This window comes from Acinetobacter sp. P1332, assembly GCF_044057475.1.
Lineage (GTDB): Bacteria > Pseudomonadota > Gammaproteobacteria > Pseudomonadales > Moraxellaceae > Acinetobacter > Acinetobacter johnsonii.
In genome coordinates, this window is sequence record NZ_CP171157.1 from 1,614,237 (window position 1) to 1,671,907 (window position 57,671).

Annotated in this window: 52 protein-coding genes, 2 tRNA genes, 3 rRNA genes, 2 pseudogenes and 1 riboswitch (2 of these 60 cut by a window edge); of the genes and pseudogenes, 36 read left to right on the forward strand and 23 right to left on the reverse strand. The window is 40.9% G+C overall.

What is annotated here, in order from left to right:
- The 3 genes from ACFN7Z_RS07925 to ACFN7Z_RS07935 form a co-directional block, all read right to left on the reverse strand.
- On the reverse strand, positions 1–807 hold the 5' portion of the coding sequence (locus tag ACFN7Z_RS07925; RefSeq protein ID WP_004697009.1) for an IscS subfamily cysteine desulfurase. Its footprint begins 411 nt before the window's first position; the window shows 807 of its 1,218 coding nt (coding positions 1–807); its start codon is at positions 805–807; its stop codon lies beyond the left edge, outside the window.
- A gap of 1 nt (position 808) precedes the next feature.
- Entirely contained in the window at positions 809–1,282 is a 474-nt protein-coding gene (locus ACFN7Z_RS07930) for an Rrf2 family transcriptional regulator (protein WP_004697011.1), read from the reverse strand.
- 113 nt (positions 1,283–1,395) lie between these two features.
- Entirely contained in the window at positions 1,396–2,043 is a 648-nt protein-coding gene (locus ACFN7Z_RS07935; protein ID WP_010326788.1) for a hypothetical protein, read from the reverse strand.
- A gap of 193 nt (positions 2,044–2,236) precedes the next feature.
- Here ACFN7Z_RS07935 and ACFN7Z_RS07940 point away from each other — a divergent pair, with 193 nt between their 5' ends.
- The 3 genes from ACFN7Z_RS07940 to ACFN7Z_RS07950 all read left to right on the forward strand — a co-directional run bounded on the left by ACFN7Z_RS07940 (position 2,237) and on the right by ACFN7Z_RS07950 (position 5,142).
- Positions 2,237–2,704 (forward strand): phasin family protein, encoded by a 468-nt coding sequence (locus tag ACFN7Z_RS07940; RefSeq protein ID WP_010326787.1) that lies wholly within the window; start codon positions 2,237–2,239, stop codon positions 2,702–2,704.
- 168 nt (positions 2,705–2,872) lie between these two features.
- Positions 2,873–3,145 (forward strand): HU family DNA-binding protein, encoded by a 273-nt coding sequence (locus ACFN7Z_RS07945; RefSeq protein WP_004697018.1) that lies wholly within the window; start codon positions 2,873–2,875, stop codon positions 3,143–3,145.
- Positions 3,146–3,276: 131 nt separating this feature from the next.
- Positions 3,277–5,142, forward strand: coding sequence for a SurA N-terminal domain-containing protein (locus ACFN7Z_RS07950; RefSeq protein ID WP_010326786.1), 1,866 nt, complete (start codon positions 3,277–3,279; stop codon positions 5,140–5,142).
- 82 nt (positions 5,143–5,224) lie between these two features.
- Here the strand turns inward: ACFN7Z_RS07950 and ACFN7Z_RS07955 are convergent, their stop codons facing one another.
- Positions 5,225–6,094 (reverse strand): DUF2797 domain-containing protein, encoded by an 870-nt coding sequence (locus ACFN7Z_RS07955; protein ID WP_010326785.1) that lies wholly within the window; start codon positions 6,092–6,094, stop codon positions 5,225–5,227.
- Between the two features lie 34 nt (positions 6,095–6,128).
- Between ACFN7Z_RS07955 and ACFN7Z_RS07960 the strand changes: the two genes are divergently transcribed.
- Both ACFN7Z_RS07960 and ACFN7Z_RS07965 read left to right on the forward strand, forming a co-directional pair.
- Positions 6,129–6,596 carry a DUF6231 family protein gene (locus ACFN7Z_RS07960; protein ID WP_004697025.1) on the forward strand — a complete coding sequence of 156 codons (468 nt, stop codon included), beginning with the start codon at positions 6,129–6,131 and terminating at the stop codon, positions 6,594–6,596.
- 108 nt (positions 6,597–6,704) lie between these two features.
- Entirely contained in the window at positions 6,705–7,325 is a 621-nt protein-coding gene (locus tag ACFN7Z_RS07965) for a YidB family protein (RefSeq protein WP_010326784.1), read from the forward strand.
- Positions 7,326–7,429: 104 nt separating this feature from the next.
- Here the strand turns inward: ACFN7Z_RS07965 and ACFN7Z_RS07970 are convergent, their stop codons facing one another.
- From ACFN7Z_RS07970 to ACFN7Z_RS07980, 3 genes are all read right to left on the reverse strand, one after another.
- Positions 7,430–8,482, reverse strand: coding sequence for a porin (locus ACFN7Z_RS07970; RefSeq protein WP_010326783.1), 1,053 nt, complete (start codon positions 8,480–8,482; stop codon positions 7,430–7,432).
- A gap of 271 nt (positions 8,483–8,753) precedes the next feature.
- Positions 8,754–9,167 carry an HIT family protein gene (locus ACFN7Z_RS07975; protein WP_004697031.1) on the reverse strand — a complete coding sequence of 138 codons (414 nt, stop codon included), beginning with the start codon at positions 9,165–9,167 and terminating at the stop codon, positions 8,754–8,756.
- Positions 9,168–9,197: 30 nt separating this feature from the next.
- Positions 9,198–9,467 (reverse strand): YARHG domain-containing protein, encoded by a 270-nt coding sequence (locus ACFN7Z_RS07980; protein ID WP_004697032.1) that lies wholly within the window; start codon positions 9,465–9,467, stop codon positions 9,198–9,200.
- Between the two features lie 380 nt (positions 9,468–9,847).
- Here ACFN7Z_RS07980 and ACFN7Z_RS07985 point away from each other — a divergent pair, with 380 nt between their 5' ends.
- Complete coding sequence (locus ACFN7Z_RS07985; RefSeq protein ID WP_029575034.1) at positions 9,848–10,561, forward strand: transglutaminase family protein; 714 nt, start codon at positions 9,848–9,850, stop codon at positions 10,559–10,561.
- Between the two features lie 71 nt (positions 10,562–10,632).
- Here ACFN7Z_RS07985 and ACFN7Z_RS07990 read toward each other — a convergent pair whose 3' ends face one another.
- Positions 10,633–11,505 (reverse strand): NAD(P)-dependent oxidoreductase, encoded by an 873-nt coding sequence (locus tag ACFN7Z_RS07990; RefSeq protein ID WP_010326781.1) that lies wholly within the window; start codon positions 11,503–11,505, stop codon positions 10,633–10,635.
- A 15-nt stretch (positions 11,506–11,520) separates the two neighbouring features.
- Complete coding sequence (locus ACFN7Z_RS07995; protein WP_010326780.1) at positions 11,521–12,612, reverse strand: alpha/beta fold hydrolase; 1,092 nt, start codon at positions 12,610–12,612, stop codon at positions 11,521–11,523.
- Positions 12,613–12,754: 142 nt separating this feature from the next.
- Between ACFN7Z_RS07995 and ACFN7Z_RS08000 the strand changes: the two genes are divergently transcribed.
- The 9 genes from ACFN7Z_RS08000 (at position 12,755) to trpB (ending at position 20,432) form a co-directional block, all read left to right on the forward strand.
- Positions 12,755–13,942 (forward strand): O-succinylhomoserine sulfhydrylase, encoded by a 1,188-nt coding sequence (locus ACFN7Z_RS08000; RefSeq protein WP_010326779.1) that lies wholly within the window; start codon positions 12,755–12,757, stop codon positions 13,940–13,942.
- Positions 13,943–13,970: 28 nt separating this feature from the next.
- Positions 13,971–14,300: a YbaB/EbfC family nucleoid-associated protein gene (locus ACFN7Z_RS08005; protein WP_004697049.1), complete on the forward strand. Its 330-nt coding sequence runs from the start codon at positions 13,971–13,973 to the stop codon at positions 14,298–14,300.
- A 16-nt stretch (positions 14,301–14,316) separates the two neighbouring features.
- On the forward strand, positions 14,317–14,913 hold the full coding sequence (gene recR / locus ACFN7Z_RS08010) for a recombination mediator RecR (RefSeq protein WP_395442662.1): 597 nt from the start codon (positions 14,317–14,319) through the stop codon (positions 14,911–14,913).
- Between the two features lie 206 nt (positions 14,914–15,119).
- The gene (locus ACFN7Z_RS08015) at positions 15,120–16,262 is read left to right on the forward strand and encodes an HRDC domain-containing protein (RefSeq protein WP_010326777.1); all 1,143 of its coding nucleotides are present in this window, start codon (positions 15,120–15,122) and stop codon (positions 16,260–16,262) included.
- Positions 16,263–16,391: 129 nt separating this feature from the next.
- A complete protein-coding gene (locus ACFN7Z_RS08020) occupies positions 16,392–16,700 on the forward strand; it encodes a YcgL domain-containing protein (RefSeq protein WP_004984643.1) in 309 nt (102 codons plus the stop codon).
- 22 nt (positions 16,701–16,722) lie between these two features.
- Positions 16,723–17,106 (forward strand): hypothetical protein, encoded by a 384-nt coding sequence (locus tag ACFN7Z_RS08025; RefSeq protein WP_004697064.1) that lies wholly within the window; start codon positions 16,723–16,725, stop codon positions 17,104–17,106.
- Positions 17,107–17,128: 22 nt separating this feature from the next.
- On the forward strand, positions 17,129–17,980 hold the full coding sequence (locus ACFN7Z_RS08030; protein WP_004697065.1) for a MoxR family ATPase: 852 nt from the start codon (positions 17,129–17,131) through the stop codon (positions 17,978–17,980).
- 13 nt (positions 17,981–17,993) lie between these two features.
- Complete coding sequence (locus ACFN7Z_RS08035) at positions 17,994–19,181, forward strand: VWA domain-containing protein (RefSeq protein WP_063454280.1); 1,188 nt, start codon at positions 17,994–17,996, stop codon at positions 19,179–19,181.
- A gap of 42 nt (positions 19,182–19,223) precedes the next feature.
- Positions 19,224–20,432 (forward strand): tryptophan synthase subunit beta, encoded by a 1,209-nt coding sequence (gene trpB / locus ACFN7Z_RS08040; RefSeq protein WP_010326775.1) that lies wholly within the window; start codon positions 19,224–19,226, stop codon positions 20,430–20,432.
- A 135-nt stretch (positions 20,433–20,567) separates the two neighbouring features.
- Here trpB and ACFN7Z_RS08045 read toward each other — a convergent pair whose 3' ends face one another.
- From ACFN7Z_RS08045 to ACFN7Z_RS08055, 3 genes are all read right to left on the reverse strand, one after another.
- Positions 20,568–20,999, reverse strand: a complete 432-nt coding sequence (locus tag ACFN7Z_RS08045) for a CBS domain-containing protein (RefSeq protein WP_010326774.1) — start codon at positions 20,997–20,999, stop codon at positions 20,568–20,570.
- A gap of 131 nt (positions 21,000–21,130) precedes the next feature.
- Positions 21,131–21,511: a DUF2750 domain-containing protein gene (locus ACFN7Z_RS08050; RefSeq protein ID WP_004984635.1), complete on the reverse strand. Its 381-nt coding sequence runs from the start codon at positions 21,509–21,511 to the stop codon at positions 21,131–21,133.
- A 140-nt stretch (positions 21,512–21,651) separates the two neighbouring features.
- Positions 21,652–21,885: a hypothetical protein gene (locus ACFN7Z_RS08055; protein WP_004697075.1), complete on the reverse strand. Its 234-nt coding sequence runs from the start codon at positions 21,883–21,885 to the stop codon at positions 21,652–21,654.
- A 217-nt stretch (positions 21,886–22,102) separates the two neighbouring features.
- Between ACFN7Z_RS08055 and ACFN7Z_RS08060 the strand changes: the two genes are divergently transcribed.
- Positions 22,103–22,462 carry a hypothetical protein gene (locus tag ACFN7Z_RS08060; protein ID WP_004697078.1) on the forward strand — a complete coding sequence of 120 codons (360 nt, stop codon included), beginning with the start codon at positions 22,103–22,105 and terminating at the stop codon, positions 22,460–22,462.
- 376 nt (positions 22,463–22,838) lie between these two features.
- Here ACFN7Z_RS08060 and ACFN7Z_RS08065 read toward each other — a convergent pair whose 3' ends face one another.
- Both ACFN7Z_RS08065 and ACFN7Z_RS08070 read right to left on the reverse strand, forming a co-directional pair.
- Positions 22,839–24,431, reverse strand: coding sequence for a pitrilysin family protein (locus tag ACFN7Z_RS08065; RefSeq protein WP_010326773.1), 1,593 nt, complete (start codon positions 24,429–24,431; stop codon positions 22,839–22,841).
- On the reverse strand, positions 24,431–25,810 hold the full coding sequence (locus tag ACFN7Z_RS08070) for a pitrilysin family protein (RefSeq protein ID WP_010326772.1): 1,380 nt from the start codon (positions 25,808–25,810) through the stop codon (positions 24,431–24,433). Before ACFN7Z_RS08070 ends, ACFN7Z_RS08065 begins: the two co-directional genes overlap by 1 nt.
- Positions 25,811–26,005: 195 nt before the next feature.
- Here ACFN7Z_RS08070 and ftsY point away from each other — a divergent pair, with 195 nt between their 5' ends.
- From ftsY to rrf, 9 genes and pseudogenes are all read left to right on the forward strand, one after another.
- A complete protein-coding gene (ftsY, locus tag ACFN7Z_RS08075) occupies positions 26,006–27,112 on the forward strand; it encodes a signal recognition particle-docking protein FtsY (protein WP_010326771.1) in 1,107 nt (368 codons plus the stop codon).
- Between the two features lie 193 nt (positions 27,113–27,305).
- Positions 27,306–27,991: pseudogene (locus ACFN7Z_RS08080) on the forward strand (nitroreductase family protein).
- Positions 27,992–28,164: 173 nt separating this feature from the next.
- Positions 28,165–28,758: a nitroreductase family protein gene (locus ACFN7Z_RS08085; RefSeq protein ID WP_010326768.1), complete on the forward strand. Its 594-nt coding sequence runs from the start codon at positions 28,165–28,167 to the stop codon at positions 28,756–28,758.
- 199 nt (positions 28,759–28,957) lie between these two features.
- Complete coding sequence (locus ACFN7Z_RS08090) at positions 28,958–29,620, forward strand: DUF2057 family protein (RefSeq protein ID WP_010326767.1); 663 nt, start codon at positions 28,958–28,960, stop codon at positions 29,618–29,620.
- 417 nt (positions 29,621–30,037) lie between these two features.
- Positions 30,038–31,575, forward strand: a 16S ribosomal RNA gene (locus tag ACFN7Z_RS08095).
- A 61-nt stretch (positions 31,576–31,636) separates the two neighbouring features.
- Positions 31,637–31,713 (forward strand) — tRNA-Ile (locus tag ACFN7Z_RS08100).
- Between the two features lie 68 nt (positions 31,714–31,781).
- A tRNA-Ala gene (locus tag ACFN7Z_RS08105) sits at positions 31,782–31,857 on the forward strand.
- Positions 31,858–32,206: 349 nt separating this feature from the next.
- A 23S ribosomal RNA gene (locus tag ACFN7Z_RS08110) occupies positions 32,207–35,100 on the forward strand.
- A 170-nt stretch (positions 35,101–35,270) separates the two neighbouring features.
- Positions 35,271–35,385: ribosomal RNA gene (rrf, locus tag ACFN7Z_RS08115) — 5S ribosomal RNA — on the forward strand.
- Together the 16S, 23S and 5S rRNA genes with 2 tRNA genes alongside form the textbook arrangement of a ribosomal RNA operon.
- 189 nt (positions 35,386–35,574) lie before the next feature.
- Here the strand turns inward: rrf and ACFN7Z_RS08120 are convergent.
- The 5 genes from ACFN7Z_RS08120 to ACFN7Z_RS08140 form a co-directional block, all read right to left on the reverse strand.
- On the reverse strand, positions 35,575–36,135 hold the full coding sequence (locus ACFN7Z_RS08120; RefSeq protein WP_010326766.1) for a lytic transglycosylase domain-containing protein: 561 nt from the start codon (positions 36,133–36,135) through the stop codon (positions 35,575–35,577).
- Between the two features lie 506 nt (positions 36,136–36,641).
- Positions 36,642–37,841 (reverse strand): acyl-CoA dehydrogenase family protein, encoded by a 1,200-nt coding sequence (locus ACFN7Z_RS08125; protein WP_094148610.1) that lies wholly within the window; start codon positions 37,839–37,841, stop codon positions 36,642–36,644.
- A 17-nt stretch (positions 37,842–37,858) separates the two neighbouring features.
- Positions 37,859–39,145: an acyl-CoA dehydrogenase family protein gene (locus tag ACFN7Z_RS08130; RefSeq protein ID WP_171056741.1), complete on the reverse strand. Its 1,287-nt coding sequence runs from the start codon at positions 39,143–39,145 to the stop codon at positions 37,859–37,861.
- 231 nt (positions 39,146–39,376) lie between these two features.
- Positions 39,377–40,750 carry an AarF/ABC1/UbiB kinase family protein gene (locus ACFN7Z_RS08135; protein WP_010326762.1) on the reverse strand — a complete coding sequence of 458 codons (1,374 nt, stop codon included), beginning with the start codon at positions 40,748–40,750 and terminating at the stop codon, positions 39,377–39,379.
- Positions 40,751–40,907: 157 nt separating this feature from the next.
- Entirely contained in the window at positions 40,908–41,213 is a 306-nt protein-coding gene (locus tag ACFN7Z_RS08140; RefSeq protein ID WP_029575032.1) for a hypothetical protein, read from the reverse strand.
- Positions 41,214–41,406: 193 nt separating this feature from the next.
- Between ACFN7Z_RS08140 and ACFN7Z_RS08145 the strand changes: the two genes are divergently transcribed.
- From ACFN7Z_RS08145 to ACFN7Z_RS08180, 8 genes and pseudogenes are all read left to right on the forward strand, one after another.
- Entirely contained in the window at positions 41,407–41,829 is a 423-nt protein-coding gene (locus tag ACFN7Z_RS08145) for a lysozyme inhibitor LprI family protein (protein ID WP_010326760.1), read from the forward strand.
- A gap of 105 nt (positions 41,830–41,934) precedes the next feature.
- The gene (gene prmB / locus ACFN7Z_RS08150) at positions 41,935–42,945 is read left to right on the forward strand and encodes a 50S ribosomal protein L3 N(5)-glutamine methyltransferase (protein ID WP_010326759.1); all 1,011 of its coding nucleotides are present in this window, start codon (positions 41,935–41,937) and stop codon (positions 42,943–42,945) included.
- Between the two features lie 15 nt (positions 42,946–42,960).
- Positions 42,961–44,052 (forward strand): chorismate synthase, encoded by a 1,092-nt coding sequence (gene aroC / locus ACFN7Z_RS08155; protein ID WP_010326758.1) that lies wholly within the window; start codon positions 42,961–42,963, stop codon positions 44,050–44,052.
- Positions 44,053–44,314: 262 nt separating this feature from the next.
- Positions 44,315–45,121 (forward strand): hypothetical protein, encoded by an 807-nt coding sequence (locus ACFN7Z_RS08160; protein ID WP_228259162.1) that lies wholly within the window; start codon positions 44,315–44,317, stop codon positions 45,119–45,121.
- Positions 45,122–45,365: 244 nt separating this feature from the next.
- A riboswitch (glycine riboswitch) is annotated at positions 45,366–45,452 on the forward strand.
- 132 nt (positions 45,453–45,584) lie between these two features.
- Positions 45,585–46,829 (forward strand): D-amino acid dehydrogenase, encoded by a 1,245-nt coding sequence (locus ACFN7Z_RS08165; protein WP_010326755.1) that lies wholly within the window; start codon positions 45,585–45,587, stop codon positions 46,827–46,829.
- Positions 46,830–47,011: 182 nt separating this feature from the next.
- Positions 47,012–47,239, forward strand: coding sequence for a hypothetical protein (locus tag ACFN7Z_RS08170; RefSeq protein WP_010326754.1), 228 nt, complete (start codon positions 47,012–47,014; stop codon positions 47,237–47,239).
- Between the two features lie 254 nt (positions 47,240–47,493).
- Positions 47,494–48,923, forward strand: a pseudogene (locus tag ACFN7Z_RS08175) (diguanylate cyclase).
- Positions 48,924–48,977: 54 nt separating this feature from the next.
- The gene (locus ACFN7Z_RS08180; protein WP_010326752.1) at positions 48,978–50,468 is read left to right on the forward strand and encodes an amidase; all 1,491 of its coding nucleotides are present in this window, start codon (positions 48,978–48,980) and stop codon (positions 50,466–50,468) included.
- 55 nt (positions 50,469–50,523) lie between these two features.
- Here ACFN7Z_RS08180 and ACFN7Z_RS08185 read toward each other — a convergent pair whose 3' ends face one another.
- The 4 genes from ACFN7Z_RS08185 to ACFN7Z_RS08200 form a co-directional block, all read right to left on the reverse strand.
- Positions 50,524–51,678, reverse strand: a complete 1,155-nt coding sequence (locus ACFN7Z_RS08185; protein ID WP_029575031.1) for an MFS transporter — start codon at positions 51,676–51,678, stop codon at positions 50,524–50,526.
- A 141-nt stretch (positions 51,679–51,819) separates the two neighbouring features.
- Positions 51,820–52,581, reverse strand: coding sequence for a 3-oxoacyl-ACP reductase (locus tag ACFN7Z_RS08190; RefSeq protein ID WP_029575030.1), 762 nt, complete (start codon positions 52,579–52,581; stop codon positions 51,820–51,822).
- 174 nt (positions 52,582–52,755) lie between these two features.
- Positions 52,756–54,696, reverse strand: a complete 1,941-nt coding sequence (locus ACFN7Z_RS08195) for an esterase/lipase family protein (RefSeq protein ID WP_395442663.1) — start codon at positions 54,694–54,696, stop codon at positions 52,756–52,758.
- Between the two features lie 142 nt (positions 54,697–54,838).
- Positions 54,839–55,909, reverse strand: a complete 1,071-nt coding sequence (locus ACFN7Z_RS08200; RefSeq protein ID WP_029575029.1) for a putative zinc-binding metallopeptidase — start codon at positions 55,907–55,909, stop codon at positions 54,839–54,841.
- Between the two features lie 399 nt (positions 55,910–56,308).
- On the opposite strand from ACFN7Z_RS08200, the gene ACFN7Z_RS08205 reads away from it, so the two are divergent.
- The 3 genes from ACFN7Z_RS08205 to ACFN7Z_RS08215 all read left to right on the forward strand — a co-directional run.
- The gene (locus tag ACFN7Z_RS08205; protein ID WP_029575028.1) at positions 56,309–56,800 is read left to right on the forward strand and encodes a hypothetical protein; all 492 of its coding nucleotides are present in this window, start codon (positions 56,309–56,311) and stop codon (positions 56,798–56,800) included.
- 320 nt (positions 56,801–57,120) lie between these two features.
- Positions 57,121–57,243, forward strand: a complete 123-nt coding sequence (locus ACFN7Z_RS08210; RefSeq protein WP_256732956.1) for a hypothetical protein — start codon at positions 57,121–57,123, stop codon at positions 57,241–57,243.
- A 4-nt stretch (positions 57,244–57,247) separates the two neighbouring features.
- A protein-coding gene (locus tag ACFN7Z_RS08215; RefSeq protein ID WP_010326746.1) for a CopG family ribbon-helix-helix protein crosses the window boundary here: on the forward strand, positions 57,248–57,671 show its 5' portion. It continues 32 nt past the right edge of the window; the window shows 424 of its 456 coding nt (coding positions 1–424); the start codon lies at positions 57,248–57,250; its stop codon lies beyond the right edge, outside the window.

The following is a 57,671-nucleotide window of genomic DNA, read 5'->3' on the forward strand; positions in this document are numbered from 1 at the left end:
TGCTTGTTCAGAAGCTAAGTTTTTACCTGCAAGTTCAAATGCTTCACCCATACCAACGATTTGGTGTGTTGCAAGTGTACCAGAACGCATACCGCGTTCATGACCACCACCATGCATTTGCGCTTTTAAACGAACACGTGGAGTACGACGTACATAGAGTGCGCCAATACCTTTAGGGCCATAAATTTTATGAGCAGAGAAGCTCATAAGGTCAACTTTCATAGTTGAAAGGTCAATTTCAACTTTACCTGCAGCTTGCGCCGCATCGACATGGAAGAAGATCTTGTGTGCACGAGTAATTTCACCAATTGCCGCAACATCAGTCACAGAACCAATTTCGTTGTTTACCATCATAAGTGAAACAAGAATAGTGTCTGGACGAATAGCTGCTTCAACCATTTCAGGGGTAATTAAGCCAGTGTTTGGAAGTGGCTCAAGGTAAGTGATTTCAAAACCTTCAGACTCAAGCTCACGGCAAGTGTCTAAAATAGCTTTGTGTTCAATTTTACTTGTAATAATGTGCTTGCCTTTAGAGGCATAGAATTGTGCTACGCCTTTAAGAGCTAAGTTATCTGATTCAGTTGCACCAGAAGTCCAAACGATTTCGCGTGGATCTGCTTTGATCAAGTTTGCAACTTGTTCACGTGCATATTCTACTTTTTCTTCTGCCTGCCAGCCGTAAGCATGAGAGCGAGATGCTGGGTTGCCAAATGTGCCGTCAAATGTCAGGCATTCCATCATGCGTTCAGCGACTTGCGGGTCTACAGGAGTTGTTGCTGCATAATCAAGATAAATTGGACGTTTCATGTCAAATACCTGTTACCGATAAAAGGGCTGAATCTGAAGGTGCTGTGTTTTGGCGAATGGCAACTTTTTGAACGTTGTCACGTGCTACAAGGTCAGCAAGAGTGATTTTAGCGAGATAGTCGGCAATGTGATGGGAGAGTTCTTGCCATAAATCGTGAGTTAAGCACATTGCGCCATTTTGGCAGTTGCCTTTATGGTCACAGCGAGTGGCATCAACTGTTTCGTTTACAGCTTCAATAACTGCTAATACTGTAATTTCATCAGCGCGACGAGCTAAGTGGTAACCACCGTTGGCACCACGAATACTAGAAACTAAGCCGTGGCGCTTTAATTTCGCAAATAACTGTTCAAGATAAGCAACAGAGATAGTTTGACGAGCTGCAATTTCTGCAAGCGTGATCGTTTGTTCAGTTGGCTGCAAAGCTAAATCAAGTAGAGCAGTCACTGCGTAGCGTCCGCGAGTTGTTAAGCGCATGATTCGATACACATGATTAGACTAGATGTGCCGATTTTAAGAATCCTGACTAAAATAGTCAAGTTTTTTTAATAGGGATTGTGCGTATTTAATTTGCTTGAAATATTATGTAGTTATGCAAGCCAAATATTATATACCAATAAGCTAATCAAAAGTATAGAAAACACAAAAAATGTGACATTTATACGTTTTTGACGTTGCTCGATACGGCGAATACGATTTTTGTATTGTTTCACTTCAACCTGTAGAGTGTTGATTTTAGAACGTTGTTCTTCAATTTTCTCTAAAAGTGGTGCAATACGCTTTTTGGATGCAACCACATTTTGCGGATCAGTTGGTTCAGTTAACCAGTTTTTCCAATCGGCAAGAACTTTAGGTGCACTAAAATGTAAAATTAAATCTCGGAACTCATCTTTTAAGGTGATGTCACCATCAATACGCATGGTTTTAATACTACGACGGTTTCCAAAGACGAAAATTTTAATTAAATCCATCAATGTGGTGCGTACATCTAAGTCGACTGGTTTTTCGGGTGCTTTGGCGTCAAATAAAACACCTTGAGTGGTAAAGGTGATATAGAAGTCAAAATAAGGCAGGTAGCTATTTATTTTAATCGCAATATTTTGCTCAACAAACTTTTTAGAATGAAGTGCAACCACGCGGTCGTGTTTTAAAATAAGAGAAAAGATCGTCTCAAGAACAATCATCACCATAGTGAGTAGCATATGTGTTTGATTGTGTTCTTTTTGAGAATCACTCATAAGTAGTAACCTAAATCCTGACCTGAAATGAGCATCCTGCTCGCAAAAACTTCAGACTTAAAAATAAAAATGTAATAAAGATGCTTTGTAGAACAGTTTTACAAATCGATCAAGTCTAATATTTGCTAGTATAGTGCAATCTATAAGATTTTTTGGATGTTTTTGCACATAAATCATGCAGGAGATGGTGCTAATGGAAAAAGCAGATATAGAGTTGGATGATATTTCGCCAGAAGATGAAACACTAAAAAAAACAAAAACTAAGCATCATTTTCACCGTAAAAATAGTTTGGATTTTAGAAAGTATACCAAGCAAATCTGGTTAGCGGGTTTGGGTGCTTTTTCACGTGCAGAGGAAGAAGGGAATAAATTATTTGACTCCTTGGTCCAAGTCGGCGAAGAGTTAGAATCTAAAACCACTGAAATTGCTGACCAAACGGTTGAAAAGGTATCTGAGAAAGCGCGTGAATCGGTGACGGATACTAAAGACAAGGTTGAGAAGATTGTAGATCGCGGGGTAAATCACTCCTTAAACCGGATTGGATTGGTCACGGTGAAAGATATTCAGTACTTAGAAAACCTGATTCTTCAACTTAATGATAAAATCGATGTTTTGATTGAAGAAAATAAGAAGTTAAACGAAAAAGTGAATAAAAAGTGATCTGGTTGTGCTTTTGTACCTTTTTCAACGTTTTTTTGTGATTTATTTTCCAAAAAAGCATATACAGAGTATTGCGTTTTCACCTAAAGCATTGCTATAAAGGCGTTACGGTAATTTATACTAAATTTTTGGACCTTAAATAAACGATATTAAGAGGACGCGATCCACATGAATAAATCAGAATTAATTGATGCAATTGCAGAGAAAGGGGGATTGTCTAAGACTGATGCTGGTAAGGCCTTAGACGCTACAATTGCTTCAATCACTGAAGCGCTTAAGTCTGGTGATACAGTTACACTTGTTGGTTTTGGTACTTTCAATGTGAAAGAACGTGCTGCACGTACTGGCCGTAACCCACAAACTGGTGCTACTTTAGAAATTAAAGCAAGCAAAGTACCAAGCTTCAAAGCTGGTAAAGGTTTAAAAGATTCAGTTGCTTAATCTTTTAAATAAATACTAAACGCGCCTTTTCGGCGCGTTTTTTATTAAACATTAGAAAATGTGTCGATAACACATTCATTCATTGCTGCTTTTCAGTTAAAATCTCGGGCAAATAAAATATTGGAATACTTATGGAATCTTTTCGTAAAGTTATTAAGGGTTGGTTGGGCAAGGCTTTGCTCATTTTGTTTTTGACCCCTTTAGCACTTGTAGGTATTGAAGGATATTTTAGTAGCGGATCAAAAGACGCTGTGAAATCAGTCAATGGCCAAGATATTTCTGAAAAGGAATTAGAGACCTTAACCGCTTCCTTTAAAGAACAATTCTTAGCTTATGCCAATGGGGATGAAACTTTACTGAACCAAAGCTTTATCAAAGATAAAGCGATGGACCAACTGATCGCAAATACTTTGTTATTGCAACAGGCTGAAAAGCTGGGCATTTCACTTAGTGATACTCAAATTGAACAGATGATTGCTCAACAGCCAAGTTTTCAAGAAAATGGAAAATTTTCAGAAACGCGTTATTCAAGCTATTTGCAGTCTGTGGGTATGAGTAGTGATGCGCTCGTTGCAAACTTACGTCAAGACCATGCATTAAAAATGATGCGTTCGACTTTTGTTGATTATGCATTGGTGAGTAAACTAGATATTCAACAAATCGCTAACTTACAAACAGAACAGCGTACTGTGCAGTTTGCCAATGTAAATCTTGATGAATATAAAAAGAACGTCAAGGTTTCAGCACAAGAGATTGAAAACTATTACAAGCAACACCCAACCATGTTTAAACAAGTGGCAAGTGTAGATGTTGACTATGTGTTGTTAACACCAGCCAATGTGCCGGCTGCTGCTTCACCTGTTACAGATGCGGAGTTGCAGCAAGCCTATACACAGTTTGTTGAAGCACAAAAAGATAATGTTGCGCCTTTGGTTAAACATATTCTGATTACAACGGATGCACGTACAGATGCTGAAGCAAAAAAACGTGCAGAAGAAGTTGTTGCAAAAATTAAAGCAGGCACAAGCTTTGCTGCAGCTGCGGCTCAATACTCTGAAGATACTGCATCTAAAGCGAATGGTGGTGCTTTAGCCGTTTATAACAAAGGCACTTTTGGTGATGCTTTTGACCAAGCTGTAGCATCGCTTAAATCGGGTCAAGTGTCAGTGCCTGTAAAAACTGAATTTGGTTACCATGTCATTGAAACTGATGCACCAGCTGTGAAGTTGCCATCTTTTGAAAATGAAAAAGCACGTTTGACTGAGGAAGTTCAGAAGAATAAAACAGCCAATGCATTCTCTGATACTGTAAACAGTTTAAATGAACTGGTTGTAGACTCAGATGCTTTAGACGTGGTGTCTCAAGAAGTTAAAGGTGTACAAGTTCAAACTGTAAAAGGCATGACCTTATCTACACAGCATCCTGTATTAAGTAATGCCGCGGTAAAAGTGAAACTGTTTAATGATGACGTTAAAAACGGTGATCGTAACGCGACCAGCAGCATTCAACTTCCGAATGGGGATGTGGTTTGGGCAAAAGTACGTGATTATCATGCGGCAGGTGTCCAAACTCTTCAAGAAGCAACACCACGTGTGAAAGCAAAATTGGTTGAACAAAAAGCTTATGATGCTGCTAAAGCCAAAATTGCTCAAAGTTTAAAAGACTTTAAAACTCAACCAGCAGCATCAGTTGTTGCCAAGAGTGGCTTAGCCTTTACTGCACCGCAAGTGTTTATTCGTTCACAAGGTTTACCGCGTGCAGTTGAGCGTGCGGCGTTTAGCCAAGCGGCACCAAAAGCAGGACAGTGGTCTGTAACAACAGCATTATTGCCAACAGAAATGGTGGTGGTCGCGGTATCAAACGTAAACAAGACGACGTCTAGTGCATTGACGGATGAGCAGTTGGCTGAGCTTTCGAAGTTATATCAACAACTTCGTGGTCAGCAAGAAGCTGAAGATTATGTGCAATACTTAAAAGCACATGCGAAAATTAAATAATCGCACGCTATAAAAAAACCTGCATTCGTGCAGGTTTTTTTATGTATAGAGATAGTCAAATTCTACTTAAGGGTAAGTAGCTTTAGGCACGGATTTTGAGCTCATAACCTGAATATTTACGAATATTAATCACACCCGTATCTAAAATCAGGTACTGACCTTTAATCCCTTGTAACTTACCGCGAATAACTGGGGTTTTATCCAGATTGTGGGATTTAATTTTCTCAGGATATTGCTCAACTGGATAAACAAACTCGCGTGGCAGTTCAGTTTCCAAAAGGTCAACTGTTTCATTGAATTCAAGATTTTGACTAAATTCCTCACGAATGGTTTGGATTTTAGGTGCAAATTCTTCGATGAGTTGTTCGCGAACTTCAATCAAGTCGAGTGGTTCAGCTTCGCCTTTGAGTAATTTGCGCCAATCGGTTTTGTCTGCCACTTGTGTGCCAAACATAATTTCGAGCTGGCCTGAAAGACGGCGCGAACCGACTTTCATAATTGGAAGGGCTTGGGTTGCACCTTGATCGAGCCAACGGGTTGGCATTTGGCTAATCCTTGTAATCCCAACTTTTAGGGCACTTGAGTTGGCTAAATAAACAATATGAGGCTGAAAGCAAACTTCATGCGCGAAGCTGTCTTCTCGGCAGGTGCCTAAGTGGTAGTGACAGGTTTCAGGTTTCATGATGCACATGTCACAAGAGGCTTTGGTTTTAAAGCACTTGAAGCAATGGCCTTGTGAAAACGATTTAGATGTTTTAGCACCACATGAAACACAGAAGATTTTACCAGTCCATTCTATCTCGATTTCTTGACCCAAGTTAAAAGGAAGGTCAACTTCTGAACGATCTAGGATAAATTTATATTCAACATTTGCCTTGTGTGTATGTTGATCAGTTACACTAAGGTCCTTAAGACCTGCATGCATTTTATGGCAAATGCCTTGAAGTTCCATACAGAATTACTCACTCAATATTAAGGATGCGGTTATGGCTGAACTGAACGTCATTACTTCTATGCTAGACGATTTATCTCAAGAACAGCCTATTTCAACTGCATTGTGCATTGGGCAGGATCTCAGCCCAAATCATCATCAATCTATTCAATGGCAATATTTTAGCGTATCTGACTTTTTAAGTCTGCCTTTTACCCAGCGCTATGATTTAGGTTTTGTGCTTTTTGATACGGCAGAAATGCAAAATATAAGCTCACAACAAAAATCACAACTATTGGTGCGTTTAAGAGATTTGATGGCAAAGCGTATTGTGGTGGTGAGTCAATTGCAGGATGAACAACTACTTCGTGCTTTAGGTTTTACTCAACTAATCGATAAAACGACGCATGGTAAAGACTTTGCTTTATGGCAATTTAATATTTTGACCTATAAGCATGTGCCTGACTGGTTTAATTCAAAGTTTTGGGCGAATCCTGAAAACTGGAATAAATTCCGTTGGTGATTTGACTGCGACTGTATTTTTCCATTCATAGCAAAAATTAACAATTTATTTCTATAGGGTTTTTTTAAACATCGTATGCTGTTTAAAAAACCTAGAAAGGATAAAGTGATGACGAACCTGAATAATATTATAGAAATTTTAGCAAAGCAGGCCATGGGCGGTCAGCAACAGTCAAACCAACAAAGTGGTTTGGGTGGAATTTTGGGTTCGGTGCTTGGACAACTCGGGGCGGGTGGTACAGGCCAAACACAACAGGGTGGTCTGGGCGATATTTTAGGTTCGGTGTTGGGCGGTTTGACTGGTGGACAGTCACAACAGATGCCAAACTCGCAGAACTCAGGATTTGCAGGCGGTGGGAAAAGTTTATTGATTGCGGTATTGCCTTTGATTTTGGCATGGATTCAACAGCAAGGTGGTTTGCAAGCAGCTTTAGATAAACTCAAAGGACAGGGTTTAAGCAGTCAGGTCGAGGACTGGGTTTCAACAGGGCCAGGAGAAAATGCCAGTGTAAATCCAGAGCAAGTGCAAAACTTGTTTGATGATGCCGCGGTGGAGCAAGTTGCAGAGCAAGCGAATGCACCTAAACAAGATGTATATAGTGCTATTTCACAAGTATTACCGCAAATTATTGATTCACTCACCCCGCAAGCAGGACAAACCAATCCTCAAGAAGCCAACGCGGATATCCAACAGGTATTGAACTTGGTTTCGGGTTTTTTAAAACGCTAAATTCACAATAAAAAAGCCATCCTAGAATGGCTTTTTTATTACTTGAAATTCTAGATTAAAAAACACGCCGAAGCGTGTTTTTTAATTTTTAGGGGAGCGCTAACTTAGAAGTCGTAACGCATTCCTAGAGAAAGACCAAGACTGTTTTCACCCGCTACACCGCTTACGCTGTTTGTACGGCCTTCTTTCCAAGGGGTTAGGTTTGATTTGTCATCATTAATAACCGTTGCCAAGTTACCGTATAAACGAACTGCTTTGTCTAGGCGGTGCTCAAGGCCAACAGCGAGTAATGTTGAGTTTGCATCATCTGCATCGACATCACGGTAGAATACTTCACCACGTACTAAAGTTTTTGGAGCAAACTTGTATTCACCCGCTACACCAAAGACTTGTGCATCAGGAGTAACTGTAGAGTTGTCATGTTGTAGGAATTGGTACATGCCACCTAAGTTAAAGTCAGGGGTGATTTTGTATGCGCCAGCGATACGGAAACCATCACGCTCACCGCTAGTTGCTTCTTCTTCATAGTGTTCGTATGCAGCAGCGAAGTCGACGTTACCTTCTTTATAGGTTAAAGCTAAGTCATAAGCTTTATCTTTGTCTTTAGCACCATCTTTTGTTGCATCTGGGCTATTTGCTTCATGTAAAGAAAGTGCACCTAATACATTGAAGCCATTACCAAATTTAGGTGATTTATATTCGATAGTATTTGCATTACGCTCATCAAACTTCAAGTTACCTACACGTGTTACGTTACGTACGTCACCAACCATGTCGCCAAAGAAGTTGATTGGACCGCGTGCAGCCTTGAATGGGCTGTCAAAACGACCCACACGTGCTTGACCGAAGTCACCTTTTAAGCCTACAAAAGTATCTCGTGTTGCAAACTCAAGGTCGCTATTTGATGAACCGCTTGCGAAATTGATTTCTTGTTCAATTTGGCCGAATACAGTCATGCCATTTTCAAGCTCTTGTTCAGCCTTGAAGCCTAAGCGTGAAGAGTTTGAAGAGATTCCAACTTCGTTATAGTCAGCGCCATCATCTAGATAGTCTAAAGAAACATGCGCACGGCCATAAATTTTTACGTCAGCAGCCATCGCTAAAGCTGGTGTAAGTAAAGTTGCCCCAACTGCTAATGCGCAAAGTGTTTTTTTCATGTGTAGCTCCAAGAAAGACTTTTTGTTGATTCGTCTATAAAAGGTTATTCAGTCGTCTTTTTATTCATCAGACTTCTGTCTCTTGGCGCTCATTATTGATTACAAATAAGTCATTAATATTAAGGGAATATTACAAAAATATTAAACAAGTCAATGTCAAATGCATTTCCGCGATAAATTGTTAAGCTTGATTTTGAGAACTTAGATTATTGATCTTATTTATTTTTAGACCTAAAAAAGGAGCCGAAGCTCCTTGATTGAATGGATGGAATTACAAAGCAGCGCGAATTTTTTCTGCTTGTGCTTTGATTTTTTCTTGATCACCCATTTGCAACGCATGCTTACCTAGCTCATGTACCGAACTCGGAATGAGGTGGAAATGTACATGGGGAACGGTTTGCCCAGCAGCAGCTCCAGACAGTTGCATGAGGACAATGCCTTGGGCATCCAAACCGACTTCAATGGCTTTTGCTACTTTTTGTACCACTTGAATGGTGTAGGCAGCAGCATCGGCAGGGAGGTCGAGTAAAGTTACTGCAGGTGTTTTGGGTATGACTAAAGTATGACCGTCTGCTTGAGGCATAATATCCATGAATGCAAGAACTTGGTCATCTTCATATACTTTAATGGCTGGAAGTTCACCACGTAAAATTCGTGCAAAAATGTTTTGCTCATCGTAAGCCATGTCTATTCCTTAAGTTTCGCTTAAACTGATTTACTTACAGTTTAATTCTTTTTGACGTTCTTTAATCGCGTCAAGACGTTGTTGCTCTTTTTCAGAGAATTTCGGTTTAGTGGTGTAGCAATTATCATTGCCAAATTTTGCTTTCGCTTCAGGGTCCTTAAAACAGAAACCTTTAGATGCATAAATGACATCATGATCATCTTTTAATTTTTGACACTCTTGCTCAGGTGATGCCGCAAAACTTTGCGCCCCGATTAATGTTGCAAGACTGGCAAAAACCGCTACAGTCAACTTTTTCATGAGAATTTCCTCAGTTTGTAACATTGTATGTAGTCACACTATTACTTTATAGGGGTTTGTTCTGTTTATTCAATGGTGAGTTCTTACTCAATTGTAATTTTACTTCATAATTGCTGCATATAATACATAAAATTTATATATATCAATAGCTTTTAAGATGGTGGATAGAAATGGATATTTAAGTTTTTTATGTAATTTAGTCTATTTTTTACAACTTTTCTTAGGCTCTAATATTTTTAGATTTCATTGAGAGGGCCACAGTGCTTCGGTGCGTCAGCTTTTTTAACCTTTAATATTCGCCTCATCTCAAATTCTATTTCAGGAATTTTTTACGATTAGCAATGAGTTTTTTTAAGTTATTCATTATTGGAGAGCTGAGTATGCTAAGGCTATTAGAACAGACGCCGATTTTAGATTATTACCATCCATCGATTCAAAATTTGATTGAACAGCGCAAATGGAGAGATCTTGATGAAGTTAATAAGGTGAGGAATATTTATAACTTTGTTCGTGATGAAGTTCAATTTGGCTATAACACGGGAGATACGATACAGGCATCTCAAGTCTTAAGCGACGGTTATGGTCAGTGTAATACCAAAGCAACGTTATTGATGGCGTTACTCCGAGCGGTGGTTGAAGCCACTCGGATACATGGGTTTACCATCGATAAAGCCTTACAAAAAGGTGCAATCAAAGGCATTTGGTATAAGTTATCGCCCAAGAATATTTTGCATAGTTGGGTCGAAGTTCATGTGAATGGACAATGGTATATTTTGGAGGGTGTAATTCTTGATCGACTTTATCTAGAAAAATTACAAAGTATAAATAAGCATCAAACAAAAATTTTTTGTGGTTTTGGGGTATTTACCGAGAACTTTGAAAATCCACCTATCGATTGGAATTTGAATGATACTTTTATCCAAGACAAGGGGATTAATCAAGATTTCGGTTTATTTGCTAGCCCAGATGATTTTTATAATATGCACCAACAAGAACTTAGTCCGATACAACGTATGGCTTTTAAATATGTAGTCAGACACTTAATGAATAAAAATGTCAATAAAATTAGAAATATACAAAAAGCCTCTTTATGAGGCTTTTTGTTCGGCCATCGGAATAGCTTAACTTATGATTAAAGTTAAAGTATGACTGACTATGATAAGCATTACTCTAAAGTAATTTTGCTCCATGACTCATATAGTTTAACTGCTGAAGAAAAATCGCTGTCTGCTTCAGATAAATCACTAGCAGTTTGAATTAAACTTTGAGCCAGTCCAATCACAGGTGCGGATAGTTTTGCTTCGCGGACTAAATCAACGGCAATGCCCGTATCTTTTGCTAATAGAGGGAGTGCAAAAGTAAGCGGGAAGCTGCGGTTGAGAATGCGCTGTGGTAAAACAGTTTCAGTTACGCCACTTTTACCACTAGACGCATTAATGCAATCTAATGCTTCGTTTAAGTTTACGCCATGGGCTTTTAGGGTGGTAAACCCTTCGGCAACAGCACAGAGGTTCACAGCCAAAAGCATATTGTTTACGGCTTTAACTGCAAAACCAGCACCCGATTCGCCCACGTGTTTAATCAGTTTACCAAACGCTTGAATGGCTGGTAATGCGCGTTCAAAAGCAGCTGTATCACCACCGATCATAACCGTAAGGGTTGCATTATCAGCGCCAATAGTTTGACCACTCACAGGTGCATCTAAAAAGTCCACACCATGTTGTTTAAGTTGTTCAGCTACTTTTTTTGCAGAAGAGGGTACACCGCTGGTGCAATCGACCCAAATACTGCCTGCTTTAAGCTCAACTTGCGCAAGTAAGTCTTCAATATCTTGACTGGTTGGAAGGCAAGAGAAGACTACATCGGCCTGAACGGCTTGCGCAAGTTCCACTGCCTGCGTGCCATAGGCTTCTGCATGTTGTTTTGCTTTATCAAAATTGCGATTCCATACCCACACGTGTTCAAAGTGTTTAGGTAAGTGTGATGCCATGCGATAACCCATGGCGCCTAGACCGATAAATGCAACTGACTGAATCATGTCAAACCTTAGTATTTAAATTTTACTTGAACGTTCACTTAACCACTGAGCCAGTTGTGGCCAAAATTCATCGGCACTACGCTTACTCGACATCAGTCCTAAATGTCCCCCTGGGATAAGAGTAAACGTGACATCGGTGCTACTTGTCAATTGGGTTAATGGTTGAGCTGCCTCTGCTGTAACAAGTTGGTCTGTTGTGCCCGCAGCCACAAGCAATGAGCACTGTATATTTTTTAAAGCAATGCTTTTCTCATTTAATGTGATTAGTCCAGTTTTGAGTGGATTACGCAGCCAAACATTAAAAAGCATGTCTTGATTGATGCCTCCGGGATAATCAATCATACGATTGAGAAAACCGCCGATGGTGGCATGTTCATACAAGGCTTCATGGTCATCTAAATTAAGCAGTAGATTCTTATGACTTTGAAACCAGCCGATAGGATCAATGATTTTAAAACCAAAAGTATTTAACCCTCCAGAGGTATGAAGCAGACGCTTCGGTATTTTGCCCTGATAAATTTGTTGTTGTAATGCTTTGCTTTTTGAAATGATTCGATTGAGATATGCAAAGAACTGGCCATTTCGCCCAGATTTATAACTGTCTATTGGACTCCCTAAAACCATTAAATTTTTCACAAAATTGGGTTGATGTAAGGCGGTATACAAGGTCACGAAAATGCCAGCCATACTCCAGCCATGCAGGGAAATTTGCTCGCTATCACTATGTTTTAAAATGCTTTGTATACAGAGTGGAATATAATGATCAATAAACGTCAGAAAGTTAAAATGACGGTTATGAATATTTAATTTCCCCCAATCAATCACATATACGGCAAAGCCTTGCTGTTGGAAGTACTTCACCAGCGAGCGATAAGGATAAAGGTCGTAAATAGACATATTGATGGCTAGCGGGACCACAAAAACTAAGGGTTCTTTATATTTACGCACTTCAGGCGCGTAATAGCGAATTTGGGTCAGATCAAATGTTTCAATCACTTCATAAGCCGTGCTTTGCGACAAAATGAGTGACTTTCCATTAAAAATGCGCGTAGAAAGATTCTTTAATTTATTTTGATGTATTGAAATTTTAGTTTTTAAAGCGTGCATATAGGTCTTAGATCTCAAATAAGCAGAAAGTTTGATCGAAGTCTAATCAATATTCGCGTATTTTACCTTGACCTTAAATAGCCTAGACGCTCAAAATGTTGGCAATTCTTTACAAAGGCAGTCTGTCGACTGAACCAGAGCCATGAGCCTACAAGACGAATTTGAATACCAATTAGATACCTTAGCCATTCGTACTGGGCATACGCGTAGTTTCGAGGGAGAACATGGCGAACCTATCTTTCTAACTTCATCATTTGTCTATGAAAATGCAGCAGAGGCCGCAGCAAAATTTTCAGGTCAAGAGCCAGGGAACATCTACTCGCGTTTTACCAACCCAACTGTTGCAATGTTTGAAAAACGCCTTGCAGCTTTAGAAGGTGCAGAACGTGCAGTGGCAACCAGTTCGGGTATGGCCGCAATTATGGCCGTGGCAATGTCATTTTTAAAACTGGGCGATCATGTGATTTGTTCACGTGCGGTATTTGGTTCGACCGTATCTTTGTTTGAAAAATATGTGGCTAAGTTTGGTGTAACTGTCGACTTTGTCGATTTAACAGATTTAGATGCATGGAAAAATGCCGTTAAGCCTGAAACTAAATTGCTCTTTGTTGAGTCTCCGTCGAATCCTTTGGCTGAAGTGGCAGACGTTCAAGCACTTGCTGATATCGCACATGCCAATGGCGCACTTTTAGCGATTGATAATAGTTTCTGTACACCCGTTTTGCAGCGTCCAATTGAGTTTGGTGCGGACTTGGTGATTTATTCAGCGACGAAGTATTTGGACGGTCAAGGTCGTGCTCTTGGTGGTGCAGTAGTGGGTAGTTATAAACTACTCGAAGAAGTATTTGGTTATGTGCGTACTACAGGGCCTTCAATGAGTCCTTTCAATGCATGGGTATTCTTAAAAGGCTTAGAGACTCTACGTTTACGTATGCGTGAGCATTCAGCAAGTGCGCAAAAGCTAGCAGAATTCTTAAATACACACCCGAAAGTCGAAAAAGTGTATTACGCAGGTTTACCAGAGCATATTGGGCATGAACTTGCAGCGAAGCAACAAACAGGCTTTGGTGGGATCGTTTCTTTTGAAGTGAAAGGCGAGCGCGAAGGGGCATGGACTGTTATTGACAATACTCAGTTTATTTCAATTACAGGTAACTTGGGCGATGCCAAATCGACCATTACCCATCCTGCAACGACTACCCATGGCAAACTTTCACCAGAAGCGAAACAAGCCGCAGGAATTCGTGAAGGTTTAATTCGTGTTTCTGTTGGTTTAGAAGATATTGATGATATTATTCGCGATATCACACGTGGTTTAGACTTAATCTAATTTTTTAATTTTATGTTCGGAGATTTTAATGAACATTAATATGTTAATGCAGCAAGCTCAACGCATGCAAAAAGACATGGAAAGCAACATTAAAAAAGCCAAAGAAGAGCTTGCGCAAACTGAAGTGCATGCTGAAGCTGGTGGTGGTTTGGTTAAAGTGACGATGACTTGCCGCAATGTGGTAAAACGTATCGAAATCAATCCTGAATTATTGCAAGATGATGCAGATATGATTGAAGACTTAATTGCTGCGGCAATGAATGATGCTGCACGTCAGGCCGAAGTAATCACTGAAGAGCGGATGAAAGCTGCGAACTCAGGTGCAGGCTTACCACCGGGTCTTGCTGGTTTATTCTAATTAAGGAATACGTATAGTGTTTAGCGATCGTTTTGATCAACTGGTACAAGCTTTACGTATTTTGCCAAGTGTTGGGCCGAAATCGGCTCAGCGCATGGCGCTTCATCTGATTATGAAAAATCGTGAAGGGGCTGTGGGTCTTGCACATGCTTTAAACGAAGCCACCAGCTATATTCACGAATGCATTTTGTGTCACTCACTGACTGAAAACGAAGTTTGTGATATTTGCATCTCGCATGAACGTGACGATCAACTCCTTTGTGTGGTTGAGTCTCCCGCAGATGTGATGGCGATTGAGCAAAGTGGCAGTTTCCGCGGTAAGTACCATGTATTGGGTGGGCATTTATCTCCACTTGATGGTATTGGGCCTGAAGAGATCGGCATTCCTTATCTAATCCAGCGTTTAGGCGATGGTAAAGTAACAGAAGTGATTTTGGCGACCAATGCAACGGTAGAAGGTCAGGCCACAGCGCATTATTTGGTTGAGGCGACGAAACATTTACCGATCCAAATGACGCGTATTGCACAAGGCGTACCACAGGGTGGCGAACTTGAATATGTCGATAGTCATACCTTAAGCCAAGCTGTACATAACAGAATGCGAATGAAATAAGTATTTCGATACTTGTTTCATTTTTTAGTTGAGCTACAAGATTGAAATCTTGAGTAAGATAAAAAAAATATTAATTTGAATCTAGTTGTATAAAAAAATCACAAAAAACGGCAAATAATTAAAAAACCCTTAGAAATCTTGATAGCTAAATGATCTTATTCAGGTAAGATAGCCCAAAGAGCATCTAGCATTAGACGCAGTAGGATATGTTTCAGTTTATTCAGCAGCAACAAGACTTAACACCAGTCTTAGAAAAAATGGATCGTAACGAAGTCTATGGACTCGATACAGAATTCATCAAAGTCGATACCTTATGGCCAAAGTTAGGCGTATTTCAAATCAATGTCGAAAACAATGTCTATTTACTCGATGGTACGACACTCGATTTATCTGAATTTTGGAATAAACTTTTTCGTGCACAGCAAAATGTCTTTCATGCATGTAGTGAAGATATCGACCTGATTTATCACTATGCACAGCATAAAACCTTAAACAATGTATTTGATACCCAAGTGGGTATGTCTTTCTTAGGACATGGTCTACAAGTGAGCTATCAAAATGCACTGAAACAAATGTTGGATGTCGATATCGATAAAGGGGAAACCCGCTCAAACTGGTTGGCGCGTCCATTGAGCCCTGCACAACTGAGCTATGCGGCAAACGATGTGCTGTACTTGATGAATCTCTCAGAAAAAGTTAAACAAGAACTAGATTCAAAGTCACTCTTAAATTTTGCACTTGAGGACTGTCAGCATCTGACGCAAGAGATCGCGACAGAAACGCCTTTGCATTTACTCTATCAAGATATTGGTAACTATCGACATTCACGTCGTCAGTTAATGCAGTTGCAGCAGTTGGCTGTATGGCGTGAGCACATGGTGAAAGCGCTAAATACACCACGTAGTTTCATTTTGAAAAACTCAAGCATGATTGATTTGGTTGAGAAAAATCCAAAAAATGCTTTTCAGTTATCGGGTGTAAAAGACATACGTCAAAACGTCGTCCGCGAGCACGGTAAAACCATTTTAGATTTGGTGAAATTCTTGCCTGAGCAAGCAGATTGGCCACTACGTATGGCACGTCCGATCCGTCATTCTTCAAAAGATGTGGGGGAGAAGATTGATCACTTAATTCAAAATGTGGTCAATGAAACCAGCATTCCTAAAGAAGTGTTGATGCGCAAAAAGTGGATGAACGCGCTGCATCAACATGTGGTTTTTCATAATGATGAGCAAGACTTGCCTGATTATTTATTAGGTTGGCGCTATGATTTGTTAACCCAACCTTTAATTCAACTCCTACGCCGTGATGAAAGCTATCTTTCAACGCAAATGAAAGTCATGGATTAATAATTAGTCAATTGGTCTGAAGTTTGAATATTTATACAAAATCACGACTAATGCGTTAATCATGACTAATGTCAGCTGCTTTTATTTGATGTATCCTGTGGCTTGAGTTATTTGAGTGCTGTTTTAGATATGCAATGTTCTATTTATAAATCAAGCAAAAAAGATGAAATGTATCTTTATATTGCTTGTCCAACTGAAGCTGATCAAGCCGCTGAAGATTTTAGCCCATTGAATGTTTTACCTGAAGCTGTTCGTGTTGCATTTGGTCGAGCGACTTTTGTGATGTCGTTAGAGCTGAGTGAAGCGCGTAAATTGGCCCGTGTAAATGTATTGCATGTCATGGATTCGATTCAAACTCAGGGCTTCTTCCTACAAATGCCGCCAGAAGGATTAATCAATCCGAACGCTGCGGCACCAGAAGGCCTTCGTGGCGCATAAAGCATAATTCAGGAGTTGCACCGTGGATAGTTTTCTTTCAATGCTCGATTCAATTCCTGAAGACAGTATTGCTGTCACAGTTTACCTTTTGGGCAGTTTGCTAATTTTGTGGTGTTGGTATTCCATTGCTACACGCCTGCCGAAGCTGTTGGGTGGCATCACATGGATGATGATCTTTGCCATTTTATTGACGCCAACGGTTTCCGAAGGTCCAAACTCATCGATTGCACCGGCTATTTTTGGCTTGCTTTTCGGTGTGTTAACGAAAGAATCAGCACTCATTTGGTCAAATTTGTCACTGATTCTCTTTGTCATGGGTGTGGGGCTTGTGATCGGTTTCTTTTGGTCAAAATATGTGGCTAATAAAACCAAAGCAGTTGTCAGTAACAATCATTCACCGCTGTAATTAATAAAAATAAGGTTTAATCATGTCTGTTGAAACACAACAATTTACGGGTACAGATCAGTACATCGCTACCGATAGTTTAAAACTTGCTGTAAAAGCTGCACGTAGCTTACAAAAGCCTTTGTTGGTCAAAGGTGAGCCGGGTACGGGCAAAACTTTACTGGCTGAACAAGTGGCTGAAAGCTTAGGCTTAAAATTATTGACTTGGCACATCAAGTCAACCACAAAAGCCCAGCAAGGTTTATATGAGTATGATGCAGTTTCACGTCTACGTGACAGCCAACTGGGTGACGACCGTGTTTATGACATTAAAAACTATATTAAACCGGGTAAGTTGTGGGAAGCATTCACCAGTGAAGAACGTTGTGTTTTATTGATTGATGAAATTGATAAGGCGGACATTGAGTTTCCAAACGACTTGTTGCATGAATTGGATAAGATGTCTTTCTATGTCTATGAGACGGGCGAAACTATTACTGCATCACAACGTCCTATTGTGATTATTACTTCAAATAATGAAAAAGAACTTCCTGATGCATTCTTGCGTCGTTGTTTCTTCCATTATATTGAATTTCCAGATGATGCAACTATGCGTGAAATTATTGATGTTCATTTTCCGCAAATTTCAACGGCATTGGTCAATGAAGCATTACAAGTTTTCTTCAAATTACGTCAAGTTCCGGGTCTAAAAAAACCACCATCAACTTCTGAATTGATTGACTGGTTAAGCTTGCTCATGGCTGATGATATGCCAGAAGATGTACTGCGTAATCATGATAAGTCTAAAGCCATTCCACCTTTATATGGCGCACTCATTAAAAACGAACAAGATGTACAGTTGCTTGAGCGTTTAGCCTTTATGTCGCGTCGCTAAAGGAGAGACACGCATGTTTGTGCGCTTGTTTTATACCTTACGCAAATACGGTGTTCCCGTCTCGACGCGTGAACTGATTGACCTGAATGAAGCTGTTGCTTCAGGCTTGGTCTTTGCCGATCAAGAAGAGTTCTATCAACTCGCCAAAACTATTATGGTGAAAGATGAACGCTTCTTTGACAAATTTGACCGAGGCATGAAGGACTATTTTGATGGGATTTCAACTTTTGATTTAGATGATTTACTGAATAAAGTTCAAAATTTACCGAAAGACTGGTTTGATTTAGAGCTCTTAGAAAAGCATCTAACTCCTGAGCAGCGTGAAGAATTAAAGAAAGCCGGTTCATTAGAAGAACTCATGAAAATGCTGGAAGAACGTTTGCGCGAGCAGCATAAGAAACATCAGGGTGGAAACAAGATGATCGGCACTGGAGGAACGTCTCCATTTGGTGCTTATGGTGATCATCCTGAAGGGGTGCGTATTGGTGGGCCAGGACGTAAACGTTCTGCTGTAAAAGTTTGGGAACAACGTAAATATCAGAATTTGGATGATGATCAAATTCTCGGAACGCGCCAAATGCAGATGGCATTGCGTCGTTTACGTAAATTTGCCAGACAAGGTGCGGCTGAAGAGTTAGACATCGACGGTACAATTCGTGAAACCGCGAAGCAAGGCATACTCGATGTGCAGCTCGTGCCTGAACGTCGTAATCGTATTAAGGTGCTGATGTTGTTTGATGTGGGTGGATCGATGGATTCACACATTGCACAATGCGAAAAACTGTTTAGTGCAGCGAAAACTGAGTTTAAAACCTTAGAGTATTTCTATTTCCATAACTGTTTGTATGACTATGTTTGGAAAGACAATGTACGTCGCTCAAGTACCCGTATGAATACGTGGGATTTATTCAATACCTATGGACGCGACTATCGTGTAATTGTGGTTGGGGATGCTTCTATGGCACCTTATGAACTCAATTCTGTGGGTGGTTCGGTTGAATATATGAATGATGAAGCAGGCAATGTCTGGCTACAGCGTTTACGCAATCATTTTGAAAAAACAGCATGGTTGAACCCAGAAGAAGATCGTTATTGGCATTACACTCATACGATTGGTTTGATTAAGCAAATTTTTGAAGACCATATGTACCCAATGACCCTCAAAGGCGTTGAGGATATGACCAAGTATTTAGCACGATAAAGCTGGAAAGAAAGCACATTTTAAGAATAAGGATCATAAAAAATGGATCATCAAATTAATGGTATTGCTTTGCCTAATGAAGCGGGCTTTTTTGGGAAATATGGTGGTCAGTTTATTCCACCTCACTTAAAAGCGGCAATGGATGACATTAAAGTCGCTTACGAGCAAATTCGTGTAACAGAAGAATTTCAAACTGAACTTGCTGAACTGTTTGCACACTATGTTGGTCGTCCAAGTCCGTTGTTTTATGCAAAACGGTTATCTGAACAGTTGGGCGGGGCACAGATTTATCTTAAACGTGAAGACTTAAACCACACAGGCGCACATAAAATTAATCACTGTTTGGGTGAAGCGCTGCTTGCAAAATATATGGGTAAAACCAAAGTGATTGCAGAAACAGGTGCAGGCCAACACGGCGTTGCATTAGCAACAGCTTGTGCTTTGGTCGGGATTCCATGTGAAATTCATATGGGGCAGGTGGATATTGAAAAAGAACATCCCAATGTTGTCAAAATGAAAATCCTTGGAGCAACACTCATTTCAGTGACACGTGGTACTGCAACGCTGAAAGATGCTGTGGACAGTGCTTTTGACGAGTATTTAAAAGATCCAACCAATTATATCTATGCTATTGGTTCGGTTGTTGGGCCACATCCATTTCCAATGATGGTGCGAGACTTCCAGTCGATTATTGGTAAAGAAATTAAAGAACAAACCCATGAGCGCTTTGGTGCGAACCCAGATTATGTGGTTGCATGTGTCGGTGGCGGTTCAAATGCTATGGGGGCTTTCACCGCATTTTTGAACGATGCTGATGTGAAATTGATTGGTGTCGAACCAGCAGGTCATGGTCTAGATACCGACATGCACTCGGCAACCTTAACTTTAGGTAAACCAAGTCAGATTCATGGTATGGCGTGTTATGTACTTGAAAATGATCAAGGTGAACCGTTACCAGTACATTCGATTGCTTCAGGTCTAGACTATCCTGGCGTCGGGCCTCAGCATAGTCTGCTGAAAGATTTAGGCCGTGTTGAATACACCACTGCGACTGATCAAGAGTGCTTGGATGCATTTATGCGGTTGTCACGTGTTGAAGGGATTGTCCCCGCACTTGAAAGTTCACATGCCGTAGCATGGGCACTTCGTGAAGCTCCAAAGTTGGCCAAAGATATTAAAATTGTGGTGAATGTATCTGGTCGTGGCGACAAAGATGCAGACTATGTCGCTGCAAAATTAGGTCTGAACTAAGTTTTAAGCCTTTCATATTTACATATAAAAATCCCTGCTTAGTGCAGGGATTTTTATATGGTTTCGGCTTTATTTTTTATCATTAGTAGCCAATGCTGAGTATAAGTTCATGATTGTACACGTAAAAATTAAAACTTAACCTGAAATATACTGTTGTAGTTGCTCAATCAGTTTCTTTTGATCATCCATTGCCGCTTTCACCAAGTCACCAATAGAAATGAGTCCCAATAATTTATCTTGCTCAACAACAGGCAAATGACGAAGGTGGCGGTCTGTCATCAGGTCTAAACATTCTTCAACCGTAACTGCTGTTGTTACGGTCAGTACCTTTGCTGTCATAATTTCATTGACTGTGGTTTGTTTTGAAGTACGTTCCATCAACATGACTTTGCGCATGTAGTCACGTTCGGACAATATACCTACAACGCGTTCTTCTTGTGTAACCACAAGCGCACCAATGCCTTTATCTGCCATAAGTGAAATTGCTTCAAGAACCGTGGCTTCAGGGCTGATGGTGTAGATTGCTTGATGTACTTTATCTTTTAATACTTGAGCAACATTGGTCATAGGGCATATCCTCGGTTGTGGTTATTGTTTTATATTTAAATTAGCGCGATTTAAAAAAAAAGCAAATACTTTACAGTCATAGCTCTCAATAAAATAACAAGTTAATTACGTCTTATTGTTCTTAATGAGCCTTAAGCTGGCGACAGAATACGGTCATTGAAGAAAAAGTGGCGCATTTGAGACGTGCTGAGCTTCATGCGCTTTGTTCCGTTACATAGCGCTGGTGTGACTTTTAAACGTGACAGAGTAGGCAGTAATGCGCTCTGGAAATCCTGCGGCGTGATTTTTTTAGGAATATAGTTTGGCCAGTGCAATTGAGCATATTGGTGTGCGTGTAAACCATTGAGCCAAAAAGGAAAAACATAGTCATCGTGATCTGAGGTCATCGCCCAGCCTTGCTGTTCAGCGTTGTAAAGCCCCCAAAGAATACCGCAGTACATCATGCCTCTTAGAATATTGATTTTTAAATATAAATGATTTGAAATCGGTTGTAGTTTCAAAATTTTGTACATAGCGTTATGTCATTAAGGAACATGACGCTATTTTAAATAATTAAGATGAAAGTTCAGTGTAAGCTTTGCATAACTATGTAAATAAATATGTCATATCAAAATGTTAGGTTCAAAAAAAACGCCACCTAGGTGACGTTTTATTATGCTTTCATGGTGGCAAGCTGTTGCCAGTATTGTGCTTTCAGCGAGTCACGTTCTACGCGGAAACCTTGATAATAAAGTTCTGCCAAAAATAGTGCTGCTTTACCGTGTCCAGCGCGTGCAACGCTTTCTAACTGTTGTACTGCTTCTACGAAGTTCATTTGTGATTGAATGGTGTTTACTGCATCCGCATACGCATGTTCTAAGTCATGATGAGAGATTTGTTGAATCATATTAAGCTCCTTATTCTAATTATGATCACTTAAAGGTATTTTTACCTTTAGATATAAATATCACGCTAATGTTAAATATTTATTACAAATTGCTGGAATTGTCAAATATATTGTCGAGTATTCTTCATCTTATTTTGTTTACATGATTAAACAATGAACAATCAAAAGATTGAATATGATAATAAAACAGGAAACTGTATTTTATAAGGAGAATAACATGACAAATACATTAGACGGTTTTGATTTTGATATGCCTCCAACTGTTTCTCAAATTGTAGCGTTGGCGCAATATCACCGAACACTATTAGATGAAGCAGTTTTTCATCAAGAAATTCATCTTGGTGATTTTTGTTTGGCACAACGTAAACGAGTTTATGATTTCACACGTCAGCTTGATGAAAATCAACGGGCTGATTTTTATGAAACATACAATGGAGAGCTAAGACGTATTGCAGATGACGATCCTGCACACCCTGCAGATGCAGAAAATGGTGTTGGGGCTTTCGCCATTATGATTGCATTGGGGGTAATTGCCTTAGTGCTCTATTTTGCAGTTATTCGTAGCATTGTTGGTTAGACTTCTGCTTTACAAACAATCTGACTTGCTGAAATTATGTCCTCTTTAGTATTAATGGGGGCATTTTTCAGCATTTCAACTTGTGATTATGCAATTCGCTACTTACACTAGTTTCACTAGAGGTAGGTTATGCACATTGCGATCCAAAAAATTCTTAAATTAAAATCACAGATTACACTTGTACAAATTTATAATGGTTTGATGGCGTCGATCATTATGCTTATTGTCATTTTATCGAGTATCGCTTTATCTCGGCCCATTTCCCCAAACCAATTTGAAAATGTAAGTCGCTTATCTCATCAAGCGACTTTCCCAGAAACACAAGAGATGGCTCAAGATCTGGTTTTGGAAAACCAGATTTCCTATATTGATTACTTTAGATTAATGCAGGCTCATCAGTTTGAGCAGAATCGGGCGAAGCAGCTTCCGGCATTGGCTCCGGAGGTTCAATAATCGCAGGAATTTGATCAGGATGCGGCATGCTTTGCTTAATATTCGGGTCAAGATTCAATTCTAAAATATGTCGAAGTTGCTCTTTATCTAAAGCATTACTGACAATCACAAGGGTAAGACTTTCAGGGTGAATGTGTTTACGTATCGCATTTTGGACATCTAAAGGCGTGATCTCAGCTAAACGTTTTGGGTAGTCTGCTAAATAATTCGCATCTTGTTGATAAAACCCTATGGACCCCAGTTGTGCATTGATGTTTGCATTGCTGCTATAGCTGTTGGGTAGGCTGCGTAACATACCGGCTTTAGTTTCTTCTAACTGCTGTGCATCAATTGGTTGATGGACAAAGTCAACTAGGGCTTTATGCGCCACTTGTATGCTGTCCATGAGCTGATCTTGCTGGGTTGAATAACTTAGACTAAAACTTCCAGCCGCTTGGCTAAATGTAAAAGCACTGTTTGCTCCATAGGTGTATCCACGCTTAACGCGTAGTTCTTTCATTAAAATGGAGCTAAATCCACCCCCACCCAACATACGGTTAGCTAGTTCGAGCGCCAAACGATCCTGATTATCCCGCGTGGTTGATAGATGTCCCATGGTGACATGGGCTTGAGTTGAATTAAACAGAATGTGTTGAATATCAAAGTTAGGTTTATCTTGCGGTACAGCAAGTGGCTTTGCTGCTTCACCTTGTGGGAGGGCTGCACTTATTCGTTCAGCCAGTTTCTGTGCTTGTTTCACACTGAGTTGGCCTGTCAGTGCAATATTCATATTTTGACTAACCAAAAACTCATCTCTGAATTTTTTTAAGTGCTGAGTCGTAATTTTTTTAATACTGCCATTGGTTCCTGTAATCGGTTCCGCATAAGGGTGCGAACCGTAGAGCGCGCGATAAAAGCGAATACTCATCAATCGACTAGGGCTTTCTTTCAACTGCTTCTGGCCCACTTGGGTATTGCTCACCATCAAATTAATACTGTTATTTTTAAAAGTAGAGTCTTTTAATACTTCAAGCATGGTACTCACTGCAGCATCTAGTTTTTTAGGGTCAGACAATGAACGCAGTCGAACCACAAACATGTCACGGTGTGCAGCTACACTAAAACGAGCCCCGACTTGTTCAAAGGCATTCGCGATTTCAACCGCATCATGTTGCGTAGTGCCTTCATCGATGAGTTGTGCTGCCATATTGGCAACGCCATATAGTCCTTTTTCTACTTCTATATCTCGTGCAGAGCCTGCATTAAAGGTAAGTTGAATATCCACCATGGGTAAGGCGGGTGACTCAACAAATAGACTTCGAACTTTGTATTTGTTTTTAAGTTCGTGTACATGTGGTGCTGTATAAAAGTCGCTGGCTTGAACTTGTTTTAAGCTTTGTAGAGAAGCAACAGACTGTAATGTACGTGGGTCATCATTGCTAATACTGCTTGTACTTACATCTGCAATTACATTGGTAGTGCAAAAGGTAGACATGGTAATAAATAATAGGTGAAAGATGGTCTTTTGATTTTTCATTATTTTGTGGCCTTCTTTTCTGGTTGAAGGTACAACGTACTTAAGTTATTACGAACAAAAGCAGTTTGAGCAACGTGCTGAATATCTTCAGGTGTAACCGCTTCAAAATGCTGTGGAAGCTGATCCATCAGTCGATAATTCAAGCCATTCACGGCTAAGTTTCCAATCATCTTTGCTTGCCCGATAATGTCATCTTGACCATAAATTAAGTTTGCAACGAAGCGTGTACTTATCCGTTCTAGCTCTTGTGGTTGAACAAGTTCTGTTTGGAGTCGCTCAATTTCATGTTCAATGGCTTTTTGTAGTTCGGGAAGTTCCACGCCAGTGACAGGAAGTGCGGAGATACTAAATAGACTGTCTCCACGGTTATAAGGGTCATAACTGACACTCAGTGCGGTCGCTAATTTTTTGTCGCGTACAAGGCGCTGTTGTAATCGAGAGCTGATCCCGCTATCTAACAAGCTTCGAATAAGTGTGAGCGCGTAAACATCTTCTGGATTGGCTGTTGTTGCAAGTGATTTGACATTCCAAGCCATATATAAATTGGGCACTTCAACATTGGTATTTTGTTCCATGTGACGGTAACCAATGTTTTCAAACTCAGTCACATCATTGCGTACAGGTGTTGGATGACTTTTGATGTCGCCAAAGTATTTTTGAACTTGTCGGAGCGCGGATTCTGCATTGACATCACCCACAATCACCAAGATCGCATTGTTTGGGCTATACCATTTTTGATACCACTGTTTGACATCATCTAGACTTATATTTTGCAAGTGTTTCATGTGGCCAATGACGGGTTGACGATAGTGACTTGTGGGATACGAAATCCATTTGAAACGTTCGAAAGCGAGTGAGCGTGGGTTGTCATCGGTACGCAGGCGCCTCTCCTCCATCGCCACTTTAATTTCAGGGTCAAAGTCTTGTTTCCGTAGTAAGAGATTGCGCATACGATCGGCTTCAAGTTCTAAAGCCATCGGAAAGTAAGTTTTGGGATAAAGCTGATAGTAATTGGTGTAATTGGTAAATGTTGCAGCATTTACTGTACCGCCATAGATTCGACTTAAGCGACTGAATTCGTCATTGGGAACTTTGGATGTGCCTTTAAACATCATGTGTTCCAGCACATGCGAAATACCCGTTATATTTCCAGACTCGTCGGTGCTGCCGACTTTGTACCAAATTTGGGTCATGACCATTGGGGAGCGGTGATCTTCACGGATAATCACCTGCAAGCCATTGCTTAAAGTAGTTTCAAAACTACTGCGGGTAAGTTCACTGCGTATTTGTGCATGGGTAGTTATAGGTAAACAAAGTAGAGTTAAACCCAGTGCAACTAATCTTTTTTTATAAGAATGCGTGACTAATAAGTGGTGCATATAAAATTTGGGCTCAGGTTGAAGTGAAGTTAAAGCATTTCAATAAATAACCATTCTTAAGAAAAATGCGAAGTAGATCAAGCGCCAGAAGTATTGATTTGTTAAGTGTTTACATAAAGTATTGTTGCTAAGCGAAAGCCTATCTTTTATGGTAGAATCCGTCTTTTTTAACGCAGTGCTTTTCAAGGATTCGGCATGCAACAGCAATCTAATGAGCAGAACAAATTTTTGATTGATGCTGATATCGGGGATGACGATGTCACACTACCAAGTTTACCTGTGGTCAATGTGCCAATCGTTGAAACAAAAGAGCAAACAGTTGTTAGTTCAGTTGTGGTTGCTGAAACAAGTGCAGAAGAAGCAGATACATCTGTAAAAGGCGGTTTCTTTAGTCGCATGAAAGAAGGGTTAACCAAAACCCGTAAAAACCTTGCCGATGGTATGGTCAATATTTTGATCGGCGGTAAGGAAATTGATGATGAACTGCTTGAAGAAGTTGAAGAACAGCTTTTAGTAGCCGACATTGGTGTAGATGCAACGAAAACCATTATTGCTAACTTGACTGAACGTACTGCACGTGGCGATTTAATTTACTCGCACTCGCTCTATAAAGCGCTTCAAGAAGAGTTGGTCGCTTTACTTGCACCACGTGTGAAATCTTTACACATCGATCCGAACAAAACGCCTTATGTGATTTTGGTGGTGGGTGTAAACGGTGTGGGTAAAACCACAACCATTGGTAAATTGGCAAAACGCTTACAAGGTGAAGGCAAGAAAGTGATGCTTGCTGCGGGGGATACTTTCCGTGCGGCAGCGACTGAGCAGCTTCAAATTTGGGGTGAACGTAATAATATTGCCGTAGTCGCACAAGGCCATGGTGCTGACAGCGCTTCCGTAATTTTCGATGCGTTTGAAAGTGCGCGTGCGAAAGGTGTTGATGTCTTGATCGCAGATACCGCAGGTCGTTTACATAATAAAGGTCATCTCATGCAAGAGTTGACCAAAGTAAAACGTGTCATGCAAAAAATTGATGCGACTGCGCCACACGAAGTTATGTTGGTGGTCGATGCAGGAACGGGTCAAAATGCGATTAATCAAGTAGAAATGTTTGATGAGGCAGTTGGCTTGACAGGCCTGACGATTACTAAACTCGATGGTACTGCGAAAGGTGGTGTACTATTTAATATTGCCAGTCGTACGCATGTTCCAATTCGCTTCATTGGTGTCGGTGAGAAAATTGACGACTTACGTCCTTTCTCTGCAAAATCCTTTGTTGCTGCTTTGTTCGAAACAGAGAAATAAGATTGAACAGCACAATTTTAAAGTGTTAGATCAGTCACATAAACTCCGCTAAATGCGGAGTTTATTTTTTGATTCAATTTGTTTGTTTTAAAAACAAACATTTAGAAATCACGTAATGAATATAAGTGATTCTCCTGCGATTACACTAGCGCCTAACACAATAGGCATCACTGTACATTTTGGGGAACACGGTATGGCTTTATTACATAAAATTGGACAAGTTCTAACAACTGACTTAACCAAAGACTTAAAATTTAAAAAAAATCACGAAGAAGACCTAAAACAAACTACATTTATCGATCAACTAAAAAAGCGACGTAGTATTTATGTTTTAGGGAAGCGTGTACATTTAAGTCAGGTGTATTTAGCTGAATTGATCCAAGAGGCTGTGCGAAGTTGCCTTCGGCACATAATTCACAAAGTACTTGTATTGTGATTTTAATGGGCGATTCACATCATCACTTTTGGAATGTCGTAAAAGAAGTGCAGCGCAAGTTAGTCCCCGCGTATATTTTTGCTGGTGTAGAACTGAAGGTTGATCAATGCTCGGCAGGATTTGGTACAGTTCTATTCTATGAAGATCAGCAGATCATTCAAAAATTACAAAAGAAAATTCCTTTTGATGCGGCAGAATTTCCAGTTTGGTCAGAGCAAGTTTCAGGTATGGCCCAATATGCTGTATGGACTTGTCTAGCAGATGCAGGTTTGGGTGCGTCATTACAACATTATAACCCGAGTATTGATGCTGATATCTCCAAGGTTTTTGAGATTCCAAAACATAGGCTGTTACGTGCGCAATTGGTCTTTGGTTCGATAGAGGAAAAAGCCGCTGAAAAAGAATATTATAAAGATGAAGAGCGCTTTATGATTTATGCATAATGACACGGAATAATCTTTAGTGGTTTCTAGATCAAGTTTTGTAATGTTATGGCATATTGTTCTATTTTTAAGACACTATGTCGCTGAATTAAGCATGTTCAAATTTGAAATTATAGCTATGATGAGTATGAATCTGCATATAACAAGATCGTGAGATCGCTGAGGAAAATAACATGTCATTTTTAGACCACATCAAACAACGTCGTACCATTTATGCTGTTGGTAAAAATGTAGCATTAACACCAGAACAAATTGAATCTGTAATTAAAGAAGCGGTAAATCTCAGTCCTTCTGCATTTAACTCACAGACTTCTCGTATTGTGACTTTGTTTGGTGAGTCGCATTTGCAGTTTTGGAATATCGTGCGTGAAACTTTACGTAAAATTGTTCCAGAAGCTGCTTTTGAAGGTACAAATACCAAAATTAATAGCTTTGCTGCAGGCTATGGTACGGTTTTATTTTACGAAGACCAAGACGTTGTAAAATCATTGCAGGAACAATTTGCGCTTTATGCGGATAATTTCCCAGTGTGGTCTGAACATTCTTCTGCAATTGCTCAATTTGCCGTATGGACTGCGTTATCTGAACAAAATATTGGTGCGTCATTACAGCATTACAATCCAATCGTAGATGCTGAGATTGCAGAGATCTTCGATATCCCTGCGAATTGGAAACTTCGTGCACAACTTGTTTTTGGTTCGATTGAAGCACCTGCGGGTGAGAAAACATTTATGGCGGAAGCGGATCGCTTTAAAACATTCAATTAATAATTGGTTTTTAAAATGAAAAAGAGCAGAGTAAGTCTGCTCTTTTTTTTGTTTTGAGACTTATCTTTAAAATATAAAAGCTTAGCACTATATATTGTAGTGTTGAGTTGGTTCTAAGCTCAGAAATTGTCATAAAATTGTCATTTATACACTGCATAGTGCAACTAAACTTTAATAAACCATCGATAGAGTGTAAAAAATGACCTTACGCATAACCCTTGCAACAATAGCATTGATGTTGAGTTCTTCAGTATTTTCAGCAGTGACTATTACTGCTCCAGAGGAAATAAAAATTGAAGGCTTAAATGGGCAAGAGGTTAAGAGTCGTTTATTTAGTTCTGACAATAAATATAATATTGATGCGGGGGAAAATATTATCAGTGTTCGCTATACCCAATTTTTTGAAGAGCATCCGGGTATTGGCTCACACGATATTGTTCGCTCAGGGATTGTGAATATTAAGACCCCAATTTTACAAGACCAACAGTCTTACCGTTTGGCACTGATCAATCCTCCACAAAACCATGATGATGCAAAAGCTTATGCCAAGCAGCCGATCTTTGGTCTCTACAATGCCAAAAATCAGTTACTGGTTGAGCAAAAGGGCAGTAAAACTCAAAATGCAGGCATTCTTCAAAATCTATTTACTGATGCACCAACCGATCTAACTCAAAAAGCAACGACAGTGGTACAACCTGCACCGGTCTATACGTCACAAGCTGTTGTTGCGAAAGCTGGAACAGATAAACAAAAAGATTTAACAAGTTCTGGCAATGCTCAACAATTAATTAATACTTGGAAAAGTGCATCTAAATCTGAACGCCAAGCGTTTATGGCTTGGCTTGCTGAACAAGCACAGTAGCTGGTACATTCTAAAAAAAACAGCGTTAGCTGTTTTTTTTATTTAGATAGCGCATTTATATGGTAGTCAACTTGACTATAATTTAATCTAAAATGTATGTTTTGCTTTAAAAATAACCAGTCGAATGGGTTTTTTGAATTATTTATTTAAATGTACTTGCGCTGCAAATAAAACTGTATAGAATACCCAGCACACCAACGCAATGTAGTGAATAACTTGAAGCGAAGGTCTTGCTGATGACGAATCAGCAAGAAGATCATTAAGAGATTATGAAGAACAACTTGTGTGGATTTTTACTGATTGATCGATCGAAAATATTTCATTGATTGAAGGTAAAAATTACTCGAAGTTTATTTGAGAAATATTTGTCAGAAAATTGATGAGCCAAGATTTGTAGCCATAAGCTACTAATGATTTTAACTGAAGAGTTTGATCATGGCTCAGATTGAACGCTGGCGGCAGGCTTAACACATGCAAGTCGAGCGGGGAAGGGTAGCTTGCTACCTGACCTAGCGGCGGACGGGTGAGTAATGCTTAGGAATCTGCCTATTAGTGGGGGACAACATTCCGAAAGGAATGCTAATACCGCATACGCCCTACGGGGGAAAGCAGGGGATCTTCGGACCTTGCGCTAATAGATGAGCCTAAGTCAGATTAGCTAGTTGGTGGGGTAAAGGCCTACCAAGGCGACGATCTGTAGCGGGTCTGAGAGGATGATCCGCCACACTGGGACTGAGACACGGCCCAGACTCCTACGGGAGGCAGCAGTGGGGAATATTGGACAATGGGCGAAAGCCTGATCCAGCCATGCCGCGTGTGTGAAGAAGGCCTTTTGGTTGTAAAGCACTTTAAGCGAGGAGGAGGCTACTTGGATTAATACTCTAGGATAGTGGACGTTACTCGCAGAATAAGCACCGGCTAACTCTGTGCCAGCAGCCGCGGTAATACAGAGGGTGCGAGCGTTAATCGGATTTACTGGGCGTAAAGCGTGCGTAGGCGGCTTTTTAAGTCGGATGTGAAATCCCTGAGCTTAACTTAGGAATTGCATTCGATACTGGGAAGCTAGAGTATGGGAGAGGATGGTAGAATTCCAGGTGTAGCGGTGAAATGCGTAGAGATCTGGAGGAATACCGATGGCGAAGGCAGCCATCTGGCCTAATACTGACGCTGAGGTACGAAAGCATGGGGAGCAAACAGGATTAGATACCCTGGTAGTCCATGCCGTAAACGATGTCTACTAGCCGTTGGGGCCTTTGAGGCTTTAGTGGCGCAGCTAACGCGATAAGTAGACCGCCTGGGGAGTACGGTCGCAAGACTAAAACTCAAATGAATTGACGGGGGCCCGCACAAGCGGTGGAGCATGTGGTTTAATTCGATGCAACGCGAAGAACCTTACCTGGTCTTGACATAGTAAGAACTTTCCAGAGATGGATTGGTGCCTTCGGGAACTTACATACAGGTGCTGCATGGCTGTCGTCAGCTCGTGTCGTGAGATGTTGGGTTAAGTCCCGCAACGAGCGCAACCCTTTTCCTTATTTGCCAGCGGGTTAAGCCGGGAACTTTAAGGATACTGCCAGTGACAAACTGGAGGAAGGCGGGGACGACGTCAAGTCATCATGGCCCTTACGACCAGGGCTACACACGTGCTACAATGGTCGGTACAAAGGGTTGCTACCTAGCGATAGGATGCTAATCTCAAAAAGCCGATCGTAGTCCGGATTGGAGTCTGCAACTCGACTCCATGAAGTCGGAATCGCTAGTAATCGCGGATCAGAATGCCGCGGTGAATACGTTCCCGGGCCTTGTACACACCGCCCGTCACACCATGGGAATTTGTTGCACCAGAAGTAGGTAGTCTAACCGCAAGGAGGACGCTTACCACGGTGTGGCCGATGACTGGGGTGAAGTCGTAACAAGGTAGCCGTAGGGGAACCTGCGGCTGGATCACCTCCTTAACGAAAGATTGACGATTGGTAAGAATCCACAACAAGTTGTTCTTCATGACGATGTATCTGAGGGTCTGTAGCTCAGTTGGTTAGAGCACACGCTTGATAAGCGTGGGGTCACAAGTTCAAGTCTTGTCAGACCCACCAAATCTGACTAACAAGCATTGTTAAATGCTGAATACAGAAAAACAGAGACATTGACTTATTGATAAGCTGGGGACTTAGCTTAGTTGGTAGAGCGCCTGCTTTGCACGCAGGAGGTCAGGAGTTCGACTCTCCTAGTCTCCACCATAGATTGTAGAATTTAGTAAGTTAAAGCTTATTAACTTCTGTGATTTATCACAGTTTCCTGACCTGACGAAGGCTGGAAAAATCATTAACAGAATATATTTGAGTTGAAATAATTTGTTCATACTCGTTTTTAAGATCGACATTAACAGTGATTTATTACTGATTGATGAAGATTGAAGAAATGAGTTACTAGCGAAATTAACTGAATCAAGCGTTTTGGTATGTGAATTGAATTGAAGCTGTACGGTGTTTAAGTACACAGAGCAACAAACTGTAAGGAAGTGATGAGAAATCATCATAGACTGTCTTAATCCTACTTGTAGGGATTAACGACTGTTTGGGGTTGTATAGTCAAGTAATTAAGTGCATGTGGTGGATGCCTTGGCAGTCAGAGGCGATGAAAGACGTAATAGCCTGCGATAAGCTCCGGGGAGGCGGCAAATATCCTGTGATCCGGAGATTTCTGAATGGGGAAACCCACCTGTCATAAGGCAGGTATCGTATGATGAATACATAGTCATACGAGGCGAACGAGGGGAAGTGAAACATCTCAGTACCCTTAGGAAAAGAAATCAATTGAGATTCCCTCAGTAGCGGCGAGCGAACGGGGAAAAGCCCATTAAGTCATATAAGTTCTAGTGGAATGCTCTGGGAAGTGCAACCATAGTGGGTGATAGTCCTGTACACGAAAGGGCTTATATGATGATGTCGAGTAGGGCGGGGCACGTGAAACCTTGTCTGAATATGGGGGGACCATCCTCCAAGGCTAAATACTCCTGACTGACCGATAGTGAACCAGTACCGTGAGGGAAAGGCGAAAAGAACCCCTGTGAGGGGAGTGAAATAGATCCTGAAACCGCATGCATACAAGCAGTGGGAGCCGACTTGTTCGGTGACTGCGTACCTTTTGTATAATGGGTCAGCGACTTACATTCAGTAGCGAGGTTAACCGCATAGGGGAGCCGTAGAGAAATCGAGTCTTAATAGGGCGTTTAGTTGCTGGGTGTAGACCCGAAACCGGGTGATCTATCCATGAGCAGGTTGAAGGTTGGGTAACACTAACTGGAGGACCGAACCCACTGTCGTTGAAAAGCCAGGGGATGACTTGTGGATAGGGGTGAAAGGCTAATCAAACTCGGTGATAGCTGGTTCTCCCCGAAAGCTATTTAGGTAGCGCCTCGGACGAATACCATTGGGGGTAGAGCACTGTTTCGGCTAGGGGGTCATCCCGACTTACCAAACCGATGCAAACTCCGAATACCAATGAGTACTATCCGGGAGACAGACTGCGGGTGCTAACGTCCGTAGTCAAGAGGAAAACAATCCAGACCGCCAGCTAAGGCCCCAAAATTATAGTTAAGTGGGAAACGATGTGGGAAGGCATAGACAGCTAGGAGGTTGGCTTAGAAGCAGCCACCCTTTAAAGAAAGCGTAATAGCTCACTAGTCGAGTCGGCCTGCGCGGAAGATGTAACGGGGCTAAAACTATATGCCGAAGCTGCGGATTTGCAATTTATTGCAAGTGGTAGGGGAGCGTTCTGTAAGCCGATGAAGGTGTATTGAGAAGTATGCTGGAGGTATCAGAAGTGCGAATGCTGACGTGAGTAACGACAATGCGAGTGAAAAACTCGCACGCTGAAAGACCAAGGGTTCCAGTCCAACGTTAATCGGGGCTGGGTGAGTCGACCCCTAAGGCGAGGCCGAGAGGCGTAGTCGATGGGAAATTGGTTAATATTCCAATACTTCTATGTAATGCGATGAGAGGACGGAGAAGGTTAAGTCAGCCTGGCGTTGGTTGTCCAGGTGGAAGGTTGTAGGCATGTATCTTAGGCAAATCCGGGGTACTCTATGCTGAGAACTGATAGCAAGCTGTACTTGTACAGTGAAGTGGCTGATACCATGCTTCCAGGAAAAGTCTCTAAGCTTCAGTTACATAGGAATCGTACCCGAAACCGACACAGGTGGTCAGGTCGAGTAGACCAAAGCGCTTGAGAGAACTCTGCTGAAGGAACTAGGCAAAATGGTACCGTAACTTCGGGAGAAGGTACGCTGCCGACGGTGATAGGATTTACTCCTTGAGCTATTGGCAGCCACAGAAACCAGGCCCCTGCAACTGTTTATTAAAAACATAGCACTCTGCAAACACGAAAGTGGACGTATAGGGTGTGATGCCTGCCCGGTGCTGGAAGGTTAATTGATGGGGTTAGCGTAAGCGAAGCTCTTGATCGAAGCCCCAGTAAACGGCGGCCGTAACTATAACGGTCCTAAGGTAGCGAAATTCCTTGTCGGGTAAGTTCCGACCTGCACGAATGGCATAATGATGGGGGCGCTGTCTCCAGCAGAGACTCAGTGAAATCGAATTCGCCGTGAAGATGCGGTGTACCCGCGGCTAGACGGAAAGACCCCGTGAACCTTTACTGCAGCTTGACATTGAACTTTGATCTTACTTGTGTAGGATAGGTGGGAGGCTTTGAAACCGAGACGCTAGTTTCGGTGGAGCCAATCTTGAAATACCACCCTGGTAATATTGAGGTTCTAACTCTGTCCCGTTATCCGGGACGAGGACCATGTCTGGTGGGTAGTTTGACTGGGGCGGTCTCCTCCTAAAGAGTAACGGAGGAGTACGAAGGTGCGCTCAGCGTGGTCGGAAATCACGCGTAGAGTATAAAGGCAAAAGCGCGCTTAACTGCGAGACCCACAAGTCGAGCAGGTACGAAAGTAGGTCTTAGTGATCCGGTGGTTCTGTATGGAAGGGCCATCGCTCAACGGATAAAAGGTACTCTGGGGATAACAGGCTGATACCGCCCAAGAGTTCATATCGACGGCGGTGTTTGGCACCTCGATGTCGGCTCATCTCATCCTGGGGCTGAAGCAGGTCCCAAGGGTATGGCTGTTCGCCATTTAAAGAGGTACGCGAGCTGGGTTTAGAACGTCGTGAGACAGTTCGGTCCCTATCTACCGTGGGCGTTGGAAATTTGAGAGGATCTGCTCCTAGTACGAGAGGACCAGAGTGGACGAACCTCTGGTGTACCGGTTGTGACGCCAGTCGCATCGCCGGGTAGCTATGTTCGGAAGGGATAACCGCTGAAAGCATCTAAGCGGGAAGCCTACCTCAAGATAAGATTTCCCTAGGACTTTATGTCCTCTAAAGAGCCGTTGAAGACTACGACGTTGATAGGTTGGATGTGGAAGCATAGTGATATGTGAAGCTGACCAATACTAATTGCTCGTGAGGCTTGACTATACAACACCCAAACAGTTGGTGTTGTGGTTCAAATCACTGCAAACAACTTGATTTAGTTATAAAGCTAGATACAATATCCAACTCAAATATACCTGTTAATAACTCATTTGATGAAAGTTAGGCATACACAATGTGTAAATAAGACCCAACGAATAGTCATAAACAGTTGTGCTGGCGACAATAGCAAGAGTGAACCACCTGATCCCTTCCCGAACTCAGAAGTGAAACCTCTTAGCGCTGATGGTAGTGTGGAGTTATCCATGTGAGAGTAAGTCATCGCCAGCTCATTAATTCTAAATCCCCCTCCGCTTAAAGCAGAGGGGGATTTTTTTATGCTGAAAAGATTAAAATAATAAAAATAAATAATTATTAATAGGGAAAAAGAGATAGAGAACAAGTGAAATAGCTTATCTATAAGGGCCTAAATGGTAAAAAGCCAGCAGTTGCTGACTTTTATGTCTTATTTAAAAGAGGTTACAGAGCATCTTTTAAGTTTTTTTGATGTGCTTTAACCTGTTTGGCATATTTCTTTCCTTGACGCTTCATTTTCCAGGTCGAATGGTATCCTGTTGGACCGACATTATAATAAGCCAAAGCTTTGGGCCAACTTTCTGCTTTTTGGTTATAGCTAGCGAGAATATAGGTGCCACAATTAATATTATTAATCTCTTCAAATAAATCGCCAGGGCAGGTTTGTTGCCAATAGCGTGGGATAACTTGAGTAAGTCCAATAGCACCAGCAGGGGAAACGGCATAATTTCTATAGCTAGACTCTTGTCTTATGACTGCTGCAACTAGTAATGGATCCACATTATAACGATCTGCACTTTGTACAATCATAGGTGCAATACGTAGTGCTGTTGTTGGTTCAACAGCATATGCCTTTTGAATGCCATTGGCTAATTTTGCTGAACGCTTTTCAACTGAACCGCCACCAAGTGATGAACAACCAGTAAATATTAAAGTTGTTGTTAAAATTAAAACAGATTTAGCTTTAATATGAGATGTTGGCAAGTATCGTTGATAATTCAGCAAACTGTATATCCATTGGTATAATGTCTGAGAAGATCATATTGAGCTGTGCAATTACAGTCAAGTTGAGACAGAAGGTACTATTTTATGGTTTTGTTAAATCCGTACTTTATTTAAGCTAAATAGAGGCGATTAATTGAAATTCTAGATTTTATGCTGTTAGTAGATCCACTTGCAAAGATAGTTTTGTCATATAACCCCATAGTATTTAACTTTTTTATAGGTGATTGCATGGACAAGTCAAAGAAATTCTTCTTGCTTATAACAAATAGCCTAAGCAGTATCTAAGTTGGTAAGACTTACTATTCTCCAAATATTAAATTTGCTCAATAAATCTAAGTTCTGTGATAGCGATACGTTTTTTGAAGCCCAACAAATAAGTTCAGCCGTTGTTAGATAGCATGAATTTAAGTCCAGTAATTTCTACTTTTATATTACTTCAATGTGAGGCCATAATCTTCTATTTATAAAAACTATGGCATCAACATATCTGAATGAGATGTTTTATATTATTTCAATTCGCTCGATGACTTTCCGAGTTCACGGCGTGCGATAATGAGTTGCTGAATTTGTTGCGTACCTTCAAAAATATCTAGAATTTTAGAATCTCTTGCCCATTTTTCTAAAAGCTCATCTTCGTTGTAACCAACCGTTGACGCAAGTTCGACGCACTTAAGGGTAATTTCATTACAAATTCGACCAGCTTTGGCTTTGGAAATGGAGGCTTCCTTTGAGTTCGGTTTCTTGTTATCTGCCATCCATGCGGCTTTTAAGGTCAGTAAACGTGCTGCTTCCCATTCGGCTTCCATACGATAAATTTGACTCACAATATGAGTCGTTTGTAAGTATGGGGTTATATATTGAGGATCTAAACAATCGCTGAAGATCTCTTTAATGCGTTCTAGTGAGGCCTTGGCACAGCCTATAGCCATCGCTGCAACGAGCGGACGGGTATTATCAAAAGTTTCCATCACGCCAGCAAAGCCTTTAGCAATGTCAATTTCCGCATTTCCTAGTAAGTTATTGGCTGGCACTCGGCAGTCGATTAAACGAATAACTGCGGTATCAGAGGCTTTGATTCCTAGCTTATGTTCTAAACGTTCCACTGTCATGCCAGCAGTTCCTTTAGGAATTACAAAAGATTTGATCGCTGAACGGCCTAATTTTTTATCCATCGTTGCCCAAACGACGATAGCGTCAGCACGCTCTCCTGAAGTCACGAAAATCTTTTCACCATTTAAGATGTAATCTTCACCATCTTTTATTGCTGTGGTGCGAATCGCGGCTGAGTCCGAACCACAGTTTGGTTCAGTGATTGCCATGGCTGCCCATGTGTTTTTGAAAAGCTCTAACTGCTCTTCATTGGCAACAGCTGCAATTGCTGAGTTTCCCAACCCTTGGCGGGGCATTGATAGAAGTAAAGCGGTGTCTCCATAACACATTTCAATTACACTTAAAGCGGTAGAGAGATTCACTCCATTTTTATTGCCTTGTTCATTGGTGCCCCGCTTACCGATAGCAGCACCCGCGTTCATACCTTCACCGCCTTCATTCATACCATCGACCAAAGATGCCAACATATCCAGTTCTTTAGGATAGCTGTGTTCAGCTTTGTCGTATTTTCGGGAGATAGGTCGAAGTACATTGATGGCCACTTGGTGGGCTTGATCAATCAGTAATTTAAATTTTTTAGGGTTTTGTAAATTCATGCCAGTTTTCCTTTTTATTATGCATGTAGACCAGAGTGAACAATCGCTGTTGCACGTAAATCACGATACCAACGCTCAACAGGGTGTTCTTTGGTGAATCCGTGCCCACCTAAAATCTGTACACCATCGGTGCCAATTTTCATGGCTTTTTCGGCACAAAGTAAGCGTGCTAAATAGGCTTCACGGTGAAATGTCTGCCCAGATTCAGCTAGACTTGCGGCATTTAGAATGAGCATACGCATGGCATCAATTTCGATGGACATATCGGCAATCATAAATGCAACACTTTGACGGTGAGAAATTGGTTCACCAAAGGCGGTACGTTCATTGGCATATTCAATACAATATTTTTTGACCGCTTCACATGTGCCGACCGCCATTGCACACCACATTAAATTGCCGAGGTCTAAAAATGCCGTGTAGTTGAAATCTTCATCACCTAAGCGTAAAGCAGGGGTTTGATTAAAAATTAAAGTTGCTGTTTCCGTTGCTTTGAGTCCCATAGCGGGAGATTTTTTAAACTGAATACTTTCATCCCGTCTGAGAATAAAAACTTCAGCTTGGCCATTAAGTTCAGCACTGACAAGGAAAATATCTGCACTTTCAGCCAATAGTACCAGTGTCTTTTCACCTTGAATAAAATATTGACCATCACATGAAATGGCTTTGGTTTTTAACAGGTAAGGATTAAAAGCAGGCGTAACTTCTTGAATTGCAAAGCTAGCGCGAATGCTACTGTCTTGCACAAAACTATTTAAATATAAAGCTTGTACTTGCTCAGAACCCCATTGTGTAATGGCATTAATTACACTAAAGGTAGAGAGCATACCCGCGGCTAAACTAAAATCACCTTTGGCCAGATGCTCTGCAATAAGTATATTGCTCAAAATATTTTTCTCAGCAGCGACACCACCAAGCGCCTCAGGCAAAGCATAAAAGTTCAGACCTAGCTCTTCAATATATTGCCAAAGTTCTGTTGGAAAAGTTTCATTTTGATCGGCACTTGCGGCTAACGGGTAAAGTATATCGGCGGCAAACTGTGACATGGTGTCGATGGCCATTTGCTGATCTTCTGAATAGCTCAGATCAAATAATGATTTTTCTTGATTGTTGAGTCGCTGTTTATGCAGATCCTTATTGGCTTTAAAGGCTTTTTGTGTTTTTGATAAAGTCTTATAGCCCGCTTTTGAGCCTTGATATAGCGATTTCTCCACAAATTTTCTAAGCTTTAATTGGTCAAGTACGTCGCTACTTGCCATTTTTGTGATCAGTGATAAGCCAAATCCCTGCGCCTTATTTACCATATTTGTCATTATTTTCATCCAGCAGAATTATTCTGTGGTTTTATGCTGACATAGCGGCATACGAATAACTATGTCATGACTGACATGATGTATTGTCAAAGATAAACGGTATGTGGTGTATTTTAAATTATTCTAATATTTTGTTTTTTAAATTTTTTATTGAATCGTTTGGAATTGAAGTGATTGATCAATTGACCAAAATGACATCGCGTCATTTTGGTCAATGTACTTTTAGATAAATTTTTTCACCATTGCACGAACATTGGTTTTCGCTTCAATCACAGTCATAAAGGTATAAGCACCGATGAATTTACGGCTGATAAACATAAACTCTTTGGGTGGAACACTGAAATAACGAGATGCCATCGACTTTGAAGCTTGCTGCATTACACGGCTATGAAGCTGGCTTGCTTTCCAGTCATAAGCAAAGTTTTCACCCATAACACCAGCAGGTAAGTCTGGGTTGTTGCTTGGGCTGCTGAATGCTTCAGTTGCAAGTAAGAAGACTTTAGCCATATCGGGTTTAATGCTTTGAGGGATAGAGTCGAAAAACTCATAGCCTGTCATTGCTTGAACCATTTCTTCACTACTATGATTAAACCCAGCATGAATGAGCTTGCGAGCAACACTAAGTAAGTGTTCATCAAACTGTCGGATTGCACCAAAATCAAGCAGAACGATTTTATCCAAGATGTCATTGCCATTGCCTAAGCGAACGAGGTAATTACCAAAGTTCGGGTCGGTCTGCATTTCACCCCATTCAAAAATCTCGCGTACCGCAATTTCAAGTGATGCTTCACCAAGTTTGTTGCGACGTTCTTGCGGCAGAGACAGCATGACAGGGCTGTTAATCGGCACGCCACGTTCAAATGTCATACACAATACTTGGTCTGTGCAGTAGCCATCTATAATTTGTGGCACGATGTAGCGAGGGTCTTCTTTTAAGCGAGCAGCAAAGCGGCGTGTGGTTGCAGCCTCAATTTTATAATTCACTTCACGGTGCATCATCTCACGAACTTCATCGAACCATTGGTCGAACTCGCGTGTTTGCGGCACCATTCGTGTCAGTTTAAGCATGTTTTTAAACAGGCTCATGTCTGAGTCAATAGCTTCAGCAACGCCTGGATATTGAATTTTCAATACCATCTCTAAACCATCAGACTTGCGCGTTGCACGGTGGACTTGTGCCAGTGATGCAGTGCCCAGTGGCTCATGATCGATGGTCAAATCATCTAGTTTAGAACCCAACTGGCTGTGCAGTTGCTGTTTAATCGCAGGCCACGCTAAAGCGACTGTTTGATTATTTAAAGTATTTAAGGCTTGTGTGATTTCTTCAGGTAGAAAGTGTTCACCATAAAGTGCCATCATTTGGCCAATTTTGACGATAGAACCTTTAAGTTTGCCTATTTCAGAAACAAGATAATCGGCCTGTTCTTTCATTGCTTTTTTGCGTTTCTTTTCTTTTTCTTCTTCGCTAGAAAACATAGTTGTCGCATTAGAAGCAGCCCAACGTGTTCCAGCAAGCAACGAAGCTTTGGCAATCGATAAACGACGATCCATAGAGGAGGTTTTCAGTTGTTTAAGCTTATCGTTGTGATCTGACATAATTCAGTAAAATCCTTTCATCAGCAAGGGCAGCATTTTAGATTGTAACGGATAATATCGTGTATTCACGTATTAAAAAAGTTCAACTTGCTGAATCTAGAGTTAAAAAAGGCCATAAGTGTTAAGCAACCATCTAAATAAAGCCTAATCGGGATTGTTACATGCGAAATTTTACTTTAAGCGTATTTTTCTGAATCAATTCATCTTTATGCATTTGTATGTGTTGGAGGATCATTTCTTGTACCGGTTGGTGCATAAATCCATGTGCATAACCTTTAACAATGATGATGCTCGGTAGGCTAAAAAAGAAGTATCGAGCATCTTCAATGGTTGCACATTCATAGATCCCTTGCTGCTGTAACAGCTGCTGAAAAAAAGCTTTTTCAGTGTCGACATGATTGTTTTCGGTGTCATTCCAATAGCGTTCACGCATCGCCATTAAGTTGTTGTGTTTATAACTCATAAGTTTGGAGAATATTGGCAGAAGAACTCACTTTATAATAAGGCTGTTTGATCAGGTTTCAATGCAAAGCCTGTGAGTTCATGTAAAAAGCTGTGTGGTGGAAATTTTATAGAGGGCTAGTATGTTCATACAAAATAGGATGTTATATTAAAGCGCTGCAGCACGTAGATGTTGTGAATGACTAGATTAAAAAATGAATGAAGAAAATTTGCTTTGGGGAAAGGAATTGAAACAAATATTTAGTGCATTGCTTGTTGTGGGATTGTTCAGTGGTTCAGCCTATGCAATGGGCCCAACTAAAAAATATGAAGCATGCATGAAGCAAACTGGCAATGTGTTGAGTGAAATTGATGCATGTATGAGTAAAGAATATAAAGCACAAAAGAAACGCTTAAAGAAAGTATTTAAGCCGTATTTGGCGCAGGCTCCTGTAGATGAGCAAGGATTGGTTAAACAGTCTCATCAGCAATGGCTGGCGCAGCGTGATCAGATTTGTAATAACAAACCTATCGTGAAAAATGAAAAGACTGAATTACAGCGTATTTCGTGTCTGATGCAAATGACGCAAACCCGTGCAGATATGTACGAAGCACGTACAGGCCGTATAAACAAATAAGTGCAAAGCGTATGAAAATGTGTTTGCTGTGCATCAAAACATTATAAATCATAGAAAAACAGGGTATCATAAGGCGTTTTTATTATGACCTTGGAGACGCCTTTAGTGGATCGCCCGACTATTAGCCCTGAACATATACAGGAAGCCGCTGAAAACTTAAGCACAATTCGTGATTTTATCCGTTTTGGAGTGACAGCATTACGTCAATACGATGCACATTTAGGTCAAGGTACAGAAGACTATTTTGCTGAAAGCTCAGCTCTGGTTTTACAAACTTTATCTTTAGATTGGAATGCGGATGCTGAAATCTTAGAGTCGAAGCTACTACCAAGCGAAAAGACAGAAGTTTTAAGCTTATTAGAACGTCGTATTAATGAAAAAGTACCGACTTCATATTTGCTTAATTTGGCATATTTTGATGGCAAACCATATTATGTCGACGAACGCGTACTGATTCCACGTTCACCGATTGCAGAATTGATTCAAAACCGTTTTGCACCTTATTGCTTAGGTGAAAATGGCCAAATGGGTGAAGCAGTCAATAACTTGCCAGAAAACCCGAATCCAAAAACGCCACAACGTATTTTAGATATGTGTACGGGCTCAGGTTGTATCGCGATTGCTCTGGCTTATGCGTACCCAGATGCCGAAGTAGATGCAACAGATATTTCTAAAGAAGCTTTAGAAGTGGCTCAAATTAACTCGGAACACCACGACAAACAGTATCAAGTGGCTTTACTTGAGTCTGACCTGTTCTCCAAAATTCCTGCTGAAAATCAATATGATCTCATCGTGTCGAATCCACCTTATGTGGATGCTGAAGACATGGCAGATTTACCTGAAGAATTCCACCATGAGCCAGAATTGGCATTGGCGGCAGGTCAAGATGGCTTAGATTTGGTTCGTAAAATGTTAGCTCAAGCGCCAGATTACTTAACTGAAGATGGTCTCATCGTGATTGAAGTGGGTAATTCTGAATGGGCAATGCGCCAAAACTTTAATACTGTTGATTTTTACTGGTTACAGTTCCAAAAAGGCGGTACAGGAATCTTTGCATTGACTGCAGCTCAATGTCGTCAATTCCGTGATTTATTCATTCAATCTGTTCAAGCATAAAAGGAGTCGTTGGACATGGCAGGTAATAGTATAGGGCAACTCTTCCGTGTAACGACTTGTGGTGAATCTCATGGTGTAGGCTTAATGGCGATTGTGGATGGTGTTCCACCGGGCCTTGAGCTTACAGCAGACGATTTACAAAAAGATTTAGACCGTCGTAAGCCGGGCACCTCTAAATTTGCGACGCAGCGCAAAGAACCTGATGAAGTTGAAATCATTTCTGGTGTGTTTGAAGGTAAAACAACAGGCACACCAATTGGTTTATTGATCCGTAACACCGATCAAAAATCCAAAGATTACGGCAATATTGCACAAAGCTTCCGTCCGGGACATGCAGATTATACTTATACACAAAAGTACGGTTTTCGTGATTACCGTGGCGGTGGTCGTTCAAGTGCGCGTGAAACGGCGATGCGTGTGGCTGCGGGTGCAATTGCGAAAAAATACTTGGCTGAAAAGTTTGGTATTTTAATTCGTGGTCATGTGACCCAAATTGGGACTGAAATTGCGGAAAAATTGGATTGGAATGAAGTACCTAATAATCCATTTTTCTGTGGCGATGTCGATGCCGTACCGCGTTTTGAAGCACTGGTAACTTCATTGCGTGAGCAAGGTACCAGTTGCGGTGCAAAGCTTGAGATTTTGGCTGAAAAAGTGCCTGTAGGTTGGGGTGAGCCTGTTTTTGACCGTCTAGATGCTGACATTGCCCATGCCATGATGTCTATTAACGCGGTTAAAGGGGTTGAGATTGGTGATGGTTTTGCCGTTGCTGGTCAGTTTGGACATGAGAGCCGTGATGAGTTAACGACTGATGGCTTCCTTGCGAACCATGCAGGGGGTATCTTGGGCGGTATTTCAAGTGGTCAAACCATTCGTGTGGCCATTGCTTTAAAACCAACAGCGTCTATTACCACACAGGGTAAAACGATCAATATTAATCGTGAAGATACTGATGTATTAACCAAAGGTCGTCATGACCCTTGTGTGGGTGTGCGTGCGGCTCCGATTGCAGAAGCAATGCTTGCGATTGTTTTAATGGATCACTTTATGCGCCATCGTGCTCAAAATGCAGACGTCGTTGCACCATTTGCACCGATTGAATACTAGAAAATTCTCTTTATATTTAAGAGAGTACGCATTAAAGTCAGACTTCGGTCTGACTTTTTTTTATTTGCGTATGAAAGCTAATCTTAAATATAAGAAAAGAGCTGTTGGCATATTATGCACGTTATGGTTATCACGATACTCAGAAAACGGCATCTTACCTATTAAGTGCCAAAGTAGGCCAAACGTTGATGAATCTTCATTCGGTCTTACTGAGTAAGAAAATTTAGAGAGTTCATTTTTAAAAGAAAAAAGGAAGGGGGATATGAATAAAAAAATAAGCACAGTCAGACGAGGCACCATTATATTTTTATCACTACTCACAGTTTTGGTTATTTCATTGTTGATATATGGCTATGACAGTATGCATGACCCTGAAAAAGTTAAAGCGCGCTTATATGCTTGTGGAAAATTTGGTGATCGGCACATGCTCATTGATAAGCAGTATTTACTTTTTGGCAGAGTGACTTATCAAGGTGTGAATTATTGGGGGAAAAATATCGAAGAAGAACACGAGGCCAAAGGTTGTGATGATCAAATTCAAAGTATTGATTTGAAAGTAAAATGGCCTGAAATGACAGCATCTAGAGAAGGCTTTAGACTAGGTTCTGAGTTTAAAAATGATATCACAATCGCATTAAACCAACGTTCCGTTTGGAAAGAGGAGTGGGGAAGTAAAGACTTCTTTAATTATTTGGGTCATTTAAAAAGAAAATTAAGAAAAGGAATGTTTTCATCTAGTGGAGAAGAGGTGAGTGAAATATGGGTAGATGAAACAAAAAAATTTAACTCAGATTTAGGACTCTATGAAATAGAGGTAAAAAGTGATGACGGTGTTGGAAAAAAGGTGTATTGGCAGGAGCGTAAAGGTAAAGGGGTAAGTCTCACTATTAAGTGTCTTTATTTTAAGAGTGGTGCAACAAGTTGTGAATTTAATACACATCAGCCCAATTATGGGTTTAATACGAGTTATATCACTATAAAATTTCATAGTGAGTTACTGCCGCATTGGCAAGAAATTTATCAAAATGTAGAACAACTCATTCATTCTTTTAAGGTTGAGAAAAAATAAAATGAAACATCCGAAGAGTATAGACCGTACTCATGCTCAAAGATGTTTAGATGACCTCAGGATAGCGCTAATGTCCGACAGCATGCGTCCTCTTTTGAAGCAAAAGATAGTCATGTTAGCCAGTATAGTGCAACGCTTGTCCTAAGCTGAGGTTGTGCTCTATAAAAATAAACGAAAGATAATACTTTAAGAGCAGTTTCCAATAGGGTGATTACATGGTATATAAATTGCTCATAGAATAATAAGCATTATTGCAGGAGAGAAATGTTCTGCATTCGCCGAAGGAGCAACGACCCCGGAAACTCTCAGGCAAAAGGACTGTAATAATGAAAAAACTCTGGAGAGAAGTGTTCAATCACTCACCGAAGGGGATGGTTTAAAACATCATGGGATGTTTTAGGTCGAAGCTCTCAGGTACACATGACAGATGGGGTTGACATCAAACAATAAAAAGGAGGTGTCTATGTGTCATGTCGTTGTCATTGGTGCTGGAATTACAGGCGTCACAACTGCATATGAATTAAGTCAACTGGGTTATCAAGTGACAGTTGTGGATCGGCATTTATTTCCAGCCATGGAAACTTCTTTTGCAAATGGTGGACAACTGTCTGCATGCAATGCGGAAGTTTGGAACCAAAAATCGACAGTGCTGAAAGGCATGAAATGGATGTCTCAAAAATCTGCCCCTTTATTGCTCAATCCTGCGTTTAGTGTGCATAAATATGCATGGCTGATGGAATTTCTGGGCAATATTAAACATTATGAGGCCAATACCCACGAAACAGTACGTTTGGCTTTATTGGCTCGTCAACGCTTGTTCGAAATTGCGGATAAAGAATCAATCGACTTCAATTTAGAAAAACGTGGTATTTTGCATTTTTATCATAATAAACAAGATTATGACGTCGCCATTCGAGTCAATGATTTACTCAATAAAGGTGGACTTGAACGTTGCGGCGTAAGCAATGAAGAAATTAAGCAAATTGAGCCGACATTGACCGGCGACTATTATGCTGGATTTTATTGTGAAGGCGATGCGACGGGTGATATTCATAAGTACACGACAGGTTTGGCTGAAGTTACCAAAAAGTTAGGTGTGAAGTATCGTTTTGGTATGGATGTGACAGATATCGAACATTTAACTTCAGGTGTTGAAGTGAAGTTACAGCCAAGTTCTGAGAATGTAGAGCTTGCACCAGCGGAAGTTGAAATGCTCGCTGCCGATGCTGTTGTGGTTTGTGCTGGGGTGGGTAGCTATCAATTGGCTGAATTGGTCCAAGAGCGGGTCAATGTTTATCCTGTAAAGGGATATTCGATTACGGTTATGTTAAATGACGAAGAAAGCCAGCAAAATGCGCCGTGGGTGAGTTTGCTGGACGAAAGCGCGAAAATTGTAACTTCACGTTTAGGTAAAGATCGTTTCCGTGTCGCGGGCACTGCTGAGTTTAATGGCTATAACCGTGATATCCGGGCAGATCGGATTCAACCTCTTGTTGACTGGACCAATCGTAACTTTAAAGTTTCGACAGAGCATGCGGTCCCTTGGGCAGGTCTTCGCCCCATGATGCCGAATATGATGCCTGTAGTTCGCCGTGGAAAGCTAGAACGTGTGTTCTTTAATACAGGACATGGGCACTTAGGTTGGACGCTATCTGCGGCAACTGCGGCAATGATTAGTCAGGAAGTCGCGACAGCGTATCCTGTTTAATTCGAGTGCATTCTTGGATAGATAAAAACAAGTTTGCTTCGAGCTTGTTTTTATTATTTCTGTTTAATGATGTTATAATTCTGCCTTAATTTCAAAAGATTGCTCACAAATGAATACTTTAAACTTGAGCAAAAATAAGTAGTATTGTTTCAAGCAATTGATGACTAATGTGAAGGTGCATAATGATTAACATGAAAATGGCTTTGGTGGTTCTAGCTTCTGCAACAATGCTGTCGCTTGCTGCGTGTAGTGACAAAAAACAAGAGACTGAACAAACGTCAGTGGAAAGCTCAGCAACTGAAACACCAGTGACCAATATAGAAGTTAGTCCAGAGATGATTGATGCTGCACCTTTAGAGTCTGAAGAAGCAGGTGCATCAGCACCAGTGGCAGCGTCTGAAGCAAAATAAGTCCAAAGATCAAAAAGCCTCCCGATGTGGAGGCTTTTTTTATGGGTGAGAGTGATATCAGCGTTTAATCGTAAATATTTAGATTCAGGATATAAATCAAAAAATCATATTGAAACCATAACGAACAATCGATAGAGTTTATTTAGTAAATATTGTCAATTTGTGATGGTTTTCATCAATGCATCCTTTGCAAGCAAATGGACAGTAGAAAACATGATGTTTAATCATAACTCATGTAAAAATGAGGGAATATTTTGTACGCAGTTAAGCTCACAGAAGTATCGTTGAATTTTAAACAGCATGGCCGAGCATGTTTGATTGTTGCTGCGGTGATTTTTGTCTGCTGTTTGCTTGGGATATTCACTCGGCCGATTGCATATTTCGCTTATTTTTGGCCAGCTAATGCAGTATTGATCGGCTTATTTTTACGGTTAAGCCACTTAGAAATGTTGGTGGCTGGTTGGGCGCATTTATTGGTTATATGTCGGCTGACTTAGTCACAGGGAATCATCTTGAGCTGACGTTGGCTTTAACAATTGCCAATTTTATGACAGTAGGCGTGTCTTTATTCTTTATCCATTATTTACAAATTGACTATCGTGCATATAACAAAGACTTAAATTTTCTTTATCTTTTCTTGGTTTGTGTTTTTCTTGGGTGTTTTTCTAGCGCGATATTTGCCGTTGCGGTCGTTCCGTATATGCCACATACTTTTATGAGTACGCAAGACCTGTGGGCTGAGTTTTATATTTGGTGGACAGGGGAAGTGCTAAATTGTATTTCACTTTTACCCCTCATGTTGACCTTTCCTGCAGCGAAGAAATTAAAGTATCTTTGGAATAACCGTAGACAGTGCGAAACCCAGTTTGTCGATGTTTTACCCTTACTCTCAGTTTTAATTTCTGTGGCATGTACACATCTGTTCTTTGGTCCTGGTGCCTTACTTTTCCCTCTAGCAGGGCTCATTTGGGCGGCTTTAAGTTACAACTTATTTTATGTGAGTATCATTAACAGTTTGGTTTGTTTTGTGACTTACCATAGTTTAACGACCTATTATATTTCACGTACAGCAGATAACTTCTTGGCCACTTCTATTTCGGTGCGTATAGGGCTGTGCATGTTGATGATTGCACCTTTGCTTTTATGTATTGTGAGTCGTAATCGTCATGATCTGTATAAAGAAGTACTTTATCTGGCCAACCACGCCCCCTTAACTCATGTGGGAAATCGCCGTTTTTTCTTCACTCAAACTGAAAACTTATTGAAGGAAAATCTGGTTAAATCGATGAGTATCATTGTGCTAGATATTGATCATTTTAAGAAAATGAACGATCAATATGGTCATTATATTGGTGATGTATTGCTACAAAGCTTTGCTACGACGGTGAAAAGTAATTTGCGTGAACAGGATTTATTTGCGCGTATGGGCGGTGAAGAATTTGTGGTGGTGTTAAATAATACCACTGAAATTGAATCACAAATCATTGCAGAACGTATCTGCCGTGCTGTCGCTACTTCAAAAACTCAAGTGGCACATGCTGTTTTGAGTATGACGGTGAGTCTTGGTGTGGTGCATCAAGTTTTACCAACGCAAAATAGCCTACAGAGCTTGTTAAATCGTGCTGATCGGGCGCTATATCAGGCCAAAACTTTAGGACGCAATCAAGTACAACTTGCCTCATAGGTTAAAATTTAGTAAAAGTATAAAACAATAAAAACTATAGATACTTGGATAAAAATGAATTTTTCTGAATACCTTCGTTATGATGGGCTGGGTTTAGCTGAGTTGGTTGCACAAAAACAAATCCATCCCGCTGAATTATTACAAATTGCAATTGAGCGTAGCCAACAAACCAATCCTGCTTTAAATGCGATTATTATTCCGATGCATGATTATGCCAAGAACAGAGCGCAAAATGCATTGTCTGGCCCATTTGCTGGGGTGCCATTTTTAGTAAAGGATTTATTTCAAGAATATGCAGGTTATCCAACATCTTATGGATGCCAAGCATTTAAACGTACGGGCCATATTGCAGAACATAATGCAGAAATTGTAAACCGTTGGGAAAACACAGGCATTTTAACTTTTGGGCGTACCAATACCCCTGAGTTTGGTATCAAAGGCATTACAGAATCAGATGCTTGGGGAGCCTGTCATAATCCTTGGAATTTAAAACATAACAGTGGTGGTTCATCGGGTGGTTCCGCTTCTGCGGTGGCCGCAGGAATTGTTCCCATTGCGGGTGCGGGAGATGGCGGTGGATCGATTCGAATTCCTGCATCGTATTGTGGTTTATTTGGTTTAAAACCAAGTCGTGGACGTACGCCGTGGGGCCCAGATATGAGTGAAGCAATGCATGGGGCTGCGATACAGCATGTATTGAGTAAAAGTGTAAGAGACAGTGCAGCGATGTTAGATGCAACGCAGGGTGCAGAGCATAGCTCATTGTTTAAAATTGAACTACCCAGCCAAAGCTATTTGGCCTGTCTACAGCAGCCTGTAAAAAAACTTAAAATTGCATTTAGTACTCAGTCGCCTATCGGAACCACAGTGTCTAAAGATGCAATTGATGCTGTACACCATACCGCACGTTTGTTGGAGTCTTTAGGGCATACAGTGGTCGAAGCACAACCTGAGATAGATGGTATGTCTTTGGCCAGAGACTTTATCACGACGTGGTTTAGTCAATTTTCTTATATGTTAGAGCAGATCAAGCAACACGTTCCGACCACAGCAGGAGATTTTGAGCTGGATTCTTTAGCTTTGGCTGCCTTTGGTGCCAAAACGACTGCGTTAGAATATATTCATAATCTGAATAATTGGGGAGTATATGTCACCAAAATGAACCAATTCTTTGATCATTATGATCTTTATCTGACTCCTGCTACAGCCTCAGTCGCACCCAAAAATGGGCAAATTTCTACCCCATCATGGCAAAAACCAATTTTAAAAAGTTTATTAAAAGTCGGCAAAGCACATCTGTTGGCACAAGGAAAACTGGTCGATAAAATTGTGAAAGATAATTTGCGTTGGGTGCCTTTTACTCAGCTAGCCAACATCACAGGTTTACCTGCGATGTCTGTACCTTTGTATTGGAATGCTGACAATCTTCCGCTTGGTTCACAGTTCATTGCGCCTTTTGCCCGTGAAGATCGGCTCTTACAGTTGGCTAGTCAGCTTGAACAGGCCCAGCCATGGTTTCATAAATATAGTGAAATCAAAGTTTAGAAAGCTGAATAATGAAACTGCTGCAATTTATGTGTGCAGATCAGAAGAGAACTTTTTAAGCTTGAACTTCTTTGGGTAAGTAGCGAATAAAACCCAAACCCAGTAGAACCGCACAGCCTGCCAAAATAAAAATAAGTTCGCCTGACAGGCTGTGCCAATAATGTCCTGCAAGAATACTTCCAGACGCTACACCCAGTCCCCACATGGTGCTATACAGGGCTTGACCGCGTCCTTGTTGTCCTAAACTAAAGTTTTGGAAAATGATACGCATGGCGATGAGATGAAATAGGCCAAAGCTAAAAGCATGAATGGTTTGTGCGAAGAACTGGATCGCGAAGATTTGTGGAAAAGAACCAACCATAAACCAGCGTAGCGCCGTGAGGATAAGACAAATAGACACCATGAGTCGCCATGAAAAGCGTTTGAAAAAAATGTGAGCAATGGCAAACATAATAATTTCGGCCATGACACCGACAGTCCACAAAAAACCAATTTCTGTGGTTGAGTAACCAGCTTGTTTTAAGAAGTTGCTATAAAAACTATAAAAGGGCGCATGCGAAAAAAGCAGAATAAACTCGATACCGAAAAATGCCGCGACAACGGGTTTTTTTAAAATCGGTAACAATGGCTCGAGCTGCCCTTGTGAATGAGGTGCAGTGGTCGGTTCTTTGATGCTAAATGACCAAATAAAGGCCAAAAAAGAAATGCACAGCAATAAAACAGGAAGCATAGAGATGGGTAAAATTTCTAATAAGGCTCCGATACCAAAAACCCCGACAATAAAACCGACCGAGCCCCACTTTCGAACTTTTCCATACAAAGCACTGCGCTGTTCCGCGAGCCAAAATAGCGTAACGCCTTCAAATTGAGCCAGAATGGCGTTTTGGAAGAAGCTAAAGATCAGCATGAGTAGGGCGATCGCCTGAAAGGAGTTTGGAATGATAAAAATCATGAACCAAATACAGGCTTCCATCCACGTTGCAACTCTGACCAAGAGCATCCGTTTCCCTGATTTATCTGCAATCCAGCCCCAAATAAAAGGAGCAAAAAAACGGGTAATGATCGCAATTGAGGAAAGGATGCCGATTTCACTGTAGTTAAAGCCTTGATCTTCGAGATACAGGCTCCAAAACGGCATGAAGGTGCCTACAATGGAATAATAAAAAAAGTAAAAACCAGCCAGTCGGTGCCGAATGGGGAAAGAAAGCATCGTACTGTGTTCCTTGGTTGGGTGGGCAGATTATGAAGAAGACTTGAACCTAAAACAAAGCTTCAAGTCGATGAAGCTTCGAGAATTTTTAAAATGGATGGTTTAAATCATGCTTATTCAGAGTTCAGGGATTAAAGCTCATTATCCTTTGACTAAACCACCATCGACAATCAAGTTTTGACCTGTCACAGCACAAGAATAGGGCGATAAGAACATTAGAATGGCTGAGGCAAATTCCTCAGGTGTAACTACACGACGCAGTGGTGTTGCACTTGCGATGTAATCAAAAACTTCATTGGGCGTGCTTTTGCTAGCATCAGTGGTTTGCAGTAAACCGCCAGAAAGCATATTGATATTAATGCCATATTGGCCAAGTTCATGCGCTGAGGTACGCGTAAAAGCCAATAGTGCAGCCTTCGCTGTGGTGTAGTCATGATAAGGCACCACTGGGTTTTGCACCAGATTGGTTCCGATGTTTACAATGCACCCAAACTGGTTTTGTTTCATACCTTCAAGCGCTGCTTGGGTAGTATTCAAAGCGGCTTTAACTGCACCCTCAAATTGTTGTTGCATAGTTTCCCAGCGGAGCTCATGAACTTTTGGGCGGGCCTCACCATTAAACTCGAATTGAATCAGCGCATTATTAATCACGGCGTTGATATGCTGTCCAAAATGCTGAAAGCTTGCATCAAACATACTTTTGACTTGTGCACTGTCTGTAACATCAGCTTGGTAGATAAAAACCTGCTTTGGATACTGCTGGACTAAGGTTTGCGCTGCAACATGGCTGTTCAAATAGTTCACGACTACACGAGCACCTTCATTGATTAAGGCGTGTGTAATCGCAAGACCTAAACCGCGTGCGCCACCTGTGACCAGTACAACTTGATTTTTAATGTGCATAATGTTTCCGAGCAGATAAATGCATGTATTTTTTGGATAAAGCAAGTATATCAAAACCTTTTCCGTACCTGAGATTTTACAACCGCTGCTTTTCAAGTTTTCGATGCTCATTCAGCTGAGTTAGAGTATTCGGATAAAAATCGCCAAGTAGTAGAACATTTTTAGTACTGTTGATCATTGAGCCCGAGTTTGCTCAAGGTGTAACCTCAAAATACGCCGTAATTCTAATAATGTTTCTGCTTCCTCATGCACCGAATGGTTGCCTTTAATGATTCTTTCAGAGACAGCCTGTTCTAAATGTGAACTGGAATAAGGCACAATACCATCGCTCATGTCATGTATGTCATTGTTCTGACGGTGATTACCAATAATAGAATGATAAGGAACTCTAGATACAGGCATGATGTTACTGGTCAAAGCCATAAAGCGTGACTTTGGACTTAAGTCGTCTGGGCCAGATTGCACCATGCCTTTGGTGCTAGAGCTACCATTGAGTTGTATATCCACTTGGTTAAAGAAAGTGATCGGCAACTTGACCATTTTCTTCACCAATTCCATGTACCAGCGGTCAGACAGTTCACTACCACGGTGAGGCGCGGCAATAAAAATTGCACGTCCAATGGGTAAATCAGAATGAAATTGAAAACGTTCTTTGATTACGGGGTATTGTTGTAATCGGGTGTATTGCTCATAGTTTAATAGTGGAATCACTTGCTCAGAAATATCGTGCTCACTAATCAGTAAGCGACTAATGACGCCGCCCATACTATGTCCAATCAGCACGGCGTCACTTGCCGAGCGAGAGTTGGGTTGAACTTGTGCAAAGGCTTGTTTAAGTAGTGCATGAATTTGATAGCAGCTTTCAACAATCGGCATATTGGTTGAATAGAATACCTGCCATACCTGAAAGTTCTCCCGTAAAGCTTTATCCCGCAAAATGTTATTGGTCAGATTGACCCAAGTTTCAGGGCTGCTGGCGAGACCATGAATAAGTACAATCACTTTTTTATTCGGCTGGTAAGGTTCAAGCATATAGACATGTGGCATACGCAATCGCTCAGTCTTATCGAGCAAGGTCAAGTAGCCTGTTGAGCCCAGTTTATTTTCTGCCAGCCAGTAGGCAAAAGGCACAGAATAATTCGCCGTGAGAATGTATTTTTGTTGATGTATGTCTACATACTTTTGTGTATAAGGATTAAATAGCTCAATCTCAAAAATGGCTTTGCCATTAAGCACATCTTCAATGCTGCTTTCAGGGTTTAATGGCTGTGCCGCTGCGGTTACGGACAAATAGCGTGCAGGATGGATATTGGGATTGGTTTGATTTTGATAAAACGATATCGGGTCAAGGATAAAATCATTTTTATGAATAGGATCCGCTTTAGTCACAACCACGAACTCTGCGCCCAGACCATCTTGACGGTTGACTTGATAAAAACCCGAGAAGTTTAAATTATAACTGGATTGAACTCGGTCAATGGTTTTACTTTTCAGTTCAGGATAGTGTTCTAAATTTACAATATATTGACGTTGTTGGACGTTGAGTTGCGCGGGAACTTGTTGAAAAGGTTGCGTACGGTACGCCGTGGTAATTAAACGCGACAAAGCGACATTGTAAAAAGTGCGGACATGCATTTGTCTTTGATCAAAAACCCGGGTACTTGGGCTTTCTTGCATTTTAAATAAATACACATAGCTATAACGTAAACTCTGGTCGAAGGCCTCAAGGCTCTGTTCTAAGCAGTGATTATTTTCACTATGTGGCTGTGCTTGGGTACAGTTGCGTTGTTTTGAAATATCTAAAGCTTGGGCCAAATACAGTTCACTTAAAGCGGCATAGCGTTCATCTGCAGCAATATCTGTTTGTGTGTTTAAGCGCTTCAAACATGTTTCAAATTCAGCGCTGCATTGCTGTGGCGTCACGCTGAGTAATTTGAGTAAGCTGGTGGTTTCCGCACTCAATTGTTCGTGGCTTAAGATATTTTCGGACTTGCTACGAATAGCCTGATGGATATTATTTTCTTTAACTTTGACCAACTGGCAGGCCGGCAGTAAAACAATCGTTAGCCCTAAAATGATTGGTCGCTTGAAAGTATGATGTCTCGTTAAAAGCATAGTTTTTAGCACGGACGTTATCTATATAGGCTAAAGATGTCTTTCATTTTAAGATAATTTCTAACGAGTTACATCCAAATTCAGTCCAATCTTTTGTGTCCCTAGACATAACTTAAGAACGCTTATATTCAGCTCAAGCAATTTAGCGAGCAAAGGCTTTGCCCAAAACATGTTTATGTATAAATCGTAATTTATCGAGGACTGGCGCTGATAGCGTAAATGGATAAGCATCTTCTAAACCCATACTGCGATTTAACGCATTTAAGTTAAAAGTCAGTGTCATCCATTGTTTGAGGAGTAAATCAAAATTTTGAGCGCCGATTGGATTTTCATAAAAGCTTAAGTCATGCGTATCTTTTCGATTATTGCGCACGATTAAACCTGCATAGTAAGCGGTTTCCAATGTGTCCATCATGTGTAAATAGTGTGCCCACGTTTCTGCCCAGTCTTCCCAAGGGTGTGTGCTGGCATAAGAGCTGACATAAAACTTGTCCCAGTTTTGCGGTGCGCCATCTTCATAGTGGCGTTGTAGTGCTGCGTTATAATCTTGACGCTCATCTCCAAAATACTGACGGAACTCGTCGACCAGCTCAGGATGTAGCGATTTAATGAGGTCAAAATAATAATGACCACTTTCATGACGGAAATGCCCCAAAAGCGTACGGTAGTTTTCACCCATTTTAATACGGGTCGTTTCTCTATAGATGACATCTGCTTCACTAGCATTGAGTGTAATGACACCATTAGCATGTCCTGTCAGCACAGGGTGCTCTGGTTCAGGCATGAGAAAATTAAAACGGAGTCCGTAGCGATCATCATCGTTATATTTGGGCCTTGGCATAATATTCAGGCGTTGCATTAAATACAGAAAACGCCGTTTAGCATGTTCGAGCCGTGACCAATAGACGATATGATCAGGGTTGTCGAGAGTAGGAATGGTATATGTGAGTACACAAGACTCACAGTAGATGTCGTTGCTCTCTGCGGGAATAACCCAATTACAGACTTGATGATGCTGATAGTTATAACAAGGCTTATAGCGCTTCGTCTGGTATTTTTCATTTAGCGCTAACCAAAGAACAGGGCTATGCTGTTCAAAGCTCCCCATATCTTTTTCCGATGCAATATAACCGAGTGTAGTTTGGCAGCTCACACATTGTGAGTTGGCAAAAAAGACTTGGTTTTGACAGGATGCGCAACTAAAGAATTTCATCGGCGGCTGTGTCTTTGGTGAGCTTTTAGAACCAGTATAAAGGATGTCGGTTCCCTTCGTCATGTTCTGTCATCTGTTTTGATAGGCTTGCAAAGTTGAGTATTCATTTGCATATAATTTGAAAAGTTTTTAGTCGTTCGTTTGATATACAGGTATAAGCGCGGTAGTGCTTGCCTAGAGTGCATATTAGAAAGAATACATGTGCTTGGTTAGTAGCGAGCTTTTCAGTGGGGTTCTTTTCTTTCATATTTGTATAAAGAGATATAAATTTTAAAATTTATAAACTGAATGAACGAAAAAGCTTGATTTAGGTGCAGATTCGTCAAAAATAGGGACTGGGAAAAATCAAAGCTTCATTTTAGAATTTCAAAGCCTTTTAAGTTTCTGGGAGTAAATATAATGATAACGAACGTATCGCCAAAAAAATGGCTACTCATGAGTTTGGGGGCGATGTTGCTTTCAGGTTGTGCGACAACCTCTACAGACCCAAGTCGTCAAAATGTGGGTACCACAGGTTTACTCATTTGTGCGCAGAATGAGCTTTGTCCAGTGGTCACTGTGAGCTGGAATGAATCGAACAAAGAGCTGCTTAAGTTAAAAATTCATTTGAGCAGTACTTACAATAAATATGAGATTCATAAAGTTGAGTTTACAAATGAGAAAGACTTTCAAACTTTTGCTGTCACAGGGCCAACTGAGCATGATCATGTGTTAGGTGCCAACCGTTCGACCAATTATATTTTAGCGCCTGTAAATTTGATGAGTAAGTTAAAGGGAACGGATTCGATCAAGATGGATATTTATACGGATAGAGGTATTATCTCTCGATATGTGTATAAAGATGGCGTCTCAGCTCCAATTTTGGGTGAGTTCCAAAAAGTTTATCAATAAAAGAAAAAATCGCCATCTGGCGATTTTTTTTGCTTATAAGTGAGAGAAAACTAAAACTTGCGAGGACATAAGATCTCATTTTCAGAAGGTATTCTGTCTATAGGGACGTAAACATTGGGCCTTTGACGGATGAAAAGTCAAGCTGAATAGCCCGAAATGCACTTTGATGTATCAATCTTAAAAATAGAAATATATTTTGCACAAAAAATAAACTTTCTCATACGCTGTTGCTGTCAATCTAATCAAAAAAATTGGCATGTATTCTGCTTAGTTCTAGGTATTACAAAAACCTTTTTTGGTAATACCGAAAGGAGCAACAAATGTCTAAACAATTCAAAGGTGACTTAAATGCATTCTTCACTGTATTTAAACAGCTCGTGGTTGCCATCTTAAGTGCTAGAGCGGGCATTTATATCAAGCAAGACCCACCAAAAAAAGGATAAGCACGTGCCGAAACATAAATTGGCACGGATCAGCATCACTGTGCCTGAATTAACTGTCGATGCATTGGATCAGAAAATTGTTGATCAGCACTATGAAAGCCGTTCTCAAGCCATTGTCGACATGATCAATAAACATTTGATTGCGGATCAGGAGCAACGTAACGCCGTGATGGTGGGGACGTTTACCTTGCTCTATGACGCCAGTGTTACGCCACTTAGAGTCCAATTGCTGGACTTACAGCAGCAGTTTTTAGAACAAGTGGTCAGCTCACTACATATTCAGTTAGATGAGCAAAAAATTCTAGAAGTGATGATTTTGCAGGGCTTAACTACAGAGTTAAAAGCATTAAGCCAGCAATTCATTGCTTTGAAAGGTGTGATCAAAGGGCATTTGGAGTTGATGGATGCAGTGATGCCGCCGATTCCAC

Bases quoted from the DNA above. Each gene is read 5' to 3' on its own strand.
- ACFN7Z_RS08185 (WP_029575031.1), bottom strand. From the start codon at position 51,678: ATGCTTTCTTTCCCCATTCGGCACCGACTGGCTGGTTTTTACTTTTTT.
- ACFN7Z_RS08055 (WP_004697075.1), bottom strand. From the start codon at position 21,885: ATGATTCAACAAATCTCTCATCATGACTTAGAACATGCGTATGCGGAT.
- ACFN7Z_RS08205 (WP_029575028.1), top strand. From the start codon at position 56,309: ATGATAACGAACGTATCGCCAAAAAAATGGCTACTCATGAGTTTGGGG.
- aroC (WP_010326758.1), top strand. From the start codon at position 42,961: ATGGCAGGTAATAGTATAGGGCAACTCTTCCGTGTAACGACTTGTGGT.
- ACFN7Z_RS08050 (WP_004984635.1), bottom strand. From the start codon at position 21,511: ATGTACAAAATTTTGAAACTACAACCGATTTCAAATCATTTATATTTA.
- ACFN7Z_RS07945 (WP_004697018.1), top strand. From the start codon at position 2,873: ATGAATAAATCAGAATTAATTGATGCAATTGCAGAGAAAGGGGGATTG.
- ACFN7Z_RS08130 (WP_171056741.1), bottom strand. From the start codon at position 39,145: ATGGTAAATAAGGCGCAGGGATTTGGCTTATCACTGATCACAAAAATG.
- ACFN7Z_RS08090 (WP_010326767.1), top strand. From the start codon at position 28,958: ATGACCTTACGCATAACCCTTGCAACAATAGCATTGATGTTGAGTTCT.
- ACFN7Z_RS08045 (WP_010326774.1), bottom strand. From the start codon at position 20,999: ATGACCAATGTTGCTCAAGTATTAAAAGATAAAGTACATCAAGCAATC.
- ACFN7Z_RS08135 (WP_010326762.1), bottom strand. From the start codon at position 40,750: ATGTCAGATCACAACGATAAGCTTAAACAACTGAAAACCTCCTCTATG.
- ACFN7Z_RS08035 (WP_063454280.1), top strand. From the start codon at position 17,994: ATGTTTGTGCGCTTGTTTTATACCTTACGCAAATACGGTGTTCCCGTC.
- ACFN7Z_RS07975 (WP_004697031.1), bottom strand. From the start codon at position 9,167: ATGGCTTACGATGAGCAAAACATTTTTGCACGAATTTTACGTGGTGAA.
- ACFN7Z_RS07970 (WP_010326783.1), bottom strand. From the start codon at position 8,482: ATGAAAAAAACACTTTGCGCATTAGCAGTTGGGGCAACTTTACTTACA.
- ACFN7Z_RS08085 (WP_010326768.1), top strand. From the start codon at position 28,165: ATGTCATTTTTAGACCACATCAAACAACGTCGTACCATTTATGCTGTT.
- ACFN7Z_RS08060 (WP_004697078.1), top strand. From the start codon at position 22,103: ATGACAAATACATTAGACGGTTTTGATTTTGATATGCCTCCAACTGTT.
- ACFN7Z_RS08000 (WP_010326779.1), top strand. From the start codon at position 12,755: ATGAGCCTACAAGACGAATTTGAATACCAATTAGATACCTTAGCCATT.
- ACFN7Z_RS07960 (WP_004697025.1), top strand. From the start codon at position 6,129: ATGGCTGAACTGAACGTCATTACTTCTATGCTAGACGATTTATCTCAA.
- ACFN7Z_RS08200 (WP_029575029.1), bottom strand. From the start codon at position 55,909: ATGAAATTCTTTAGTTGCGCATCCTGTCAAAACCAAGTCTTTTTTGCC.
- ACFN7Z_RS07985 (WP_029575034.1), top strand. From the start codon at position 9,848: ATGCTAAGGCTATTAGAACAGACGCCGATTTTAGATTATTACCATCCA.
- ACFN7Z_RS07950 (WP_010326786.1), top strand. From the start codon at position 3,277: ATGGAATCTTTTCGTAAAGTTATTAAGGGTTGGTTGGGCAAGGCTTTG.
- ACFN7Z_RS08140 (WP_029575032.1), bottom strand. From the start codon at position 41,213: ATGAGTTATAAACACAACAACTTAATGGCGATGCGTGAACGCTATTGG.
- ACFN7Z_RS08070 (WP_010326772.1), bottom strand. From the start codon at position 25,810: ATGCACCACTTATTAGTCACGCATTCTTATAAAAAAAGATTAGTTGCA.
- ftsY (WP_010326771.1), top strand. From the start codon at position 26,006: ATGCAACAGCAATCTAATGAGCAGAACAAATTTTTGATTGATGCTGAT.
- ACFN7Z_RS07980 (WP_004697032.1), bottom strand. From the start codon at position 9,467: ATGAAAAAGTTGACTGTAGCGGTTTTTGCCAGTCTTGCAACATTAATC.
- ACFN7Z_RS07965 (WP_010326784.1), top strand. From the start codon at position 6,705: ATGACGAACCTGAATAATATTATAGAAATTTTAGCAAAGCAGGCCATG.
- ACFN7Z_RS08210 (WP_256732956.1), top strand. From the start codon at position 57,121: ATGTCTAAACAATTCAAAGGTGACTTAAATGCATTCTTCACTGTATTT.
- ACFN7Z_RS08160 (WP_228259162.1), top strand. From the start codon at position 44,315: ATGAATAAAAAAATAAGCACAGTCAGACGAGGCACCATTATATTTTTA.
- ACFN7Z_RS07935 (WP_010326788.1), bottom strand. From the start codon at position 2,043: ATGAGTGATTCTCAAAAAGAACACAATCAAACACATATGCTACTCACT.
- ACFN7Z_RS07930 (WP_004697011.1), bottom strand. From the start codon at position 1,282: ATGCGCTTAACAACTCGCGGACGCTACGCAGTGACTGCTCTACTTGAT.
- ACFN7Z_RS08190 (WP_029575030.1), bottom strand. From the start codon at position 52,581: ATGCACATTAAAAATCAAGTTGTACTGGTCACAGGTGGCGCACGCGGT.
- ACFN7Z_RS08195 (WP_395442663.1), bottom strand. From the start codon at position 54,696: ATGCTTTTAACGAGACATCATACTTTCAAGCGACCAATCATTTTAGGG.
- ACFN7Z_RS07995 (WP_010326780.1), bottom strand. From the start codon at position 12,612: ATGCACGCTTTAAAAACTAAAATTTCAATACATCAAAATAAATTAAAG.
- ACFN7Z_RS08065 (WP_010326773.1), bottom strand. From the start codon at position 24,431: ATGAAAAATCAAAAGACCATCTTTCACCTATTATTTATTACCATGTCT.
- ACFN7Z_RS07940 (WP_010326787.1), top strand. From the start codon at position 2,237: ATGGAAAAAGCAGATATAGAGTTGGATGATATTTCGCCAGAAGATGAA.
- ACFN7Z_RS08030 (WP_004697065.1), top strand. From the start codon at position 17,129: ATGTCTGTTGAAACACAACAATTTACGGGTACAGATCAGTACATCGCT.
- ACFN7Z_RS08020 (WP_004984643.1), top strand. From the start codon at position 16,392: ATGCAATGTTCTATTTATAAATCAAGCAAAAAAGATGAAATGTATCTT.
- ACFN7Z_RS08180 (WP_010326752.1), top strand. From the start codon at position 48,978: ATGAATTTTTCTGAATACCTTCGTTATGATGGGCTGGGTTTAGCTGAG.
- ACFN7Z_RS08170 (WP_010326754.1), top strand. From the start codon at position 47,012: ATGATTAACATGAAAATGGCTTTGGTGGTTCTAGCTTCTGCAACAATG.
- ACFN7Z_RS07955 (WP_010326785.1), bottom strand. From the start codon at position 6,094: ATGGAACTTCAAGGCATTTGCCATAAAATGCATGCAGGTCTTAAGGAC.
- ACFN7Z_RS08015 (WP_010326777.1), top strand. From the start codon at position 15,120: ATGTTTCAGTTTATTCAGCAGCAACAAGACTTAACACCAGTCTTAGAA.
- ACFN7Z_RS07990 (WP_010326781.1), bottom strand. From the start codon at position 11,505: ATGATTCAGTCAGTTGCATTTATCGGTCTAGGCGCCATGGGTTATCGC.
- ACFN7Z_RS08145 (WP_010326760.1), top strand. From the start codon at position 41,407: ATGAATGAAGAAAATTTGCTTTGGGGAAAGGAATTGAAACAAATATTT.
- trpB (WP_010326775.1), top strand. From the start codon at position 19,224: ATGGATCATCAAATTAATGGTATTGCTTTGCCTAATGAAGCGGGCTTT.
- ACFN7Z_RS08005 (WP_004697049.1), top strand. From the start codon at position 13,971: ATGAACATTAATATGTTAATGCAGCAAGCTCAACGCATGCAAAAAGAC.
- ACFN7Z_RS08165 (WP_010326755.1), top strand. From the start codon at position 45,585: ATGTGTCATGTCGTTGTCATTGGTGCTGGAATTACAGGCGTCACAACT.
- ACFN7Z_RS08125 (WP_094148610.1), bottom strand. From the start codon at position 37,841: ATGAATTTACAAAACCCTAAAAAATTTAAATTACTGATTGATCAAGCC.